Origin of the sequence: Paraburkholderia edwinii, from assembly GCF_019428685.1 — a bacterium.
Classification (GTDB): Bacteria; Pseudomonadota; Gammaproteobacteria; order Burkholderiales; family Burkholderiaceae; genus Paraburkholderia; species Paraburkholderia edwinii.
Map to the genome: position 1 here is coordinate 3,105,309 of NZ_CP080095.1, position 57,671 is coordinate 3,162,979.

Here is a 57,671-nt window from a genome sequence, read left to right on the forward strand (position 1 = left end):
GAAAATCCGTTGCGTGATGCGCGGCCGGTGCCACGCCGTGCGATCGCGCGTTAAGCCGTCGCTGCCGCCATCACGCGTTCCTGCGTCGCCTCGGCGCGCTCGAACACGCCGTTCAGGCGCCCTTCGCGCACGACCAGAATCCGGTCGCTGATCGCGAGCACTTCCTGCAGATCCGACGAGATCGCAATAATCGCGATTCCTTGCGCGGCCAGCCGCCCAAGCAGCGCATGCACTTCCGCCTTCGCGCCGATATCGATACCGCGTGTCGGCTCGTCGACGATCAGCACCCGCGGTTCGCGCGCGACCCACTTCGCGAGCACGACCTTCTGCTGGTTGCCGCCGCTCAGATTGATCACCTTCTGCTCGATCGACGGCGTCTTCACGCCGAGCGTGCGGACGAACTGGCGGCAGCGCTCGTCTTCAGCCGCGCGCCGCACGAATTCGAACGGCGCATACGCTTCGAGATGCGTGAGGCTGAAATTCTCACGAATGCTCATACCGGCCACGAGCCCCTGCCCTTTGCGGTCTTCCGTCACAAAGCCGATGCCGTGCGTGATCGCATCGTGCGGCCGCGCGATCGACACTTTCCTGCCTTCGATCCACACTTCGCCCGTGCATGGCCGCATGCCGAAGATCATCTCCATGATCTCGGTGCGCCCCGAGCCGACCAGACCCGCGATGCCGAGAATTTCACCGCGATGCACGTTAAAGCTGATATCGCGAATCTTCGCCGGCGCGTGATCGCGCGTGCGCAGCGACAGATTGCGCACTTCGAGCACGACCTCGCGCGTCGCATGCGATTCCGATACCGCGTACAGGTCGCTCAACTCGCGATCGACCATCTTGCGCACGAGCCACTCGCGCGTAACCTCCGCCATCGGCGCGCTGCCGACCGTCGAGCCGTCGCGCAGAACGGTCACGCGATCGGCCAGTTCGAACAGTTCATCGAGCCGATGCGAAATATAGACGATACCGATGTTCTGCGTGCGCAGCCGCTTGATCAGATCGAGCAGAATGCGTGTTTCGTGATGGCTCAGCGACGCGGTCGGTTCATCCATGATGATGATCTTCGAATCGCAGGAAATTGCCTTCGCGATCTCGACCATCTGCTTCTGCCCAACGCTCAGCTCGCTAACCGGCGTGCGCGGATCGAGCGCCATGCCGATCGTATCGAGCAGCGCGCGCGCCGCATCGTTCATCTTCGCGCGGTCGATCAGGCCGAAGCGGTTGCGCGGTTCGCGCGCAAGAAAGATGTTCTCCGCAATATTCAGATTGTCGACGACCGACAGTTCCTGATAGATGATGCCGATCCCCAGCCCGCGCGCGTGATTGCCGTCGCGCAGCGTAACCGGCTCACCCTCGATGCGTACTTCGCCACCCGCATCGTGCGTGAGCACGCCGGTGAGGATTTTCATCAGCGTGCTCTTGCCCGCGCCGTTCTCCCCGGCAAGCGCGAGCACTTCGCCGCGCGCCACTTGCAGCGTGACGCGGTCGAGCGCGCGCACGCCGGGGAATGTCTTCGAGATATCGCGAACTTCAAGAAACGGCGTCATCGGGTGGTCTCGCACATACTTTGCGCAATCGGCTCGCGCAGAATCATCTTGCGCGCGGTTACTTTTGCGCAGTTACGTTGCGCAGTTATTTCGTGTAACTGCCGAGATTGTCCTTCGTCACGACCGTCACGCCGGTGTCGATATCCTTCGCCTGCGTTTCGGTGCCCTGAATCTGCGCGACGAGATGCTCGACCGCGAGCTTGCCCATCGTTACCGGCCGCTGCACCATGATGCCCTGAATGGTGCCGTCGCGAACGCCCTTCACGGTATCGGGCAGATCGTCGAACGCGAGCACTTCGAGCTTGCCCTTCATCGCACCGAACTCACGCGTATTGAGCACCTTCGCGACCGCCGGCCCGCCGACCTGGCTCACGCCGAAAATGCCCTTCAGTTGCGGATGCGCGCGCAGCGTCGTTTCGACGACCGAGACGCCTTTCGCGAGATCGTCGTCGGTGCCTTGCGTTTCGACGATCTTGATGCCCGGGTATTTCGCGAGCCCCTGCTTGATGCCCGCAATCCGCTCGTTGAGGTTCACCGCGCCGAGTTGCCCCGTGATGATAGCGACATCGCCGTTGCCATTGAGCGCCTTCGCCATCGTCTCAGCCATCGACTCGCCGGCCGCGACGTTACTCGTGCCGATGTACATCGAGCGGCCGCTCTTCGGCGAATCCGAATCGTAGGTCAGCACCTTGATGCCGCTTTTCTCGGCGCGTTTCATCACGCTTTCGACCGACTTCGGTTCATTGACCGAAATCGCAATGCCGTCTACATGCTTCGAAATCAGATCCTCGATGATCTGCACCTGCGTCGAGCCCTGCGTGTTCTGCGGCACGACCCATTGGTACTTGACGTCGAGCTTCGTCGCTTCCGCTTGCGCGCCGTTATTGCAGTCGTCGAAGAACGGCACGGCGACTTTCGGGATCACCGCGATCGAAATATCTTTCGCGTCTTTCGCATGAGCCGCGCTCGCGGAGAGCGCGAAAATGGCGAGCAGGCTCTGTGCGAGCGCCGTCCGCAGCAGGGTCGGCAGGGTTGGTTGCATGATGTCGTCTCCATGTTTTGTCGGTCGTTAATCAGTCATTCATTGCAGTCATTCATCGCTTGCTTTTTGTACATCTCTCAGGTGCACGGCACGCGCGAGCTCGTCTGGGGTCTGTCCGGGTCCGGTTACCTAGCGCCCCTTGCGGCGCAGCCGCCAGATGTCGATGCTCACTGCGATCAGGATGACGCAGCCGGTGATGGTCTGCTGCGCGTAGGTGTCGATATTGAGCAGCACCACGCCGTTCGTGATGATGCCGGCCAGCGCCGCACCGATAATCGCGCCTTCGACGCTGCCGACGCCGCCCGACAGGCTCGCACCGCCGATCGCGGCAGCGGCGATTACGTCGAGTTCCGCGCCGAAGCCGGCCGCCGGTTCCGCTGAAACGAAGCGCGAGAAGCTGATCACGCCGGCCAGCGCCGCAATCGCGCCCGACAGCGCATAGACAATGAATTTCACGCGCGCGGTGCGTACACCGCTTAGCAGCGCGGCGGTTTCATTGCCGCCCGTCGCGTAGACATGGCGGCCGAACCGCGTGCGTCGCATCACGACCGAAAAGCACGCGGCCAGCACCGCCATCACGACGACCGGAAACGGAATAAAGCCGACATAGCCCTGGCCGATATAGGTGAAACTGTCGGGCACGTCGGGCGTGACCGGCACGCCCTTCGTAATGATGTACATGAGGCCGCGCCCGATGCTGAGCGTGCCGAGCGTCGCGATGAACGGCGGCAACTGGATGCGCGTGACGAGAAAGCCGTTGAACGCGCCGACGATCACACCGGTCAGGAGGCCCGCCGCGACCGCGGCGAAGGCACCCAGGCCGTGCTGGAACGACAGCGCGGTGACGAGCGATGAGAGGCCCATGACCGAACCGACCGACAGATCGATGCCGCCCGTAATAATGACGAGCATCATCCCAACGGCCATGATCGCGGTCAGCGAAAACGAGCGGAACACGCCCATCAGATTGTTGGTCGTCAGGAAATATGGCGAAAACACGCTGATCAGCACGCCGACGAGGATCAGCACCGCGAGAATATTCAGCTCGCGGATGCGCAGGCCGGCGCGCAGCATCGCAAGCGGAGCCGGCACAGCGGGCGCTTCGGTTTTCGACGGGATGGCTCTCAAAAGACGTCTCCTCGCTGTCGCTCGATCTGATGCGGGTCTGGTGCGGGTGTGGTGCCGGTCTGGTGCGGTTGGGCGGTCCGGTTTCGGCTACGCGTCCGACATCGCGATGATCTTAGGTGCATACCGCGCCAGGAAACTGTGACGGGCGTCATACAAACCTATTGGGGTTGTCCCGGGGCCAACTATGACGTCCGTCACACCCGATTCGCCGGGAACTCGCTAAGCTTCGGGTAAGGTCCGAACCGTGAAGCGCGTGCGAAACGCGCACGCGAAAAAAGCGAGTCCGGCCCCTCCAACTTTCCTTACAAGGAGCAAACCGCATGACGAAGCGAGTGGTAGTGACCGGTGGCAGCGGCCTCGCCGGCAAGTGGGTCGTCGAGAATCTGGTCGAGCACGGTTACGAGGTGATGAACCTCGACCGCACGCCGATGCCGAAGCGCACCGCGCGCACGCTGATCACCGACATCACCGACGCAGGCCAGGTATTCAACGCGCTCGCATCGAGCACCGCGCCGGCCGAATTCGTCGACGACCTCGAGCCGAAGCCGATCGACGCGATCGTCCACTTCGCGGCGATCCCGCGCATCATGGTGACGCCCGACAACGAAGTGTTCCGCATCAACGTGATGGGCACGTACAACATTCTCGACGCAGCGTCGAAGCTTGGTATCCGCAAGGTGATCGTGGCGTCGAGCGAGACGACGTACGGCGTCGTGTTCGCGCATCGTCATCGCAATCCGCAGTACTTTCCGCTCGACGAGGACTATCCGGTCGACCCGATGGACAGCTACGCGACGTCGAAGGTCATCAACGAAGTGACCGCCAAGGCGTTTCATGCGCGCACGGGCTCGGATATCTACTGCTTCCGGATCGGCAACGTGCTCGATCCCGAGGACTACGCGAAGTTCAACACGGAATGGCTCAAGGATCCGGGCATGCGCAAACGTATCGCGTGGAGCTATATCGATGGACGCGATCTGGCGAACGCATGCCGTCTCGCGATCGAAAAGGACGGCCTCGGCTTCGAGGTGATGAACATCGCCGCCGACGATGTGTCGTCGGATGTGCCGACTGCCGAACTGATCAAACGCTACTATCCGGAAGTGCCGGTGAAGAGGAAGCTCGGCGAGTTCGAGACGCTGCTCAGTAATGAAAAGCTGAAGCGCCTGCTCGGGTGGAAGCAGCAACATTACTGGCGCGATGAGGCGAAGAAGCACCCGGCTTGAGCGGTTATAAAGCGCGAATATCAAGCGCGAGTATCAAGCGCGCGTTTTGAGCGCCTGTTTCAAGCGCGCTTTCCGCTAGCCTCACGGATAAGCCGCGTTTCAACTCACTGATCTTCCCGCAGGGCGCGCTTCATCGATTAGCGCGCCCTCCTTTTTTGTATCGCAATGTATCCGGACGCGATACGGATACACAGCCGCGCGCTTTCGCGGCTATCCCGCGGCAATGCCGCGGCAATCCGGACATAAGCCAGATACGTGCATACGTTCCAATGCGTGCACGAACAACGCTCATTGGATATCGCCATGCGGATATCGACCTGCCTCGCGCACGCCGCACTCCTTATTTCAGGCATCGCCCTTACTGCTCACGCCGCGTCCGAGCGCGCGTGCAGCGTCGCCAGTCCCGCGCATCGCGTCGCGCTTGTCGAGCTTTATACGAGCGAAGGCTGCGATAGCTGCCCGCCCGCCGACAACTGGCTCAGCCAATTGAATCGCGAGCGGCATCGCGACGCGGTCGTGCCGCTCGCGATGCACGTCGACTACTGGGACAACGCCGACTGGCGCGACCGTTTCGCGCAACCCGCGTTCACCGCGCGGCAGAAGTATCTGAGCTCGAAAGGCGGCTCGCATATCGTCTATACGCCGGCGATCTATGTGGGCGGGCAAGAGCTGCGCGGCTGGTCCAGCAGCACGAGCTTCAGCGAACGCGTGCAGCAGTTGGAGACGCAGCCGGCGCCGGCTGACATCCGCATCGGCGCGCAGACGTCGCCGTCGGGCACCGTCGCGTTCGACGCGCGCATCGATGCGCGCACGCCGCTTCCGGGCGACGCCTTCGCGTATGTCGCGGTCTACGAGGATGGCTTGAAGAGCGATGTCAAGGGCGGCGAAAACGCCGGCGCAACGCTGCATCACGATCGCGTGACGCGCAACTGGTTCGGGCCGGTGCCGATCGTCGGCGGCCATGCGCGGATCACGGGCAGTTACCCGGCTGTCGAGTCGGCGAAGCAAGGCGTGGTTGCGTTCGTCGAAAGCGCGTCGACGGGCGAGGTGCTGCAGGTCGCCGAGTTGCCTCGTTGCGATGACGGCGCCGCGGGGGTCGCTGGTAGCGCCGGGCCCACCGGTGGCGGCTCGCGCGGCACTGCCGGCGCGGGTGACGTTCGCCCGGTACGATAACCCCGGGCGATCATCTCAAAGCTTCAAACCATCGCCGTCTCTCACCTGATACCTGGCAATCCAGACCGATGAGTTGTCGTGTTGCCTGCGCAACTTCCGGACATCGACAGAAGGAAAAGGAGCTCGCCCATGAAGCGTATCTGGACTGGCCTCATCGCCACGTTGCTGCTGTCGCTTGCCTCGACGACACCCTCGTTCGCCGCGTCGAACGATACGCATGCCGAAGCAGCGTCGCCGATCTACGGCGTGACGATTCCGCACGGCTACCGGAAGTGGCAGTTCGTCGCGCCCGCCGAGGAAGCGGATCCGCTCAACGAGTTGCGCATCGTGCTCGGCAATCCGGCTGCGATGAAGGCGCTCGAGAAAAACACGCTGCCGTTTCCGGACGGATCGATACTCGTGAAGCTCGCGTGGAAACGCGTGCCGTCCGCGGAATTCGCCCCGGCGTCGGTGCCCGGCGCCGCGACGACCGTGCAGGTCATGGTGAAGAACTCGAAGCGCTATCGTGATTCAGGCGGCTGGGGCTTCGGCCGTTTCATCAACGGGCAGCCGGCCGATCTCGCGCAGCATCAGACGTGCTTTGCGTGCCATCAGGCGCGTGTGAAGAACCATGATTTCGTGTTTACGCGGCTTGCGCCGTAGTCGCTGTTCGCGATGAACACGCCGAGCGCAACGAACGCGCGGCAGAAAATCGACCGTAGAAAAGACAAAAGCCCCGACTGACTGTACGGGGCTTTTTCATGTGCGGCGGTGTTGCTGACTTCTTTGCGCGGGGCTTGTACTTCTGTGACGCTACTTCTCGTGACTCTGTCTGCTGACCTGTGTTGGTGGAGGTAAGCGGGATCGAACCGCTGACCTCTTGCATGCCATGCAAGCGCTCTCCCAGCTGAGCTATACCCCCTTGCAGAACAGAAGCGAGATTTTAGACATCAAATCGCGCTTTGTAAATACCCTTTGCATCGATACCTTTTGGTTCGACGGTGTCGATGGTATCCGCGAGTCAGCCGAGCGCCTTGCCGACGCCGCTCGCGATGCGGCTCACCACCGTCTCGCGGCCGAACAGCATCAGCACGCTGTCGATCGACGGCGTGTGCGTCGTGCCCGCCACGAGCAGTCGCACCGGCATCGCGAGTTGCGGCATCTTGAGCTTCTGCGACGCGAGCACGGCCTTCATCGCCGCGGCAATCGCTTCCTTCGTCCACTCGACGGTTTTCAGCGCGTCGGCCAGTTCGGCGAGCGCCGGACGCACCGCATCGGTCACGTGCTGCGCGAGCGCTTCGGGCTCCGGAGCCGGCTCGCGATAGAACATCGCCGCGTTGGTGGCGATCTCCTTCACCGTCGACGCGCGGTCCTTCATCAGACCGACGACCGCGGGCAGATCGGCGCCCCTGGCGAGCGTCGCTTCATCGATACCGAGTTCCGCGAAAAACGGCTTCGCGAGATCGGCCAGGCGCGCGTTGTCCGCTTCCTTGATGTAGTGGTTATTCAACCAGTTGAGCTTGTCGTGGTCGTATTGCGCGGGCGACTTGCCCAGATGCTCGAGGTCGAACCACTCGAGAAACTGCTCGCGCGAGAAGATCTCCGCGTCGCCGTGCGACCAGCCCAGACGCGCGAGATAGTTGACCACCGCTTCCGGCAGATAGCCGGCATCGCGGTAACCCATCACGCTCATCGCGCCATGGCGCTTGCTCATCTTTTCGCCCTGCTCGTTGAGCACGGTCGGCAGATGCGCGTAGACCGGCACCTCGCCGCCGAGCGCACGCAGGATATTGATCTGGCGCGGCGTGTTGTTCACGTGATCGTCGCCGCGAATCACGTGCGTGATGCGCATGTCGAGATCGTCGACGACCACGCAGAAGTTGTACGTCGGCGTGCCGTCCGGACGCGCGATGACGAGGTCGTCGAGTTCCTCATTCGAAATCTCGATGGGGCCCTTCACCGCGTCGTCCCATGCGACCACGCCCGTCAGCGGATTGCGAAAGCGCAGCACGGGCTTCACGCCTTCCGGGGGCGTGGGCAGCACCTTGCCGGGCTCGGGGCGCCACGTGCCGTCATAGCGCGGTTTCAGGCCCGCCAGACGCTGCCGCTCGCGCAACGCGTCGAGCTCTTCGGTCGACATGTAGCACGGGTACGCGAGGCCCTTTTCCACCATCTGCTGCAGCACCTCGCGATAGCGGTCCATGCGCTGCATCTGATAGAACGGGCCCTCGTCGATATCGAGGTCGAGCCATGCCATGCCTTCGAGAATCGCGTCCACCGATGCTTCGGTCGAGCGTTCGAGGTCGGTGTCTTCAATACGCAGAATGAACACGCCCTTCGATTTGCGCGCAAACGCCCACGGATACAGCGCGGAGCGGATATTGCCGAGGTGGATGAAGCCGGTGGGGCTCGGGGCGAAGCGGGTGCGGACGGGAGTTTGTGCGGAGGCAGTCACGATGGAGCTCGCGGGGCGGCGAATGAAATGCGAAGACGCGAATTATACCTTTGCCCTTCGATCACGATTGGATACGTGTCTGGATACCTGTCTCGCCGATTTGTCGCACGCCGAACGCTTTGCTTTATGATGTGCGCGCCGCGGCCCGCACGCATGCCGCCGGCTGGAGAATTCGTTGAAACAGTCCTCGCCCCGTCTTTCGCGCCGCAACTTTTCGCTGGCTGCGGCTTCAGCCGTGTTGAGCGCCTGCGCGCTGCCCGGCGGCAATAAACAACCCGAACCGGTCAAACCGTCAGACAGCACCGCGTCGAACACGCCACCGCCACCGCTTTCGCCCACGCCGCCCGCCGTCAGGCCGCGGCCGCTGCGTGTCGGGCTCGCGCTCGGCGGCGGCGCCGCGCGCGGCTTTGCGCATATCGGCGTGATCAAAGCGCTCGAGGCGCGCAACATCGAGGTCGATCTCGTATGCGGCACGAGCGCGGGCTCGGTGGTCGGCGCGCTGTACGCGTCGGGAATGAACGGCTTCGCGCTCAATCGCCTCGCGTTGAAAATGGACGAAGCGTCGATCAGCGACTGGGCCATGCCGTTTCGCACGCGCGGTTTTCTGCAAGGCGTTGCGCTGCAGAATTACCTGAACACGACGCTCGACAACCGGCCGATCGAAAAGATGGCGAAGCCGCTCGGCGTTGTCGCGACCGACCTGAAAACCGGCCAGCCGATCCTGTTTCAACGCGGCAATACCGGCATCGCGGTGCGCGCGTCGTGCAGCGTGCCGTCGCTGTTCGAGCCGGTGAAGATCGGCGCGCACGAGTATGTCGACGGCGGCCTCGTGAGCCCTGTGCCGGCGTCGTTTGCGCGCAAGATGGGGGCGGACTTCGTGATCGCGGTCGATATCTCCGCGCGCCCTGAAACGGGTCTCACGGACAGCTCGTTCGACGTGCTGCTGCAGACCTTCACGATCATGGGCCAGACGATCAAGGCCTACGAGCTCGACAAATACGCGGATGTCGTGATCCGCCCGAATCTCGCGGCGATGAGCGGCAGCGACTTCGGGCAGCGTAATGCCGCGATTCTTGCCGGTGAGGAAGCGGTCGCGAAGATCATGCCGGAGTTGCAGCGCAAGCTCGCGGCGAGCCGGGTGGTGGTTTGAGGTAGCGGTTTGAGGCCGCGCCGCTGCGTGGCGGTCCGACGCGCCCCCTTCAGATAAAGGCCGCATCAAAACGAAAGGCCCGCTGCCGGTCGATTCCGGTCAAGCGGGCCTTTCATTATCCAAACAAAAGGCTGCCAAGCAACCCGCAGCCGTCATACGGCGATCAGTTACCGCCGCCGATCGTCGCGCTCACGCGCTGACGCAAATCTTGCTGCTGCTCGGGCGAGAACGACGTCTCAACGCGGCGCGCGCCGGTAAAGCGCTTTTCCCAGTACGCGTCGTCCATGTCGTCGACGCGGATCGTGCTGCCCGTCGACGGCGAGTGCACGAACTTGTTGTCGCCGATATAGATGCCGACGTGCGAGAACGTGCGGCGCATCGTGTTGAAGAACACGAGATCGCCCGGCTTCAGGTCGGCCACGCGGACCTTCTCGCCGACGCGGCTCATTTCCTCTGCGCGACGCGGCAGCGCGAGGCCGAGCGTGTCCTGGAACACGTAGCGCACGAAACCGCTGCAATCGAGCCCGGAATCGGGCGACGAACCGCCCCAGCGGTAGCGCACGCCGATCAGGTTCAGCGCGCCCACCACGACGTCGCCTGCCTTGCCGGCGACGCCTGACAGGAACGAGCGCGCGCCGCCGGTGCTGGCCGGTGTAGACGAGGAGGACGACAACGCGTTCGCCGCGCTACTCGACGAAGTGCTGGGGGAAACCGAGGGAATCAGGAAGTTCGACCCGGCGCCCGAGAAACTCGTGGGGGTCGAAAACGAGGCATTCTGGTTAAAGCTGCTTACTTCGTCGGCAAATGCGTCGGCAAAAGCGCCGGAAGCTGCCACCATCAGTACGCCAATGAACATCCCGGCGACGACGCGCGTGCAAGCCTGGTGGAGAGATCGGTGCTGCATTGGTCGGTAGTTTTTGCCTAAAAATCAGAGGACTAGGAAAAAAGTTTGGTCGATACTAGCCAGTAAGTATTCAAGTGTCAAAAGGAATAGAAAAATACAATTGAGAAAGACATACAATTGGTTACAACAGTGAATTTTCACCACCAGACGCCGCGTTCAGCAGCTTTCGGGTGTAAGGGTGCGAGGGTGACGCAAAAATTTTCTCAACGTCGCCGCTCTCGACTATCGAACCGTTTTTCATCACCGCGACACGATGCGCCATGGCGCCGATCACGGCCAGGTCATGGCTGATGAATATGAAGCCGAGGTTATATTTCTTCTGCAACCCGGCGAGCAGTTTCAGCACCTGCTGCTGAATCGAGACATCGAGCGCGCTCGTTGGTTCGTCGAGAATCAGAATGCGCGGTTCGAGCACGAGCGCGCGTGCGATCGCGATCCGCTGCCGCTGACCGCCCGAGAACTCGTGCGGATAGCGGTATAGCGCGGTGCGGTCGATGCCGACCTCGCGCAGCACCGACACGACCTTTTCGCGGCGCGACGCGATGTCGAGCTGCGGCCGGTGCAGCGCCAACCCCTCGCCGACAATCCGCTCAATCGTGTAGCGCGGCGACAGCGAGCTGAACGGATCCTGAAATACGACCTGCAGGTTCGAACGCAGCGCGGTCTGTTCGCGGCCGCGGTAGCTCGCAAGCGCCCTGCCCTGAAACTCGATCGCGCCGCGCGTGACACGCTGCAGGCCGAGCAGCGCCATCGCAAGCGTCGATTTGCCCGAGCCCGATTCGCCGACAATGCCCAGCGTCTCGCCCTGGCGCACCATGATCGACGCGTCGTCGACCGCGCGGAAGCGGCCCGACTGGAACCAGCCGGCCATGCCGGGCAGCCGCGTCCTGAAGTCGACCGACACCTCGCGCGCATCGAGCAGCACCGGTGCGATCGGCAGCACCGGCACCACCGCGCGCTGTGGGCGGCTTTCGAGCAGCCGTTGCGTGTACGGATGCTGCGGCGAATTGAACACCTGTTCGACCGGCCCGCTTTCGACGAGCACGCCCTTCTCCATCACCGCGATGCGTTGCGCGAAGTGGCGCACGAGGTTCAGGTCGTGCGTGATCAGCAGCACGGCCATGCCGCGTTTTTGCGCTTCTTCGCGCTGCAGGTCGAGCAGCAGATCGACAATCTGCGCGCGAATCGTTACGTCGAGCGCCGTGGTCGGTTCGTCGGCGAGCAACAGACGCGGACGGCACGCGAGCGCCATCGCGATCATCGCGCGCTGCCGCTGCCCGCCCGAGAGCTGATGCGGGTAGCTGTTGACGCGCTTGCCGGGCTCGGTGATGCCCGTGTGTCCGAGCAGCTCCACTGCGCGCTTGCGCGCCTCGGCGGCCGATACTCCGTCGTGCAGCACGATCGTTTCAGCGATCTGCTCCCCGATCGTATAGAGCGGATTCAGGGCCGTCATCGGCTCCTGGAAGATCATCGCGATATCGGAGCCGCGCAGGCCGCGCATGGCGCGCTCGCTTTTCGCGAGCAGATCTTCGCCGTTGAAGCGGATCGCGCCGCTCGTCTGCGCGTCCTGCAGCAGACGCAGGATGGACAGCGCGGTCACGCTCTTGCCCGAACCCGATTCGCCGACCAGCGCAACGCGTTCGCCGCGCGCGATGGAGAGCGAGACGTCCTCGACCGCGACCGTGTCGCCGAAGCGCACGTTCAGATGTTCGATTTCCAGCAGCGGCACATGAGACTCAAGCGGCTCATGCCGGTTTTGAATGGCGTCGCTCACTGGTTACCTCCGGCGCGCATCGCATCTGAAAGACGCGTATCGAGCGCGTTACGCAGCGCGTCGCCCATAAACGTGAGCAGCATCAGCGTAACGACCAGCACGCAAAACGTCGACATCGAGATCCACCATGCGTCGAGGTTCGCCTTGCCTTGCGACAGCAGCTCGCCGAGACTCGGCGTCGGCGGCGGCACGCCGAGGCCGAGGAAATCGAGGCTCGTTAGCGCGAGAATCGCGCCACTCATGCGGAACGGTAGGAATGTGATGACGGGCGTCAGACTATTGGGCAGCACATGGCGCCAGATGATCTGCCAGTTCGACAGCCCGATCGCGCGCGCGGCGCGCACATAGTCCTGCTGACGATTGCGCAGAAACTCCGCGCGCACGTAGTCGGATAAACCGATCCAGCCGAACAGCGACAGCAGCACGATCAGCAGGATAAAACCGGGCTCGAAGATCGACGCGAAGATGATCAGCAAATAGAGTTCCGGCAGCGCGCTCCAGATTTCAATGAGCCGTTGGCCGACAATGTCAGTCTTGCCGCCGAAAAAGCCCTGCACGGCGCCCGCGAGTACACCGAGCACCGTGCCGATCAGCGTCAGCACGAGTGCGAATTCGACCGACACGCGAAAGCCGTACACGAGTCTTGCGACCAGATCGCGGCCCTGCGCGTCGGTGCCGAGCCAGTTGTCGCGCGACGGCGGCGCCGGGTTCGGCACCTTCGAGAAGTAGTTCAGCGTGTCGTAGTAGTACGGATTCGGCGGATAGACCGCGAAGTTGCCGTTCAGCTCGAAGCGGTGCCGGATATACGGATCGAGATAATCGGCGGGCGTCGGGAAATCGCCGCCGAAGGCGGTTTCCGGATACGTCTCGAAGAGCGGGAAATACAGATGGCCGTCGTAGCGCACCACGAGCGGCTTGTCGTTGCACCACAGCGGCGCCGCGAGGCTCGCCACGAACACGACGATAAAGACGATCAGGCTCCAGTATCCAAGCCGCTGCTTCCTGAAGCGCGCCCACACACGGCGCGCGGGCGTGGGCGAGACGAACGCGCGCACCGGCGTGTCGCGCGAGATCGGTTCGGCATCGGTACGGACGCGGCTCAAATCAGCGCTCCAGTTGTTCGAATTGAATGCGCGGGTCGACCCACACGTAGCAGAGATCGGAAATCAGCTTCGTCGCGAGACCGATCAGCGTGAACAGGTACAGCGTACCAAGCACGACCGGATAGTCGCGCCGCGTGACCGACTCGTACGACAGCAGGCCGAGGCCGTCGAGCGAGAACAGCGTCTCGATCAGCAGACTGCCGGTGAAGAACGCGCCGATAAACGCAGCCGGAAAGCCGACGATCAGCGGCAGGAGCGCATTGCGGAACACGTGCTTCCACAGCACGTGGCGCTCGGACAAACCCTTTGCGCGTGCGGTCAACACATACTGCTTGCGGATCTCGTCGAGAAACGAATTCTTCGTGAGCATCGTGACGACCGCGAAGCTGCCGACCACCGAGGCGACGATCGGCAACGTGATATGCCACAGATAGTCGAGAATCTTGCCGACGAGGCTTAACTGATCCCAGTTGTCCGAAGTGAGATTGCGTAGCGGAAACAGTTGCAGAAAGCTGCCGCCGCCGAACAGCACGAGCAGCAGCACGCCGAGCACGAAGCCCGGAATCGCGTAACCGATCAGCACGATAAAGCTCGTTGCGACGTCGAAATGCGAGCCGTTGCGCACGGCCTTTGCAATGCCGAGCGGGATCGATATCAGATAGGTCAGAAAAAACGTCCAGAGCCCAATGCTGATCGACACGGGCAGCTTCTGCACGATCAGCGACCACACGCTCTGATGGCGGAAATAGCTTTGCCCGAGATCGAAATGCGAAAAGCGCTTGAGCATGAGCCAGTAGCGTTCGAGCGGCGGCTTGTCGAAACCGTAGAGCGCCTTCAGTTGCGCAACCTGTTGCGCGTCGACGCCGCTATGAGCGCGCAGCCCGAACGGCGTGCCGCCTTCGGCGCTGTTGCGGCGCAGTTCGTGCACGGCCTGTTCGACCGGGCCGCCCGGCACGAACTGGATCACGATAAACGTGACGGTCAGCACGCCGATCAGTGTCGGGATCATCAGCAACAGACGTTTGAGGATGTAGCTCCACATGGCGGCAATCCGGTGTGGTGAGGCAGTCGATCGAAAGGCGTTGCGGGGGCGTGGCGAAAACCTGGCGTCGCGCTGCGTTAGTGCGACGCCTGCGTTTGTGCCGGCTGTGGCGCAGACGCTTGCACAGACTGCGGCGGAGCAAACCACCACATCGACACGATCCACCCTTCCGCCCCATAGTACAGCGGCAAGGTCTTCGGCCACGCGAGCCCGCGCTTGAACGCAACACGGTGCGTCGCGCTGTACCACTGCGGCACGACATAGTAACCATGCATCAGCACGCGGTCGAGCGCATGCGTCGCATCGGTCAGTTGTTCGAGCGTCTGCGCACCGACGAGCGCACGCAGGATCGCATCGACGGCTGGCGACTTGAGGCCGATCAGGTTGCCCGAACCGGGCTCGCTGGCGGCCTTGCTGCCGAAGCGGTCGATCATATCGGAGCCGGGCACCTGCGTATCGGGATAGCGCAGCGTCGTCACATCGAAGTCGAATGCATCGAGGCGCTTCTGATAGACCGCGAAGTCGGCTACGCGCATGCGCACGGTTATACCGAGCTTTTGCAGGTTACGGATATACGGCGCAATCACGGGCTCGAAACTCTGCGCGGAACCGGAATCGTCGAGAATCTCGAATTCGAACGGCTCGCCCTTCGCATTGCGCAACGCGCCGTCGCGGTAAGTCCAGCCCGCTTGCGCGAGCAGCTCGCGCGCCTTCAGCAGGTTCGCGCGCAGCGAACCGGGCGGATCGGTATTGGGCTGCACGGGCGGCAAGCCGAACACGGAAGGCTCGAGTTGCGCGCGGTACGGATCGAGCAGCTTCAGTTCGCCCGGCGACGGCAGCCCTTTCGCCTGCCAGTCGGTATTCACGAAAAAGCTGTCGATGCGCTTGTACTGGTTATAGAACAGTTGCCGGTTGAGCCACTGGAAGTCGAGCGCGAGATCGAGCGCCTGCCGCACCCGCACGTCCTGGAACAGCGGCCGCCGCTGGTTCAGGATAAAGCCCTGCATGCCGGTGCCGTTGTGCTGCACAAACTCGCGCTTGATCAGCTCGCCGTCGTCGAACTTCTTGCCGACGTCGCGCCGCACCCAGCTGCGCGCGACATATTCGACGAGCGCATCGTACTCGCCGGCCTTGAACGCTTCGAGCCGCGCGGTCGGGTCGCCGTAGAGCTTGTACTGGATGCGATCGAAGTTGAACATGCCGACGCGCACCGGCAACTTCGCGCCCCAGTAGTTCGGATCGCGCTTGTACGTAATGTTGCGGCCGTTATCGTACTGCTCGATCAGATACGGTCCGCTGCCGATCGGCTTTTCGAACGCAAGCTGATCGAACGACACGCGGCTGCCGTCGGGTTTCACGCCCCACTTGCGCGAAAACACCGGCATGCTGCCCGCCAGCAGCGGCAGTTCGCGATCGCGCTGCTTGAACTCGAAGCGGATCGTGCCCGGGTCCACCACTACCGCGCGCGCGATTTCGCCGAAATAGGCGGCGAATTGCGGTGCGGCCTTCGGGCTCTTCAACGTATCGAACGAGTACTTCACATCGTCGGCGGTCACCGGATCGCCGTTCGAAAAGTGCGCGTGAGGATTGATATGGAAGGTGGTCGACAGGCCATCGGCCGCGATGTTGATGTCGTCCGCAAGCAGGCCGTATGCGGAGGCGACTTCGTCCGAACTGCCGGTGGTCAGGCTCTCGAACAGCACGTCGATGCCGGGTGCCGCATTGCCGCGCAGCGTGAACGGATTGAACTTGTCGAAGCTCGTCGCCCGGCCCGGATTCGCGAGCACCAGCGTGCCGCCTTTCGGCGCATCGGGGTTCACGTAATCGAAGTGTTTGAAGTCCGGCGGGTATTTCGGTTGGCCGTACTGTGCGATCGCGTAGGCCGCGAAGGCCGATGGCGTGAAGAGAAGCGAAGCCAGCAGCAGCCACGCGGCCTGCTGCTTCGCGAATCGCGGAACACCCTTCTCGATAAACAGCACACGCAACACGATGCGCAACGGCGCGCGAACGGGTTCAAGCCATCGTGAATCGAGCGTCATGGTGCCTTGTTCGAAGAGAGTGCAGGACGTGCGAAGGGACGGTGTAGCGCGATGTCCGGATCGTATCAGCGCGGTATCGACATGCTATCAGGCGAGATGCGCGGGCCGGCCCGTTGCAATGTGAGAGAATTCTACCCAAAATCCCGCGCGCGCCCGCTCCTGGCGGACATGCGGCGCACCGACCTCATTAGGAGAATTCATGGGCTTCCTCGCTGGTAAACGTATCCTGCTGACCGGCTTGCTGTCGAATCGTTCAATCGCCTACGGCATTGCACAGGCTTGCAAGCGCGAAGGCGCCGAACTCGCGTTCACGTATGTCGGCGATCGCTTCAAGGATCGCATCACCGAGTTCGCCACCGAGTTCGGCAGCAATCTGGTGTTCCCGTGCGACGTCGGCGACGATGCGCAGATCGATGCGCTGTTCACCTCGCTCAAGCAACACTGGGACGGTCTCGACGGCCTCGTGCACTCGATCGGCTTTGCACCGCGCGAAGCGATTGCCGGCGATTTCCTCGACGGCATGACGCGTGAAAACTTCCGCGTCGCGCACGACATTTCCGCGTACAGCTTCGCGGCGCTTGCGAAGGCCGCGCAGCCGATGCTGTCGAACGACGCGGCGCTGCTCACGCTGACCTATCTCGGTTCTGAGCGCGCGATTCCGAACTACAACACGATGGGGCTCGCCAAGGCATCGCTCGAAGCGAGCGTCCGTTACCTCGCGGTATCGCTCGGCAACAAGGGCGTGCGCGTGAATGGGATTTCCGCAGGCCCGATCAAGACGCTCGCGGCGAGCGGCATCAAGGGCTTCGGCAAGATTCTCGAGTTCGTCGAAGACAATGCGCCGCTCAAGCGCAACGTGACGATCGAACAGGTCGGCAATACGGCGGCGTTCCTGCTGTCGGATCTCGCGGCCGGCGTGACGGCCGAGATCGTGCACGTCGACAGCGGCTTTAATGCAGTGGTCGGCGGGATGGCGGCGGCAGCAGCTGAGTAAGCTCGGCCGCGGTCTACTCCGGGTTTAGAGGGCTCAGAAGCGGAACTCAGAAGCGGGACTCAGAAGCGGCGGCTCAAGAGCGCCCTTCGACAGCGGCACGCGCGCTCACGGCAGCCGATGCGTGGCCGCCCATACTCGGCCGCCCATCTCGATGCGTGGGCAACCGATATAAAAAAACGCCCTCGAAAGGGCGTTTTTTGCTAGTCGACGCGTACGTACCGTGCGCAGTGTTGAGCTGCGCCGGCCGCTTAGTGCCAGCGGCCGCCGTGGCCGTGGTCGTGGCCATAGCCATGGCCGCCGTGATAGCCGCCATGATGGCGATACCAGTCATCGCGACCCCAGTACCGACGGCCGTCCCAATAACGGTCGCCATGCCAGCCGATGACGATCGCAGGCGGCGCTGCATAGACCGGTGCCGGCGCATACACGACCGGCGGAGGCGGCGGCGCTGCGTACACCGGCGCCGGCGCATAGACCGGTGCGGGGATGCCGAGGTTGATACCGACGTGCACTCCTCCAGCCATCGCTGCACTCGACGCGCCGATCGCGAGCGCGCCGACCAGTAACGTAACAAGACGCGTGGTCTTCATGTGTTCACCTATTTTGCGAGTGTGTGTGTTTGTGTTGTCGACTACCTGCGTCTCAATATAACAAACGTAGGCGGCCAGCATATTTCAACTTTGTAATAACTGATGCACAAAATCGCGTCCTGGGCCTGCCTGTAACGCGCAGTTACACGCGACAGGGTTTCGTGACGCAACGGCGCGCCGTCGCTGTTGTGAACCGACGACGCGTGTCTTATCGGCACCACTGCGGAAAACTTGACAGCGCTGCATTCGCCGGTGCTCGCGATATCTGATTTGCAACTTCTCGTTGACAGGTCAGCCGACCCGGATACTGCACAGAAGGTTTCGTGGCCGGATCCATCCACGCTTTCGCGCTTCAAGGCGATAGCGCTGCTTGTGTGCTTACGGCATCGCCTGGTTATCCCAGGTAATCGCGAACATCGGTTTCGCGATTCGTACCTTGGCGGATGAAATCGCAAGCCCATAAAAAACAAAACCCCGTAAGTCCGAGAACTTACGGGGTTCCACCGCCACATACTGACGTACTGGCGGAGACGGAGGGATTCGAACCCTCGATCCAGGTTTTGGCCCAGATGCTCCCTTAGCAGGGGAGTGCCTTCGACCTCTCGGCCACGTCTCCCAAACCTTCGCTCGCGCCAGGGAGGCAGCGCGACGAAGCCAAGATGATAGCGGGTTCGGGATGCGAGGTCAATTTCCCTGGCACAATTTTTATGCCAGCGGTGTCACTGCACTGTCATCGCAAAGCCCGCCGCTCGAGCCGCGAGGGGACCCGCCCAAAAAACCACGAGGCACCCGACGGCGCGTACTCAGCAAAGCCACGACTGCAAGCCCACGACGCAAGCTCAGAGCAGGATCACTCCCCTTCCGGCGATCAAGCCTGATCGAGTTCGAATGCCTTATGCAGCGCGCGCACGGCGAGCTCCATATACTTCTCGTCGATCAGCACCGAGATCTTGATTTCGGACGTCGAAATCATCTGGATGTTGATGCCCTCTTCCGACAGCGTGCGGAACATCGTGCTCGCGATGCCCACATGCGAGCGCATGCCGACACCGACCACCGATACCTTCGACACCTTCGGGTCGCCGAGCACCTGCTCCGCCGAAATATGGCCCTTCACCTGATTCGTGAGGATGTCCATCGCGCGCTGATAGTCGCCTCGGCCGACCGTGAACGTGAACGCCGTCTTGCCCTCGACGCTCTGGTTCTGGATGATCATGTCGACGTCGATATTCGCCTCGGCGATCGGACCGAGGATCTGATACGCGATGCCCGGCTTGTCGGGCACACCCATCACGGCGATGCGGGCTTCGTCCCGCTGGAACGCAATGCCGGAGATGACTGCTTTTTCCATGGTCTCGTCTTCTTCAAAAGTAATCAGGGTGCCCGAGGTCATTTCGGTTTCGAGCGGCATCAGCGGATCGGTCAGGCTCGACAGCACGCGCGTCTTCACCTGATATTTGCCCGCGAATTCCACTGAACGGATCTGCAGGACCTTCGAGCCGAGGCTCGCCATTTCCAGCATTTCCTCGAACGTCACGCGATCGAGCCGGCGCGCTTCTTCGACGACGCGCGGGTCCGTCGTGTAGACGCCGTCGACGTCGGTGTAGATCAGGCACTCGTCCGCCTTGAGCGCCGCGGCCACGGCCACCGCCGACGTATCCGAACCGCCGCGGCCGAGCGTCGTGATGTGGCCTTCGGGATCGATGCCCTGAAAGCCGGTGATCACGACCACCTTGCCGGCATCGAGGTCGCGCAGCACGCGTTCGCCGTCGATGTCGTTGATGCGCGCTTTGGTGAACGCGCTATCGGTTTTGACCGGCACTTGCCAGCCCGTGTAGCTGACCGCGTCGACGCCCGCGTCGTGCAGCGCGATCGACAGCAAACCGACGCTGACCTGCTCGCCGGTCGACGCAATCATGTCGAGCTCACGCGGGCTCGGCTGACCGGAGATTTCTTTCGCGAGGCCGATGAGGCGGTTCGTTTCGCCGGACATCGCGGACGGCACGACGACCATCCGGTGGCCGGCCTTGTGCCATTTCGCGACGCGCTTCGCGACGTTCTTGATGCGCTCGACCGAGCCCATCGAAGTGCCGCCGTATTTGTGTACGATGAGTGCCATTGTCGTTTTTAAACCGTAGGAAAAGCTGGAGATGCTTCAGACGCTTCGCTTCAGACGCTTGACGCGCGCCGTGGCCGCACGTTTAGGAACGGCCACACAGCTGGAAGCACAACGTTCTGGAACGACGGCGAGGTGTGCGGCGCGAAGTTAGCGTGCGCAACACGTGCGCGAACCGTGCGCATTGTGCGCGGATTTGCCTTCCGCGGATTTGCCCTTCGATTTGCTCTTCGACAGGGAAGCGGATCGGAACCGATCCGGTCACGCTGCAATCCTGCTCCGGAGACGCGCCCTGTAGGACGTGTGACGGCGGTAGTGCGGCGGCTTGCGCGCGCGGATGATGCGCCGCTCGCTGCCTGACCTCAATCGACCTTGATCGACCGTGGCATCGGCCTTGAACCTGACTTTGAATCGGCTCAAACCGCACCTGGACCGAACCCTGAGCGCCGGAAAACGCGTGCAAAGCGGGTCGGGCAAACAAGCTACCCTACCTGAAGCGACGCGAATTGACAAGTCAAACGCGTCGCAAACGCTTGTGGGGAAAGGGTTTATCGGTGAATTTGCCACGCGCACGCGACGATGTGCGGCGACACGCGCGGTCAGGCAATCAGTAGGTCTTCGCGCCAGTCGATTCGTATAGAGCGGTCAGCGGATGCGGCGGCGGCGGCGCCCTCCTCGCTTGCGCGCGGAGCGGGCTTCGTATTTTTTGGGTTATTTGCGTCTGCTGCATGGCCCGCGGCGTTCGCATGCAATGCGTCCAGCGCCGCCAGATTCACGCCGAGCAGCGGCACGTAGAGCAACAGATCGCCCACGTAAAGTAGCGGCACATCGCGCTTCCACGACGGCACGCCGCGCTCCTGAAACAGATTCTTCAGCGTGCGGCTCGGTCCGTGTGCGTCGCAGCGCATGCGTTCGCCGCCGCTGCGTGCGCGGGCGAACAACGGTTTATTCATCAGCAGCGCGGCGGGAATGGCGGTTTTGTCGCCGGGCGCCGTTCTGCGAGGTGCCGGATGTCCCGCCGCCGCATCGCCCGCCGCGGGGTCGCTCGCCGCCGGGTCGCCGGCCGCCCCTTCCGCTTCCGCGAACACAAATGTTCCGCGCCATACCGGCAAGCGCCAGACCGCTTCGCCACGCCACGTCAATTCGCTGACAGGCCGTTCGGTCAACGCGGTTTCGTCGGCGGCATCGCTGCTGTCGCCCGCTTCCCAGTAGATCTGATCGCGATAGCTGCGCAGCGTCTGACCCGCATGATCGACCCGCAAGCCATGATCGTCGCGCGCATCGCGCAACTGCCGCAGCGCATCGGTGAGCCGCGCCGTCGACGCAGCCGGCAAACCGAGCGTGCGCATCCAGTAGCGCAGCAGATTCAGCGCGCGCTCGTCGTCGAGTTGGAGCAGCGCGGCGCGCGACAACGCATGCGCGTTGTCGCCGTTCGCAACGGCTTCCATATCGATGCGCGCGAGTTCGTCAACGAGGCGTTGTGCGGTGCCCGCATGCGCGGCCGTGCGCGCAAGCGCATCGCGAAAGCCCGGAAAATGCACGGCGAGCTGCGGCAGCACGTGATGACGCAACGCGTTGCGCGCAAAGCGCGTATCGGCGTTCGATTCGTCGTCGATCCAGCGCAGCGCGCGGCCGCGCGCATAGTCTTCGAGCTGCGCGCGCAGCAGATGCAGAAACGGCCGCACGCGCGTCGCCGAGGCGCCGGCGGGCCGATGTTCGGGCGCCATCGCCGCGAGCCCCGCGAGGCCCGCGCCGCGCAACAACTGCAGCAGTACCGTTTCGGCCTGATCGTCGGCGTGCTGCGCGAGCCAGAGGCGCCGCACGTGTTCGCTATCGCACAGCGCGTCGAGCCCGCGATAACGCGCTTCGCGCGCCGCGGCTTCGATACCGATACCCGCGTCGCGCCGCACGTCGACATGATGCGCCGCGAACGACACGCCGAGCGCCGCCGCCTGCTCTTCGCCATGCGCGAGCCAGCGGTCGGCATTCGGACTCAGGCCATGATGAATGTGGAACGCGACGCAGCGCGCCGCGCCCGCGACGCGCACCGCGGCATCGAGCAGCACGGTCGAATCGAGGCCGCCGCTGTAGGCGATCGCAATGCGCGTATCGGCCGGCTCGTGAACGAGCGCGGCCTCGATCGCATCGAGCACGATGCGATCGGCGGCGGGATCAGAGAGAGAGTTCACGGCGAATCACAATGGCCAGCACATCGCCACCTACGAGATCTGCATCACGCTCGGTACGGCCCATGATGGACTGGACCGACCGCCATTGCCGCTTGTTCCATCAGGCGATGTCACGCGATATATCGCCCGCGCGCCGCGCTTAAGCGCCCGGCGTCGTTTCCTTGAATTTGCCGTACGCCATCAACCGGTCGAAGCGGCGCTGCCGCAGATCGTTGATGCTCATACCCTGGAACTGCCGCAGCGAATCGGCCAGCGCACGGCGCAGCAAAGCGGCCATGCCCTTCGGATCGCGATGCGCGCCACCGAGCGGTTCATTGACAATCTTGTCAATCAACGAGAGCGCCTTCAGACGATGCGCGGTCAGACCGAGCGCTTCGGCCGCTTCCGGCGCTTTCGCGGCGCTCTTCCACAGAATCGATGCGCAGCCTTCCGGCGAGATGACCGAGTAAGTGGAGAATTGCAGCATCAGCACGCTGTCCCCAACCGCGATGGCCAGTGCACCGCCCGAGCCGCCTTCGCCGATGATCGTCGAAATGATCGGCGTTTTGAGCTCGGCCATCACATACAGATTGCGGCCGATCGCCTCCGACTGGCCGCGCTCTTCCGCGCCGATGCCCGGATACGCGCCCGGCGTGTCGATAAACGTGAACAGCGGCAAGCCGAATTTTTCGGCAAGGCGCATCAGACGCTCGGCCTTGCGATAGCCCTCGGGACGCGGCATGCCGAAATTGCGCAGCGCGCGCTCTTTCGTATCGCGCCCTTTCTGATGGCCGATCACCATGCACGGCGTGCCATTGAATCGCGCCAGACCGCCGACGATCGACAGATCGTCCGAATACGAGCGGTCGCCATGCAGTTCGTGGAAGTCCGTGAACAGTTCGTTCACATAGTCGAGCGTGTACGGACGCTGCGGATGACGTGCGATTTGCGAGACCTGCCACGGCGACAGATTCGCATAAAGATCCTTCGTGAGCTGCTGGCTTTTCTTCGACAGCCGCTCGATCTCTTCCGAAATATCGACGGCCGAATCGTCCTGCACGAAGCGCAATTCTTCAATTTTCGCTTCGAGCTCGGCGATGGGCTGCTCGAAATCCAGAAAGGTGGTCTTCATTGGTTTTTAATCCTTCGACTTACCGGCAGCGCGTATTCTAACCGCGCCCGCCGCTGTCCAAACCGTCCCAAAACTATTAAATCTCAAAAACCGATAGCACCCGCTTGTGCACTAACCGTGCACTCACTCAACGCGGCCGCGCGGCGTCGGAACGAAATTGCCTGCAACAGCCTTTATGGTGCCTTGTGTAGCGGCTCTTATGCGAATCGCCGTGTGGCACGCCGCACATTCGGACGCATCGCGCGAGCGCCGGCTCGAACTGCTTGCTGCTTGAGCGCTCGTGACGTTATTCGTCTGCGGGGAGCGGATCGAGACTGCGCCACATGTACCACGTCGCGACCGTGCGCCACGGTTCCCAGTTCGCGGCGACTTCGCGTGCTTCGCTGCGCGTCACCGGCTCGCCGCTGAAGTAGTTGACGCTGATCGCACGAATCAGACCGAGATCGTCGAGCGGCAGCACGTCGGGGCGCGACAGATTGAAGATCAGGAACATCTCCGCGGTCCAGCGGCCGATGCCGCGAATCTGCGTGAGCTCCGCGATCACCGCTTCGTCGTCCATCGACGTCCACTTGCCGACGTGTAACGCGCCCGATACGAAGTGTTGTGCGAGATCGAGAATGTACTCGGTTTTGCGCTTCGACAACCCGCACGCGATCAGCTTCGCGGCGCCGAGCTTGATGATCTGTTGCGGCACGAGCTTCGGGCACGCGCTTTCAATGCGCTCCCACACCGCTTGCGCGCTGGCAACCGAAATCTGCTGACCGACGACCGAACGCGCGAGCGTGACGAACGGATCGCCGCGACTCAACAGATGCACGGGGCCGAACTTCGGAATCAGCTTCTTCAGAATGCGGTCACGCTTGACGAGATCGGCACACGCCTTGTCCCAATACGCAGGCCGCGTGACTTCGGGCGCAAGACCGCCGATCTGCACCGGCACCGCTACTTCGGTATCGACGGACGCGCGCGTCTTGCGCACGACCTCGCCTTCGTGAAGCGAATCCGCTTCGAACGCCTGTTCGGTGCCCGCGAGTTCGGCGGGCAACGCGCCATTGCCGCTCGCCGCGGCTTTCGCGCGCGAGCGCGACGTCCGGGCCGGCGTTGCTTCAGCCGGGCCGGCAGCACCGTTTAACACACGCTTTGCGCCCGCCTTGCGCGCCGCCGCTTGCGCACCCGCTTGGGTACCAGTTTGAGCACCGCTCTTTGCCGTGCGCTTTACCTCGTTTTGCGCTGCACTGTCCGAGCGCGCACGTTTGACCGCAGATGCCGTTCTGGTTTGAGACGCGGCACGTTTAGCCGGCGTCTTCGTGGCCGTTGCCATCCTGCCTCCTGCCTGGTGAGTCGATCAGAGTGAAAAACGAGGTGCGCTCACACGCGCCGCCACTCGGTCAACCCACCGGGTTTGTCTTCAAGTGCAACCCCGGCTTCGAGCAACTCTGCGCGAATCCGGTCTGCCTCGGCATAATTTTTTGCCTGCTTCGCGGCAACGCGCGCGGCGATTCTCGCCTCGATCTGCGCCACCTCGAGCCCACCCTGTTTCAAACTGCCTGCCGCCTGCTGCAGAAACTCGCGCGGCTCACGGTCCAGGAAACCGATTACATGCGCGAGCTCTCGCAATTGCCGTGCTAATGCCGGATCGCGCGTGCGGTTCACTTCGCTCGCGAGCTCGAAGAGCACCGCCACCGCCACCGGCGTATTGAAGTCGTCGTTCATCGCCTCGCGAAAGCGCGCGGCGTGCGATTCGCTCCAGTCGAGCGCGGCACCGTCGGCGCTCACGTCTTTCAAAGCCGTGTAAAGACGCGTGAGTGCGTTGCGTGCATCGTCGAGATGAGCATCGCTGTAGTTGAGCGGCGAACGATAGTGTGCGCGCGCGATGAAGAAGCGCACAACTTCGGCGTCGAATTGCGCGAGCACTTCGCGAATCGTAAAGAAGTTGCCGAGCGATTTCGACATCTTCTCGTTGTCGATCTGCACATAGCCGTTGTGCATCCACGTGTTCACAAACGTTTGCCCGGTTGCAGCCTCGCTTTGCGCGATCTCATTCTCGTGGTGCGGAAACTGCAGGTCCTGTCCGCCGCCGTGAATGTCGAAGTGTTCGCCGAGCAACGTGCAGCCCATCGCCGAGCATTCGATATGCCAACCGGGACGGCCGCGTCCGTACTTCGACTCCCAGCCGGTGTCGGCGGGTTCGTCGGGTTTCGACTGCTTCCACAGCACGAAGTCGAGCGGATCCTGCTTCGCATCGTTCGCGGCCACGCGCTCGCCCGCGCGCAGATCTTCGAGTGACTTGCCCGAGAGCTTGCCGTAGCCGGCGAACTTGCGCACCGCGTAATTGACGTCGCCGTCGGTCGCCTGATACGCGAAGCCGTTCGCTTCGAGTTTCTCGATCATGCCGAGCATCTGCGGAATGAATTCCGTGGCGCGCGGCTCGAGGTCCGGACGCTGCACGCCGAGCGCGTCCGCGTCTTCGTGCATCGCCTGAATGAAACGGTCGGTCAGCGATTTGATCGTCTCGCCGTTCTCGACGGCGCGGCGAATGATCTTGTCGTCGATGTCGGTGATGTTACGCACGTACGTTACGTTGTAACCGAGCGCGCGCAGCCACCGCTGCACGACGTCGAACACGACCATCACGCGCGCATGGCCGATGTGGCAGTAGTCGTACACGGTCATCCCGCACACGTACATGCGCACCACGCCGTCCTGCAGTGGCACGAAAGTTTGCTTGTCACGCGCGAGCGTGTTGTAGATGCGCAGTGATTCCATAGAGAACGATGCGTGGGCCGAAAGAAATCCGCGTTGTGCTCGTTCATGCCGCGCCATGATGCGATGAACCCATGCGACGAACCGCACATGCGACTGATTATGGCGGTAACGGACACATGGTGCGACGACATGATCGGCGGTGTGACCGGAGACCGGATGAAAGCAGGCGGGCAAGCCTCCACTACACAACACTCACCCGGCACAGATTCTTCGGAAACCGATCGCGCACCTGGTGCGGCGATCACACTGCCAGCAAAGCGGAGACGACCACGAGTGGCGAAAGACAGTCTGTGCTTCGACGAAAACGCGTGACGAAAACGCGCAGACCTTTTGTTAGAATGGCTCGGAGTATAACATCCAGACCTCTCCCTATGAAATCTTCCAGCGGCCGCGCACGAGGCGTCGCGCACATTGCGGCGCTCTTTGCATTTGCGTTGCTGATCGCCCCCGGAACGAGCGCGTATGCGCAGAAAGCCAACATCGTGTCGCATGGCCCGGCCACGCGCGACGCGACTCCGGAAGCCGATGCATCGATCGAGCAAAAGAACTGGGGCGCCGCGCTCGCGGAACTCAATGCGCGCATCGCGCAAAATCCGCGCGACGCGCAGGCGAAGTTCAAGCGCGCCACGGTGCTCGCCCGCATGGATCGCACCGACGACGCCATCGCCGCGTTTACCGAACTGACCGAGATGTACCCGGAGCTGCCCGAGCCCTACAACAATCTTGCCGCGCTGTATGCGAAGCAAGGCCGCTACGGCGACGCGCGCGCCGCGCTCGAAACGGCGACGAAGGCGAATCCGGGCTACGGACTCGCGTACGAAAATCTCGGCGACCTCTATCTGCGCATGGCCGATCAGGCGTATCGCCGCGCACAGACGCTCGGCGCCGCGAGCGGCACCACACAGCAGCGTCTTGCCGACATCGAGAAAATCGTGTCGCCGCCGAAGGGCGCGAAGGCAGCGCGCAGCACATCGGCCACGTCCGACTATACGAACCGCGCCATGTCGAACATGGTCGATTCGCCGTCGTTCCAGTTCGGCGGGCCGACGAGCGGTTCGCTTGCCATTCCGCCGTACCAGGCACCGCCGCGGTAAGCGGTGCGGCGTCTCGTGATCCGTATACTCATCCTGCGCTTTTTTCGTGTCCGTCCCGCGCCTTTTCCCGCGGTAACCGCGCTAGCCGCGCTTAACCCCGCGTTCATTGCGCGTTCACCCCGCGCTTATCCCGCGTTCACCCCGCGTTCACCCCGCGTTCACCCCGCGTTCAACCCTTTAACCGAGGAACTACATGAAACGCTTGTTGTTGGCGCTCGGCAGCGCCGCCCTCGTTGCAAACGCGCCTGCGTTTGCACAGTCCGCGGCGCCGGCCGCGCATCCGTCTGTCCTCTTCAAGACGTCGGATGGCGACATTCGCGTCGAACTGTATCCCGAGAAAGCGCCGAAGACGGTCGCCAATTTCCTCGATTACGTGAAGTCCGGCCAGTACAACGGCACGATCTTTCATCGCGTGATTCCGGGCTTCATGATCCAGGGCGGCGGCTATACGACGAGCTTCGCCGAAAAGCCGACGCGCGCGCCGATTCCGCTCGAGAGCCGCAATGGGCTCAAGAACGTGACCGGTGCCATCGCGATGGCGCGCACGGGCGATCCGAATTCGGCGACCGCGCAATTCTTCATCAATACCGTCGACAACGCGAACCTCGACTATCCGAATCCCGACGGTAACGGCTACGCGGTGTTCGGCAAGGTCACTTCCGGCATGGACGTCGTGAAGAAAATCGAAGGTACGCCGACCACGTCGCGCGGCCCCATGAGCGATGTGCCGCAAAAGCCGATCGTGATCGAATCGGCGACGGTGGTCAGCAAGTAGTAGTCTGGGAGGGCGCGTTTTTTCCCGCGCCCGTCACTCACCCGCTTTGATCAAGGAATCCATCATGGTTGAACTGCATACGAACCACGGCGTCATCAAGCTCGAACTGGACGCGGACAAAGCGCCGAAGTCGGTCGAGAATTTCCTCAACTACGTGAAGGCCGGCCACTACGACAACACGGTGTTTCACCGCGTGATCGACGGCTTCATGATCCAGGGCGGCGGCTTCGAGCCCGGCATGAAGCAGAAGACGACGCAGGCGCCGATCGACAACGAAGCGAACAACGGCCTGAAGAACGTGAAGGGCTCGGTTGCCATGGCCCGCACCAACGATCCGCATTCGGCCACCGCGCAGTTCTTTATCAACGTCAACGACAACGACTTCCTCAACCATTCGTCGCCGACGCCGCAAGGCTGGGGTTATGCGGTATTCGGCAAGGTCGTGGACGGTCTCGATGTGGTCGACAACATCCGCAAGGTGAAAACGGGTTCGAAGGGCTTTCACCAGGACGTGCCCGTCGACGATGTGGTGATCGAGAAGGCCGTCGTGGTCGAATAATGGTCGAATATTCGTCGGATAACCCGGCGAGCAGTTTGAGCAGATGAGCGGCGCACACGAATTACGCGAATCACGCGTCGCCGACAAGCATCGCAACGGAGCATGAGGCGTATCGTCGTCGGATTCGTCGTCGGATAGACGGCGTTACGCCTGTTGTACGCAACCTGTCGTACGTAACCTGCGGTACAACCTGTCGTACGTAACACCGGCCACGCGGCTGCAGCTATTCCATAATCGTAAAACGAGCAATCAACAGAAAATACCTCGATGCTGCAAGAAACGCCGCTGCGAAGCGTCGCCGCGGGTGTGCCCGGAGAAGGCAAGCGCCCGCACGCCGCACGTCCGTTTTATTTCCTGTCGGATCTGCATCTTTCCGAGGCGATGCCGCGCACGGTCGCCGCGTTCGAGCATTTCATCCGCGTCAATGCCGAGCACGCCGATTCGGTCTTTATTCTGGGCGACCTGTTCGAATACTGGATTGGCGACGACATGCTCGCCGAGCCCTTTCCCGCGCGCATCGCCGCGCTGATGCATACGCTCTCGGAGCGCGGCATCGCGCTCTACGTAATGCACGGCAATCGCGACTTCCTGCTGGGCAAGCGCTTTATGAAGGCGGCCGGCGCGATCTGGCTGCCGGACCCGTTCGTGATTACCTCGTTCGGCACGCGAATCGCGCTTGCGCACGGCGACCGCCAATGCACCGACGATCATCGCTATCTGCGTTTTCGCCGCATTGCGCGCAACCGCTTCGCGCAATGGCTTTTTTTGCTGTGGCCTTACCGATGGCGCAAGGCGCTCGCCGAGCGCATGCGCCGCGCCGGCGATGAGAACCGTACGCGGCCCGTATCGCCGCTCTACGACGTAACCCGTGAAGGGATCGCGGCGCTCTTCAAGAAGACCGGCACCGCGACGATTATCCACGGCCATACGCACCGGCCTGCCCGCCATCGCGAAGCGGGCGGCACACGCTGGGTGTTGCCGGATTGGGACCTCGACCACGGCGAGCGCCGTGGCGGTTACCTGCGCATCGATGCGGAAGGGATTCGGGCGCTACCGCTCGATTGAGGTGCGGGCGCGAATCGCGACGTTGCGTCGGCGGCCAGCTTCAGCGGCTTCGATTCAGCGGCTTTGCTTCTGCGGCCTTGAGACAGCCGCGTTGAGTCAGCGACATTGAGTTAGCGCCGCCGATTGGTACAACTGCATGGGTGAGACGCCTTGGCGTCAGCGCCACTTCACTAGCGCGATTGCTTCAATGCGGCTCCGCGCCCGGCTCGACCTTCCCTTCCAGCGCTGCCGACAAACGCTTCAGATCGAACAGCGCCGCATCGGCGCCCTGCAGCGCCTCGAGGCTCGCGCCGAGCCGCTCGAGCGCGGCGACGATTTCGTCGATGCGCAGCGACTGATTGGCCGCGTGATTGATCAGCCCGTGAATGGCAAGCGAGACAGGATCGTCGGCGTTCGGCGTGATGCCGTATGCGCAGAACTCCGAACGCGCGGCTGCGGGTTTCGCCGCACCGGCGGACCCGCGCGCGGATGCTGCGGGGACGATCACGCGCGCCGGATTGCCGACCGCGGTCGCGCCCGCCGGCACCGGCTTCACGACCACCGCATTCGAGCCGATCTTCGCATCCGCGCCGATCGTAAAGCCGCCGAGCACCTTCGCGCCCGCGCCGACGATCACGCCGCGCTCGAGCGTCGGATGCCGTTTCGCACCGCGTGTGAGCGACGTGCCGCCGAGCGTCACGCCCTGGTAGATCGTGCAGTCGTCGCCGATTACCGCGGTCTCGCCGACCACCACGCCCATGCCGTGATCGATAAACACGCGGCGGCCGACCGTCGCGCCCGGATGGATCTCGATGCCGGTCAGAAAGCGGCCGATTTGCGAAACGACGCGCGCGATCCAGTAGCGCTTCGCGCGCCAGCACGCATGCGAGAAACGATGCAGCATCAGCACATGCAGGCCCGGATAGCACGTGAGCACTTCCCACGCGCTGCGCGCAGCGGGATCGCGCTCGCGAATCGTAGCGATGTCTTCGCGAAGTCTCGTGAACATGGCAGTGGCGCCGTCCTGGAAGTGTCGGGGGATTGCAGCGGATTGTTCTGCCAGACCCGAACAAAGCGCCGCACAAACTGGGTGCACGCGATATCGGTCTGACTGCTTTGCTTATGACGCTTCCGGCGATTGTAGGTCGATTCGCGTGAAGTCCGCTGATGCCCATTCGGCCGTCAAGGTCGAACCCGGTAGTTGGCCTGCGGTCGATACGGAGCATGCGCAGCGGATGTGAAGCGGGCCATGCAAAGCGGCCATGCGCGGCACCGCTCACGGCGTTTCGTTATCCCTTCCTTTAGCTTTCAACAGGATATGCTTGGCGATGCCGCGCACGATGTTGACTTCTTCGCGCTCGAGCCCCGCGCGCGCAAAGAGCCGGCGCAGCCGCGACATCAGCTTTTTCGGATTGGCGGGATCGAGGAAGTCGAGTGCGATCAAGGCGTTCTCGAGATGCACGAACATGCGCTCGACTTCATCGCTCGGCGCGCGCGCGCTCGGAACCGCACCCACACCTGCACCCGCACCGCTAGCGGAGGAAGCTGAAGCGCCGCCTGCCGATGCGACCTCGTCCGATGCTTCCTGATACGCGATGCGCAGTTCATACGACAGTACCTGCACCGCCTGCGCGAGGTTCAACGAACTGTAGGCGGGATTCGCCGGAATATGCGCGAGTGCACTGCAGCGTTCGACGTCTTCATTCGACAGCCCCGTGCGCTCGTTGCCGAACACAAGCGCGATATCGCCATGCGCCGCGTGTTCGCGCGCGTGCGCGGCCGCGGCGCGCGGCGCGAGTTGCGGCGGCCCGTATTCGCGCGAGCGCGCAGTCAGCGCGAGCGACCACTGCGCGCCCGATAACGCATCGGCGAGTGTTGGCACAACGTGCGCGCTTGCGAGCACGTCGTCCGCGCCGCTCGCCATCGCAATCGCTTCCGGATCGCTCTGCACATTCGCGACGCGCGGCGCCACGAGCACGAGCCGCGAGAAACCCATCGTTTTGAGCGCGCGTGCCGCGGCGCCGACGTTGCCCGGATGGCTGGGCTCGACGAGCACGAAGCGCGTCGACGTGAAGCCGCCGCGCACGGGGCTGGCGGCGTCATCCGCAGCAGAAGGATCGGATGGGGAACGGAACGTGTGCGAATGGGCGTGCGATTGGACCACGATGAAAAACGGAAGACGGAGGAAGAGCTATGGTAGCGCCAACTCGCGCCCTCTTTCCACGATTGCCTCGCGCGCCCGTTCGCGGCGCCTTGCCCGGCTTCGCGGATGCTGATAAGGGTCCGCCGCCGTGCACGAGCGCGTGGCGCCGGAAAGCGGGAGACTCGGGTAAAATCACGCTATTCGCGCGCCAAGGTAGCCCGGCGCCTCGCTCTTATCCAATTCGTCTTTCGTCGACGGAACATTCGCACAACGGCTCTGCCCTGCCTGCGGTGTACGTTGTGCGGCAGTCCGCTGCCGCCGTGCTTTGCTCGCCGGTTTCATCATCGGCAAAAGGATCCCGACCCATGCATCCCATGCTTAACATCGCGGTCAAGGCCGCCCGCCGCGCCGGACAGATCATCAATCGCGCCTCGCTCGATCTCGATCTGATCCAGGTTTCCAAGAAGCAGCACAATGATTTCGTCACGGAAGTCGACAAGGCATCGGAAGCAGCGATCATCGATACGCTAACCACCGCCTACCCCGATCACTCCATCCTCGCCGAAGAATCGGGCCAATCGGAAAACGAATCCGAGTATCAGTGGATCATCGATCCGCTCGACGGCACGACGAATTTCATCCACGGTTTCCAGTACTACTGCGTGTCGATTGCGCTCGCGCACAAAGGCATCGTCACGCAGGCGGTGGTCTACGATCCGACGCGTAACGACCTCTTTACCGCCTCGCGCGGCCGCGGCGCCTATCTGAACGACCGGCGCATCCGCGTCGGGCGGCGCGACCGGCTGGCCGACGGACTGATCGGCACCGGCTTTCCGTTTCGCGACAAGAACGGCCTTGGCGCCTACACGACGCTGTTCGGCGAAATGACCGAAGCCTGCGCGGGCCTGCGCCGTCCGGGCGCCGCGGCGCTCGACCTCGCGAACGTCGCCGCGGGCCGCATGGACGGCTTCTTCGAACAGGGCATCAACGCGTGGGACATGGCCGCGGGCAGCCTGCTCGTGACTGAAGCGGGCGGTCTGGTGGGCAACTACACCGGCGATTCCGATTTTCTGCACGTGAACGAAATCGTGGCGGCGAACCCGAAGATCTACGCGCAGATGGTTCCGATCCTGTCGCGTTACAGCCGCACGAAACAGCAGGCGGCCTAACGCGTTTGAACACGCGAGGCGGCTTCGGCCGCCTTGCTGTTTTTGCGGAGAGGTTGCTGCATCGACGTTTTCTGCATCGTGTCTGCTGCATTGACGTTTATGCGTTGACGCTTATGCGTTGACCTTTCCGCACTGAAATTTTCGCGCGGCCATTTTGCACCGCACTTGCGCCCTTTCCATCCGAGCCGACCTTCAATCGCTCCATGAAAAAAGGCTTCTACACGATCATCGCGGCGCAATTCGTCTCGTCGCTGGCAGACAACGCCATTCTGATCGCAGCGATCGAGCGGCTCACGATCATCCGTTCGCCGTCGTGGGTCACGCCGATGCTGCAGATCCTCTTCACGGTATCGTACGTGCTGCTCGCGCCGTTCGTCGGCGCATTCGCGGACGCGCTGCAAAAGCGCTACGTGATGTTCATTGCTAATGCATTGAAAGCGGCCGGCTGCCTGCTGATGATCTTCAGCGTCCACCCGATGATCGCGTATGCGGTCGTCGGTCTCGGCGCCGCCGCGTATTCGCCGGCGAAATACGGCATTCTCACTGAACTGCTGCCGGCCGAAAGGCTGGTCGTCGCGAATGCGTGGCTCGAATCAGCAACCGTGCTATCGACGATCGTCGGCACGGTGCTGGGCGGCGCACTGATCAGCAGCTATGCCTCGCGCTTCGTTTCCCACGCGCATCTGCCGCTCATCACGTCCGCCGCGGACCTCGCAATGCTCGTCGTCATGCTGACCTACGCGTGCGCGGCGGCGCTCAACATCGGCATTCCCGATACAGGCGCGCGCTACGAAAACCGGCTGCAAGAGCCGGGCAAACTGGTCGGCGAATTCGTCCGTTGCTTTAACGTGCTGTGGATGGACCGGCTCGCGCAGATCGCGCTGTGGGTCACGACGCTGATGTGGGGCAGCGCGGTCACGCTGCAGTTGCTCGTGCTGAAATGGGCCGATGTGAATCTGGGCCTGTCGCTGTCGAAAGCCGCGGTGATCCAGGGCGTCGCCGGCATCGGCATCGCGCTCGGCGCTGTAGCCGCGGCCGCGTGGATTCCGCTGCGCGGGTCGCTGCGCGTGCTGCCGGTGGGCATTATCGCGGGCATCGTCGCGATCGCGATGGCGTTCTACAGCAAAGGACTTTTTCCGCCCGGCGTGGGCTTGCGCGTCGGCCCGATCTTCGCGCCGGTTTACATCATCCTTGCCTATCCGTTGATGATTCTGCTCGGCGCGCTGTCGGGCTTCTTTATCGTGCCGATGAATGCCGTGCTCCAGCATCGCGGCGCGACGCTGCTTTCCGCGGGGCACTCGATCGCCGTGCAGAACTTCAACCAGAGTCTGGCCGTGCTGCTGATGCTCGGCGCTTACGCGCTGCTGTTGACGGCGAAGATGCCGGTGCCGTGGATCATCGCGACATTGGGCACGTTCATTACGGTGCTGATGTGGATCGCGAAGCGGCATAGCGCGGCCAGCGCGAAAAAGGTCGATCTCGGCGCGATGATTCGCGAGTGACACAGGGAACGACGCGGGAACGACGCGGAAACACGCGGGACAATGCGGAAAGACGCGGCGCTCGCACAGGAACCTGGCCATCCGGCCAGGGTTCACACCAGCTGCCGAAGGGTTAAACTCACGCCCTGAACCGCAACGCATTCAAGACACCGAGGATGGGCATACAAATCGCAGCTGCTGACGAAGCACCCCGAACCTCTGGGGCATCCGGAGCCGTTTCAGGCACCGCGGCCCCCGCGCCCGATGCCACGCATACGCCAATGATGCAGCAATACCTTCGCATCAAAGCCGAGCACCCGGGCACGCTCGTGTTCTACCGCATGGGCGACTTCTACGAGCTCTTCTTCGACGACGCCGAGCGAGCCGCGCGGCTGCTCGATCTCACGCTCACGCAGCGTGGCGCTTCCGCGGGCGCGCCGATCAAGATGGCGGGCGTGCCGCATCACGCGGTCGAACAATATCTTGCGAAGCTCGTCAAGCTCGGCGAATCAGTCGCGATCTGCGAGCAGATCGGCGACCCGGCCACCTCGAAGGGCCCTGTCGAGCGTAAGGTCGTACGCGTCGTCACGCCCGGCACGCTGACCGACGCGGCGCTGCTGTCGGACAAAAACGATGTGTACCTGATGGCGACGTGCGTCGCGCACAACCGCCGCGGCGTCGTGACGTCGGTCGGCCTCGCATGGCTCAATCTTGCGAGCGGCGCGCTGCGTCTCGCCGAAATTCCGCCCGATGGCGTCGCGGCCGCGCTCGAACGCATCCGCCCGGCCGAAATTCTTGTCGCCGATGTGCCGACGTCCGACGCCAACGCATGGGCGCCGCCCGCGAACGGGAGCGGCAGCGGCGCGCTCACGCGCGTACCGGGCTGGCATTTCGATATCGCATCGGGCAGGCAGCGCCTGTGCGATCAGCTCGATGTCGCGAGCCTCGACGGCTTCGGCGCGCAAACGCTGACCTGCGCGTGCGGCGCGGCGGGCGCTCTGCTGCTTTATGCGGCGGCCACGCAAGGCCAGCAGCTGCGGCATGTGCGCAGCCTCAAGGTCGAACTCGAATCCGAGTACATCGGCCTCGATCCCGCGACGCGGCGCAACCTCGAACTGACCGAAACGCTGCGCGGCACCGAGTCGCCCACACTCTGCTCGCTGCTCGACACCTGCTGCACGACGATGGGCAGCCGCCTGCTGCGGCACTGGATCCATCATCCGCCGCGCGACGCATCGTATGCGCAGGCGCGTCAGCAGGCGATCGGCGCGTTGCTCGATGCGTCCGCGCAACTGAATCCCGCGACGAGCATCGATACGCTGCGCGGCGCGCTACGGCAGATCTCCGATATCGAGCGCATTACCGGGCGGCTTGCGTTGCTGTCCGCGCGGCCACGCGATCTGTCGAGCCTGCGCGACACCTTTATCGCGCTGCCCGAGCTGCGCACCCAGCTTGCCGCGATCGCCGCGAATGCCGATTCGCTCGCGCGCCTCGATGCATCGCTCGAACCGCCGGCTACCTGCGTCGAACTGCTGTCGCGCGCGGTTGCGCCGGAGCCCGCGGCCATGATCCGCGACGGCGGCGTAATCGCACGCGGCTACGACGCGGAACTCGACGAACTGCGCGATATTTCGGAGAACTGCGGTCAGTTCCTGATCGACCTCGAAACGCGCGAGCGCGCGCGCACCGGCATCGGCAATCTGCGCGTCGAATACAACAAGGTGCACGGCTTCTATATCGAAGTGACGCGCGGCCAGACCGACAAGGTGCCCGACGACTATCGCCGCCGCCAGACGCTGAAAAACGCCGAGCGCTACATCACGCCTGAACTCAAAACATTCGAGGACAAGGCGCTGTCCGCGCAGGAACGCGCGCTGGCACGCGAGAAATCGCTGTACGACGCGCTGCTGCAGGCGCTGCTGCCGTTTATCGCGGATTGCCAGCGCGTCGCCGGCGCACTCGCCGAACTCGATTTGCTCGTCGCATTCGCGGAGCGCGCTCGCGAGCTCGATTGGGTCGCGCCGTCGTTCACGCCGGCGGGCGGCATCGAGATCGAACAGGGGCGGCACCCGGTCGTCGAAGCGCAGGTCGAACAATTTATCGCCAACGATTGCCTGTTGAGCCCCGAGCGCAAGCTGCTCCTGATCACCGGTCCGAACATGGGCGGTAAATCGACGTTCATGCGGCAGACCGCGTTGATCGCGCTGATGGCCTATGTGGGCAGCTACGTGCCGGCGCGGCGCGCGTCGTTCGGCCCGATCGACCGTATCTTCACGCGTATCGGCGCGGCCGACGATCTCGCCGGCGGCCGCTCGACGTTTATGGTCGAGATGACCGAAGCCGCCGCGATTCTTAACGACGCGACGCCGCAAAGCCTCGTGCTGATGGATGAAATCGGCCGCGGCACGTCGACCTTCGACGGCCTCGCACTGGCATGGGCAATCGCGCGGCACCTGCTGGCGCATAACGGCTGCCATACGCTTTTCGCGACGCACTACTTCGAGCTCACACAGCTGCCGGCGGAATTCCCGCAGGCGGCCAATGTGCATCTGTCGGCGGTCGAGCATGGCCACGGCATCGTGTTTTTGCATGCGGTCAACGAGGGGCCGGCTAACCAGAGCTACGGGTTGCAGGTCGCGCAGCTCGCGGGCGTTCCGTCCGCGGTAATTCGCGCGGCACGCAAGCATCTTGCGCATCTCGAACAGCAGTCGGCCGCGCAGCCCGCGCCGCAACTCGACCTGTTCGCGGCGCCGCCAATGGCCCACGATGCGGACGACGGCGGTTACGACCAGCATCGCGACGACGACCGTGACGATGCCGCGCCCGCCACGGCCGATCCGCTTGCCGATGCGCTCGTCGAACGCTTGCGCGCGATCGATCCGAACGAGCTGCGTCCGCGTGACGCGCTCGATCTGCTTTACGAGCTACATGAGCTGGCCGCAGCGCCGGACACGCAGCGCTGATCGCGCGACGGTCCCGGATCCGACCCGGACGATGCCGTCCGTGCATACAGCACGGGCCGCGCGGTCGATGCGGGCCGCGTGGCCGGCATGGAGCGCAGCCGCAGCCCTCCTCGCCTGCGCAAGCGGGCTGCCCCTTAACGCCCACGCTGCTGACACACACTATGCGTTCGCGGTTCTCGGCAGCACGCTGCAAAGCAACGCCGACGAAGCCCCCACGCAACGACTGATCGACGCGATCGGTCGCGATCCGCAAATCGCCTTTATCGTCTACGACGGCAATCTGAAAAGCGCCGACGAACCGTGCCGCGACTCGCTGTTCGAAGCGCGCGAGGCCTTGCTGCAAGCGTCGAAACCGGCGCTCGTCTTTATTCCCGGCCAACACGACTGGGCCGACTGCGGCACAGCGGCGGCCGGCGGCTTCGATCCGGTCGAACGTCTCGACCAGTTACGGCAGACGCTCTTTACCGACGCATCGTCGATGGGTCAGAACCCGCTGCCGCTCGCGCGCGAAAGCGAGGTCTCGCGCTTTCGCACGTATCGCGAAAACGTGCGCTGGCAGCTAGGCGATACGGTCTTTGTCGGTTTGAACGTGCCGAGCCCGAACAATCACTATCTGACCGCGGGCGGCCGTAACGGCGAGTTCGAAGACCGCGTGATCGCCAATTCGTTCTGGCTCGATCATGCAGCCGAATACGCAAAACGGCGTGATGCGAAGGCGGTGGTCGTGTTCGTGCAAGGCGATTTCGATCCCGAGCGCTACGAGCGGCGTGAGCGTTTTGCGTGGCTGCGTTTCGAACACAAGCCGCGCGACGGATATATGGAGTTCAAGCGCAGCCTCGTGAAGCTTGCGGAATCGTTTCACGGGCCCGTGCTCGTGATTCATCAGGACGACGAGAAATTGCGCGGCGGTTTTACGATCGACCAGCCATTGCGCAACGACAAGGGCGCACTCGTGACAAACCTCACGCGTATCGCGATCGCGCCGCGCAACCGGCTCACGCAGTGGATTCAGGTCGAAGCGGATTTCGCGCGCCGCGTGCCGTTTCGCGTTAGCGTGCGTGACGTGCCGAAAGACATGCCGCTGTTGCCCACGCCGTCGCTGCCGGCGCGCAACGACTACAACCCGCTGCCCGAACCGATGCCCGCAGTGCCCGAGTTTTCGCCGGCTTCGGAGTTGCCGCCGATTCTGCCGGAGCCGCAGCCGCAACCACAGCTGCAGCCACAATCGCAGCCGCAGTCACAACAGCTCGCACCTTCGCTTTCACAAACGCCCGGAATGAACGGCATGAACAGCGGGCCTCAACTGATTGGGCCCAATCCTTCTCCGTCGCAAGGCGCCATCCTGAATGGCGCCCAAAACAAAGGGGACGAAGCGGTCGATGATGTCGGGCGTGCGCCCGGCTCGTCCACTTCGTCCCCTTCGCCGGGAACGACTGCGCCAGCAGGTTCAGTGCAAAGTCGGCCCTGACTTCGGTTCGAGATCGTCGTCGTCCTCATCGTCGTAGACTTCGAGGCCATCGGCGCCATGCGCATGTTCGTGCTGGATTTCGTCTTCGGTTGCTTCGCGCACTTCCTTGACCGTCAGCGCAAAACGCAGCGCCATGCCCGCAAGCGGATGGTTGCCGTCGAGCACGACTTTGTCTTCCGCAACATCGGTAACCGTGTAGATCATCGTATCGAGATCTTCATCGCCTTCTTCGGGTGTCCCTTCGAATTGCATGCCGACTTCGAGCGGCTCGGGAAAGCGTTCGCGCGGCTCGATCTTCACGAGCTCAGGATCGTATTCGCCGAATGCGTCCTGCGGTTCGAGCTGAATCTGCGTCTGGAAGCCGGGCTCGCGGCCGTCCAACTCTTCCTCGATCTTGGGGAACGTGCCATCATAGCCGCCGTGCAGATAGACCATCGGCTCGTCGCTCTCCTCGATCAGATTGCCTTGCGCATCCGATAGCTTGTAGGCGACCGATACGACGGTGTTCTTTGCGATCTTCATTCGTCTCTCCAAGATTACCGCTCCTATTATACGATGCCCAAGCGGCCCAATGCCCAACCGGCGAGCCCAGGTTCAGCCCGGATTCACCCGCATCAAACGTTCCAAGCAGAGGCGTCCGATGGCTTCGCGGCACCCGCGCCCGATGTGCCGACAGCGCTATTGGGCAACCTCAGCCCTGCGCAGTTCATGCGCCGCTACTGGCAGAAAAAACCCCTGTTGATCCGTGGCGCGATACCGGGTCTCGCAGCACCGCTCACGCGCGACGAACTGTTCGCACTCGCCGATCGCGATGAAGTGGAAAGCCGACTCATCACGCATGCACGCAACAAGTGGGCACTCGAGCATGGCCCATTCGCGCGCGACGAACTGCCGTCGTTGAAGCAACGCGCGTGGACGCTGCTCGTGCAAGGTGTCGACCTGCATGACGAACGCGCACGCATGCTGCTCGAGCGCTTTCGCTTTGTTCCCGATGCACGACTCGACGACCTGATGATTTCATTTGCGACCGACGGCGGTGGTGTCGGCCCGCACTTCGACTCCTACGATGTGTTTCTGTTGCAGGTGCACGGCAAGCGCAGATGGCGCATCGGCGCGCAGCGCGATCTCACGCTCGAACCCGGCTTGCCGTTGAAAGTTCTACAACACTTTGAACCGGACGCCGAATGGCTGCTCGAGCCAGGCGACATGCTTTACCTGCCCCCGCATATCGCACACGACGGTATCGCGGAGGGCGAATGCATGACCTGTTCAATCGGCTTTCGCGCGCCGAGCGCAACCGAATTGACCTCGCAATTCCTTTATCACCTCGCAGAGAAGCTCGCTGAAAGGGTCGATAACGCGCAGGGCGCAAACGTTTCAGACCAACGCTATTGCGACCCGCAGCAGCCGGCCGTGACCCGTCCCGCGCAATTGCCGGCCGCGCTCGTGCAAAAGGTGGGCGCGATCCTTGCTAAAGTCCGATGGGACGACGGGGACGTCGCGTCGTTTCTTGGCGCGTATCTCAGTGAGCCGAAGCCGAGCGTCGTATTCGATCCGCCGCGGCGAGCGCTTGACGAGGTGCGTTTCATCAGGCAGGCGTCAAAAGCCGGTATTCGTCTGGATCGTAAAAGTCTGCTGCTATACGACGAGCGTGCGTACTACCTGAATGGCGAGGAAAACCCGCTTGCGGGCGCCAAAACATGGGTGCTGGAACTCGCCGATAGACGCCGTCTGAGTGGGAAACGCTTTGTAACACTCTCGCGGCATCCGTCGATGACAGCGAGACTTCACGAATGGTATTGTGCGGGCTGGATACAGGTAGGCGAACTGGGATAAGATTTCGCCGCTTGATATACCGTTATCGTGGGATTTTGTCTGGGAACTACAACGTATTGGCCCCGGATTTGTCGACGGTAGATACGAAAGTGCATATAATTTCCGCCCAAGCCGTACGGGAAAGATTCACGCTCATGAAGTGCGTCTCCACCAGCGGCCCGGGTCGGTGTTAGAGCACATTACCGGTAAATTTGCGCTGTTGCTTACCTTTAACCATAAAAGGACGTGATCATGAAGAAATCCCTCCTCGTAGCATCTCTGTTGGCGGCTATGGCACTTGCTGCATGCAGCAAGAGCAGCGACCAAGCTGCTGCCCCGGCTAGCGACTCGGCTGCTGCATCGGCTCCGGCCGCTGCTGCTTCGGACGCTGGCGCTGCCGCTTCGGATTCGGCTGCTGCCGCTTCGGGCGCTGCTGCTGCTGCGAGCGACGCTGCTGCTTCGGCTTCGGCTGCTGCTTCGGACGCAGGCGCTGCCGCTTCGGACGCTGCTGCTTCGGCTGCAGCTCCGGCTTCGGGCGCAAGCCAGTAAGCTGTAGCGAAGGGTCGCCGGAAGGCGACCGTGTGGGCAAGCCGCACGGTTCAGCCCCACAGAAGGCGAACAGTCGAAACGCCACGGATTATCTCCGTGGCGTTTTGCTTTTCAGGGGCTGGTTTGAGCCGCGTTCAAGGCTGTTTTGAACGGGCTTTATGTGCTCATTGAATCGATCTCAGTGAGTTGCGCTCATCAAGTCGCGCTCATTGAGTTCCGAATCGAGTCGCGCATCAGGTCTTCAATGAGCGGCGCTCATCGCTTCAATCACTCACGCGCCGCATACGAATGCATGCCGGGATGCACGCGGCATATTAAACGCCAGGCGTTCGATCGGCGAAAAACTCGCGCACCACATCGATCTCGCGTGTGCGCCTGAATGGCGGCAGGCTCTGCCAGATCCGCCGGCCATACGGCTTGTCGACCAGACGCGTATCGCAGATCATCAGCACGCCGCGATCGGTCTCCGCGCGAATCAGGCGCCCTGCGCCCTGCTTCAATGTGATGACCGCCTGCGGCAACTGGTGCACCGCGAACGGACTCAGCCCCTTCTTCGTCAATGCATCGAGACGTGCGGACAGCACAGGGTCGTCGGGCGGCGCGAACGGCAGCTTGTCGATCACGACAAGCGATAGCGCATCACCGCGCACATCGACGCCTTCCCAGAAGCTCTGACTGCCGACCAGAATCGCATTGCCATACGCGCGAAAACGTTCGAGCAGTTCGGTGCGGCTTGCATCGCCCTGCACGAGCAAAGGCATATTCCAGCCGCGCGATTCGATCGTATCGCGCAGCTTCGTCGCGATCCGGTCGACCGCGCGCAGCGTCGTGCATAGCATGAATACACCGCCGCCCGATGCTTCGATGGCCGGCAGCGCAGCATCGAATACCGCATCGGTGAAGACTGGCGACGATGGCTGCGGCAAATTGCGCGGCACATACATCAAGCCTTGTGTTTCGTAATCGAACGGGCTCGGCAAGGTCATCGAGCGGCGCGCGTTCAGACCCATCTGCGCGGCGTAATGCGTAAAGTCGCCGCGCACCGACAGCGTCGCCGACGTGAACACCCAGGCGCGCGGCACGCCGGCGCGCTGCTTCGCGAAAATCGGCGCAACCGAGAGCGGCGTCTCGTGCAACTGCACGGTGTGCGAGAACACTTCGATCCAGCGCACTTTTTCGTTCGAATCGGCTTGTGCTTGTGCGGCCTGCGCGCCATTGCCGCCGGCATCGCGCGAGGCGGGCTCGGGCGCTTCAGGCGAGGCGGTCGAGGTCCATCCGGCGAGCAGATCCTGCAACTCGCGCGCGCGCCGCACACACGCACCGATCGACTCGGCACGTTCCGCCTGGCCCGCCAACGCGGTCGTCAACGCATCGAGTTCGACTTCCACCGCATCGAGCGCGGCAAAGAGCGGATGGTCGTCGGACAGTTGGCTCACCGACAGACGCAGCGAATCTTCCTTGAACGTGAGCCGTACATCGCGCGTGGCGCGTTCGAGCGCCGCACCGAGCTTCACCCAGTCGACTGCATCGCGTGCATTCGAGAGGCCTTCCGCGACCGAATCGCGCGCGAGTTCGAGCAATTGCGCGGTCGACAAGGTCTCGCCGAAAAAGAGCGTTGCCGTTTCGGGCAGCTGATGCGCTTCGTCGAAGACGATCGTATTCGCGGTCGGCAGCAGCTCGGCCATGCCGGTGTCGCGCAGCATGATGTCGGCAAAAAACAGATGGTGATTGACGACGACGAGATCGGCCTGTTGCGCTTCGCGGCGCGCCTGCATGACAAAGCATTCCTTGTAATGCGGACACTCCTGGCCAAGACAGTTATCGCGCGTCGACGTCACCATCGACCATACCGCGGCGGTCTCGGGCACACTCGCGAGCTCGGCCTTGTCGCCGGTGCGCGTGATCTTCGCGAAACGCACGATCTCCTGCAGATACGACGTCTCCTGACGCGACGGCAGGCGACCATTGTCGGCCGTGCGCTGCAGATAGTAGTGGCACAGATAGTTCGCGCGGCCCTTGAGCATCGCAACCGATACCGGCACCGCGAGCGCATCGCGCACGGTCGGAATATCGCGTTGGAAGAGCTGGTCCTGCAGGTGCTTGGTGCCGGTCGAGACGATGACCTTGCCGCCCCACAGCATCGCCGGCACGAGATACGCATAGGTCTTGCCGGTGCCGGTGCCCGCTTCGACGATCAGCGTGTTTTCGCCGGTGTCTTCGGTCTTCGCGTCGGCGTCTGCGGTGGCAGCGCCGACGTCTTGCGCGCCCCGCTGCTGAGCCGACGACGAACCGGACGACTGCAAGCGCCGCGCAGGCCGCTGCTGCACGTCGAACATCGCGGGCTCAGGCATGGCGCGCCCCGATGCTTCGAGCGCCGCCGCCACCGCGCGTGCCATTTCGATTTGCGAGGCACGCGACCGGTAACCGTCGATCTGTCGTGCGAGCAGGCCGTCGGCGGCGAAGATATCGTTGAGTTCGGCGGCGCGCCGAGGCGTTAGCGAAGACGCGAGTGCGGTGCCCGCGGCATTGCGGTCGGCACGCGCGGCATCTTTGGCGTTCGCGCCTGACGCCGCATGGGCGGGTTCAGGAGCAGGCCCATTATCAGGCCCATGAGCGGCCCCATCCGCCGTGCTGCGGGACGAAGAATCGAGTGGTGCATTCAAGGCAAGCGGTTCCTGCAAATTCGGGCGAGAGCGTCGCGAAAGCGTGGTCGACCCGGGCGCCTGCCAGGTTCCGCACTCAGCTCTGCGCGTCCGGTTCGAGCTGCAATTGCAGCAGGATGATGGTGTCTTTCAGCTTGAGCTTGCGTTTTTTCAGGCGCTGCAGCGCGAGGTCGTCGACGCCGGGCTCTTCCGACATCCGGTCGATCAGCCGATCAAGCCCACTATGCTCCGATTCCAGTTGCAGAATGCGGTCGCGAAGTGTTTCTGCGTTGACGTGATGAGCGCGCATGCTCGCCTCCTCTCCAGAATGGGCGAAGCGCACGCGGCTTCCCGAACTTCGGCGGCGTTTCCGGCGATCGAGGCGCCGGCGCATCTGCCGAGGTTGCCGAGTTTGCCACTGTCGCGCGCGTCCCGCTCGAGGTTGCTGTCCGGCCTGAAACGCATTACTGCTGTCGCTGCTACGGTCTACGATCTACGGCTATTGCTGTTGCTGCTGTTTTTGCTGTTGTTCGAGCTGCTGTTGCTGCTTGAGCTGGTCCTGCTGCTTCTGCTGCGCTTTTTCCGCCGCCTGCTGCTGGCGGGCTTCAACATCTTTCTTGTGCTGCGCGGCGTCGACCTGCTTCTGCTGGAAGCGCTGCTGCTTTTCGGTACGTTCCTGCGCCTTCTGCGCGGCCTGCCGATGCGCCTCGTCGAGCTGACGCTGGAAGTCCGCCTGCTTCTGATCGTACGCCTTCTGATTGGCCGCCGCCTGCGTCGGGCTGATGCCGCGCTGCGCCTGATCGATCGCATGCTGGCGCTGTTTCTGCTCGTAGGCCTGCTCGTTGGCCGTACGCTGCGGCGCTTCGGACTGGCGCTGCGCCTCGTCGAGCGCATGCTGGCGCTGCTTGTCTTCGAAGGCTTGCTGGTTGCGCGCGTCCTGCGCGGCGCGCTGCGGCGCATTCGCGTCGTCCTGCGCCTGTTTGAGCGCCTGCTGCTGGTCACGCTGACGGGCGTGCTCGGCGCGCTTTTCGTCGTCGAGCGAAAGCTGCTGGCTGCGAATGTCGGCCTGGATCGCGCGCATCTTGTCGCGCGCCTTGTTCACGCAATGATTGACGAAGAACGTGTCGTAGCAGTTGTGCCGCTCGACCGCGAACTGGTAGTTGTTTTCCGCACTGCGATCGTCGAGCTCTTTCTGGCGCGCCGCGAATGCCTGGTCCGCGGGCGAAACCTGCGTCGCGTCGGCTGCGTCGGCGGCATCAGCCGCATCCGCGCCCTGCCCGGCATCGACACTGCCGGACGCTGCACCCGCTACACCCGACCCGACCTGCGCCGGCTCCTGCGCGTGGGCAGGCAACGGCAAGGCAAGCGCCACATGGAGCGCGCATGCCGCGATCACGCCCGCGCGGCAAGCACGCTTGACGGCAGCCGGCGCACGGTTCGAAAGACCTGACGCAGACGGGGCGCGAAACCACGAGGCGAAAACCCGCGCGAACGACGTCGACACGAACGACGGTGACAGAGCGGTCGGCACACGCGCGAAGCGAGGAAAACGGAAGGTGAGCAACGTCGTAGATGGGCAACGGAACATGCCCGAAATTCTAACATCCTGAGCTTGAGCGGCCCGGCATTTATGGCAAAATGCCCCGCTGCTTCATCGCGTTTTAGCCAGTTTCGCCCTGCTCTACCGGCAGTCTCAGCAACCCCGGCCGCCGCGCGCCAAAGGAACCGAAAGGACAACCCAACGGGACAAACCCGACGGGACAAACCCAACGGTACATTCCGCAGCGCGCCACCACGCGGCCCAGATCGATCCGGCACGAACATCAAGCTCTTATGACGGAAACCGTAGCACTCAAGATCGTCCAGCGCATTGCCACCGAACTGTCTGTCCAGCCTCGCCAGGTTGCAGCGGCAGTGCAACTCCTCGATGAAGGTTCGACCGTTCCGTTTATCGCCCGATACCGGAAGGAAGTCACCGGCAATCTCGACGATACGCAACTGCGCAATCTCGAAGAACGTCTGCTCTACCTGCGCGAACTCGAAGACCGGCGCGCGGCCATCATCGCGAGCATCGACGAGCAAGGCAAGCTCACCGACGAGCTGCGCACGGCCATCGAGGCCGCCGACAGCAAACAGGTGCTCGAAGACCTTTATCTGCCTTACAAGCCGAAGCGCCGCACGCGTGCGCAGATCGCGCGCGAAGCCGGTCTCGAGCCGCTCGCACAGGCGCTGCTCGCCAATCCGCTGCTCGATCCGCAAAGCGAAGCCGCACAGTATGTGAACGCCGAGAAGGGCGTCGCCGACGTGAAGGCGGCGCTCGACGGCGCGCGCGATATCCTCTCCGAACAGTTCGGCGAAACCGCGGACCTGCTCGGCAAGCTGCGCGATTACCTGTTTAACCAGGGTGTCGTGTCGTCGTCGGTGATCGAGGGCAAGGAAGGCGAGGAAGGCGAGAAATTCCGCGATTATTACGACTACGCCGAAACGATCAAGACCGTGCCGTCGCATCGCGCGCTGGCCCTCTTCCGCGGCCGCAACGCAGGCGTGCTGCTCGTGAAGCTGGGTCTGGGCGAAGAACTCGACGCCCAGGTGCCGCATCCGGGTGAAGCGATGATCGCGCGCCACTTCGGTATCGCGAACCAGGCGCGCCCGGCCGACAAGTGGCTCTCCGATGTCTGCCGCTGGTGCTGGCGCGTGAAGGTGCAGCCGCATATTGAAAACGAGCTGCTCACGAACCTGCGCGAAGAAGCCGAGCACGAGGCGATTCGCGTGTTCGCACGCAATCTGAAAGACCTGCTGCTCGCCGCGCCGGCCGGCCCGAAGGCCGTGATCGGCCTCGACCCGGGCCTGCGCACCGGCGTGAAAGTGGCGGTCGTCGATCGCACGGGCAAGGTGCTGGCCACCGATACGATCTACCCGCACGAGCCGCGCCGCGACTGGGACGGCTCGCTTGCGAAGCTCGCGCGGATTGCCGCGCAGACCCAGGCTGAGCTGATCAGCATCGGTAACGGCACCGCGTCGCGCGAAACGGACAAGCTCGCCAGCGAGCTGATCGCGCGCCATCCGGAACTCAAGCTGCAGAAAATCGTGGTATCCGAAGCCGGTGCGTCGGTTTATTCGGCATCCGAACTGGCGGCCAAGGAATTCCCGGAACTCGATGTGTCGTTGCGTGGCGCGGTGTCGATTGCGCGGCGCCTGCAAGATCCGCTTGCGGAACTGGTGAAGATCGAGCCGAAGGCGATCGGCGTCGGCCAGTATCAGCACGACGTAAACCAGCGCGAACTCGCGCGCTCGCTTGACGCGGTCGTCGAAGATTGCGTGAACGCGGTCGGCGTCGACGCGAACACGGCGTCGGTGGCGCTGCTCGCGCGCGTGTCGGGGCTCAATTCGACGCTCGCGCGCAATATCGTCGATTATCGCGATGCGAACGGTCCATTCCCCTCGCGCGAGCATCTGCGCAAGGTGCCGCGTCTCGGCGACAAGACGTTCGAGCAGGCCGCGGGCTTTTTGCGCATCAACGGCGGCGAGAACCCGCTCGACCGTTCGTCGGTACACCCGGAAGCGTATCCGCTCGTCGAGCGCATGCTCGCGAAAATCAGCAAGCAGGTCGGCGAGGTGCTTGGTAATCGCGAGGCGCTGTCGCGGCTCGCGCCGACCGAGTTCGTCGATGAGCGCTTTGGCCTGCCGACCGTGCGCGACATTCTTTCGGAGCTCGAAAAGCCGGGCCGCGATCCGCGCCCCGAGTTCAAGACCGCGACGTTCCGCGAAGGCGTCGAAAAGATCTCCGATCTGTCGCCGGGTATGGTGCTCGAAGGCGTCGTCACGAACGTCGCGGCATTCGGCGCGTTTATCGATGTCGGCGTGCATCAGGACGGTCTCGTGCACGTATCCGCGATGTCGACGAAGTTCATCAAGGACCCGCACGAGGTGGTGAAGGCCGGTCAGATCGTCAAGGTCAAGGTGCTCGAGGTCGATGTGAAGCGACAGCGCATTTCGCTGACGATGCGTCTGGACGATGACTTCGCGGCGGGCAGCAGCGGTAACGCAGGCGCGCGTGGCAATAGCGGTAGCGCGCAAGGCGACCGTGGCGGCGCGGGCCGCTCAGGCGGCTCCGGCGGCGGTGCACGCGGGCCGCAGCGTTCGCGTGACCCGGAACCGGTTAACGCGATGGCCGCCGCGTTCGCCAAGCTCAAGCAGCGTTAAGCGTGGCGCTGCCTCGGCGGCGCAGGCGGCAGGCAGCAGCCAACAAAAAAGCCCATGCAGAAGTTCTGCATGGGCTTTTGCTTTTTATCGACCTCTCGGGCTGCGATTCAACGCGCGCGCAACACGCACACCGCGCCGTGCCGCGCGCCATCTTCAGATCTCGATCTTCGTCCCCAGCTCAACGACGCGATTCGCGGGAATGCTAAAGAAGTCGGTCGGCTTCGCCGCATTCTGATGCATCCACGCGAACACGCGCTCGCGCCACACCGACATCCCCGGCAATTGCGTCGGCACCACCGTTTCTCGCGCAAGGAAGAACGACGTATCCATCAGCTCGAACGTCATATCGTTCGTACGCCCGACCGCTTCGAGCACCGCCTTCACATCAGGCGTTTCGTTAAAACCGTACACGGCCTTCACAAGAAAGAGCCCGTCACTGACATCCTTGACCGTCAACCGGTCGGTTTCTTCGACATACGGAATATCGCGCGTGACGAAGGTCAGGAAGATCGTGCGCTCGTGCAGCACCTTGTTGTGCTTCAGGTTATGCAGCAGGCTCACCGGCACGAGCGTCGAATTGCCGGTCAGATAGATCGCCGTGCCCGACACGCGATGCGGCGGGTGCGCGAGCAGCCCCTGCACGAACGGCATCAGCGGAATACCGTCGGCGGCCGTGCGCTCCTTGACGATCATCCGGCCTTTGAACCACGTCATCAGCAGGAAGAACAGCATTGCGCCGATGCCAAGCGGCAGCCAGCCGCCATCGGCCACTTTCAGCAGGTTCGCGCCGAAGAAACCAAGGTCCACAATCAACAACCCGCTGATAATCAGCGCGACAATCAGCTTGTTCCAGTTCCACACCTTCACCATCACGACGCACGCGAGGAGGGTGGTGATCACCATCGTCGCGGTCACGGCGATGCCGTACGCAGCGGCAAGGTTATCGGAGCTCTTGAAGCCGATCACGATGCACAGGATGATGAAAAGCAGCATCCAGTTGACGACCGGCACGTAGATCTGCCCGATCGCCAGTTCCGACGTATGCAAAATCTTCATGCGCGGCACATAGCCGAGCTGGATCGCCTGGCTCGTCAGCGAATAGGCGCCCGAGATGACCGCCTGCGACGCGATCACGGTCGCGACGGTGGAGAGCACCACGAGCGGCAGCAAGGCCCATTCGGGTGCGAGCAGATAGAACGGATTTTCGATCGCTTTCGGATCGTGCATCAGCAGCGCGCCCTGCCCGAAATAGTTGAGCACGAGCGACGGCATCACGAGCACATACCAGGCCACGCGAATCGGCTTTGCGCCGAAGTGGCCCATATCCGCATAGAGCGCTTCGGCGCCGGTCAGCACGAGCACGACCGAACCAAGCACGACATACGCCTGCAGCAGATGCGCGGACATGAACGTCACTGCGTAGTAGGGATTGAGCGCGGCGATCACTTCGGGCGACTGCAGAATGTGCGACAGCCCGAGCACCGCAAGTGTAACGAACCACAGCACCATGATCGGTCCGAACAGGCGCCCTACCGCCGCCGTGCCGTGCCGCTGAATCCAGAACAGCAGCAACAGGATGACCATCGTCAGCGGCAATACCAGATGCGCGAGCTTCGGAGCGGCAATCTCGAGACCTTCGACTGCTGACATCACCGAGATGGCCGGTGTGATGACCGCGTCGCCGTAGAACATGCATGCGCCAAAAATGCCGAGCATCGTAATGAGCCCCGCCGCTTTGGTACGTGCATCGAATGAACGCAACGCCAGCGCCATCAACGCGAGCACGCCGCCTTCGCCGTTGTTCGACGCGCGCATCACGAACAGCACGTACTTGACGCTCACGACCACGACGATCGCCCAGAACAGCAGCGAAATCACGCCGAGGATTGAATCTTGAGTAAGGGGAATGCCATGCGACGGGCTGAACGCTTCTTTCAGCGCATATAGCGGGCTGGTGCCGATGTCTCCGAACACGACCCCGATCGCAGCGATCGCGAGCGCGGGCATGGGTTGCCTCGGCGCGTGATGGTTGTCTGTCATAAGCGCGAAAAGAAGCCGTTCCTCGGAGGCAAAAATGAGCGGTATTCTAGCCTGCGCTCAAAAGCCAACCGTTCGGCATGTTGTGCAAACGCCACGTGAGTCTGGAACGTCCGAAGTTTAGCATCGCACTTTGGCGAAGTCTGCCGCGGGCATCGTCTTTTGAATGTTCTTGACATGCGTTCATGCATGAATGCCGCGTCACACGGTGCTTGCGCCCGGTTGCTTCATCAGCGTGCGTGATTCACGCATACAAAAACGGAGCCGCTATGGGCTCCGTTTGCTGTGCTTCGTTGCTTTCACTGCGCTGCTTTCGCTCGCGAAATGAGGCGACACGTTGCTGAACGACCGGGCGCACGACTTCACGTCGGGCCGTCATCGTTTCGTCATGCGTCGTGCGGCGTGCCGCGCTTGATCCACGCGCCGAGATTGTGCGGACGCACCGTGTCCCATTCTTCGAACGGCTGATGAATCCACGGGTTCGTCGGCAGGTGCTGCACGTGATAGTCGGGCTTGACCTTCGAGCACGCCTTGTACCACAGCACCGCCGAGCGCACCGCCGTAATGGCCGGATAGCGGTCCTTCAGATGCTGCTGCACACGTGCCAGCGTGACGCCTGAGTCGACCAGATCGTCGACCAGCAGCACGTTGCCCGTCAGCTCACCACGCGTCATTGTGATGTACTGCGCAATATCGAGCTCGCCTTGATGCGTGCCGGCTGCTTCGCGATACGAACTGGTCGCGAGAATCGCGAGCGGCAGATCGTAAATGCGCGACAGCTGATCGCCGACCCGCAAGCCGCCGCGCGCGAGGCACAGGATCTTGTCGAACTTCCAGCCCGATTCGTGCACCGCGAGCGCAAGCAGTTCGATGAGCCGGTGGTATTCGTCCCAGCCGACCCAAAGGTTCTTCTCGTCGTTGCGCGGGTCTTTCATCGCGATCATCGGTACACCTTCGACCATCGATTACACCTTGAACGGATGGCGCAGCAGGATCGTTTCATCTCGGTCCGGGCCCGTCGACACCATGTCGATCGGCACGCCCGCGACTTCCTGCACGCGCGTCAGGTACGCACGCGCATTGGCCGGCAGCTTGTCCCATTCCTTGATGCCGATCGTGCTTTCCTTCCAGCCCGCGAAGCTTTCGTACACGGGCTCGCAACGCGCGACTTCGGACGCGCCGCGCGGCAGGATGTCCGAATCCTTGCCGTCGATCTTGTAGCCGATGCAGAGGTTCACTTCGTCCAGACCGTCGAGCACGTCGAGCTTCGTGATGCACAGACCCGACACGCCGTTGATCTGGATCGAACGGCGCAGCGCGGCCGCATCGAGCCACCCGGTGCGGCGCGGACGGCCGGTGACCGAGCCGAACTCCTTGCCGACCGTGGCAAGCGTCAGACCGATCGGCGCCTGGCGCGCGGCATTGTCCGCGTCGTACAGTTCGCTCGGGAACGGGCCCGAACCGACGCGCGTGCAATACGCCTTCGTGATGCCGAGGATGTAGTCGAGCTTCTGCGGACCGACGCCCGCGCCGGCCGACGCCGCGCCTGCCACGCAATTGCTCGACGTGACGAACGGATAGGTGCCGTGATCGATATCGAGCAGCGTGCCTTGCGCGCCTTCGAACAGCAGGTTGTGGCCGCCGTGGTTTTCGTCGTAGAGACGGCGGGAAACGTCCGTGACCATCGGCTTCAGACGGTCGGCATAGCCAAGCATTGCATCGAGTGTTTGCTGATAGTCGACCGCTGCCGCACCGAGGTACTGCGTGAGCACGAAGTTGTGGAAGTCGAGATTCGCGCGCAGACGTTCGGCGAAGGCTTGCGGCTCGAACAGATCCTGCACGCGCAGCCCGCGGCGCGCGACCTTGTCTTCATACGCAGGACCGATGCCGCGGCCCGTCGTGCCGATCTTGCCCGCGCCGCTCTTTGCTTCGCGCGCCTGATCGATGGCGACGTGATACGGGAGAATCAGCGTGGTGGCTTCGGAGATGAAAAGGCGTTTTTGCACGTCGATACCGGCGGCTTCGAGCTCTTCGATTTCCTTGAAGAGCGCCTCCGGCGACAACACGACGCCATTGCCGATGTAGCACGCGACCTCGGGCCGCATGATGCCCGAGGGAATCAGACGCAAGATGGTTTTCTTGCCGCCGATGATGAGCGTATGGCCGGCATTGTGACCGCCCTGAAAACGGACGACGCCTTGCGCGTGATCCGTCAACCAGTCGACGATCTTGCCCTTGCCCTCGTCACCCCATTGGGTCCCAACCACGACGACGTTGCGCCCGGGGTTCACATTCACTGCGCTGGCAGACATGTTGTTTCTTGAGCTGGTTAAAAACGTATTTTACCTGGGTTCGCTGCCAGTTCCGAATTTTTTGTCACAAAATTTCCCTTTGCGCTCAAGGGCATGGGTGCATAAAGGTGCACCTTGCCATGCTGCGGGCGAGGTCGCCGGCAGCACGGTTTAGCGACGCCGCACCCGTCGGAGTGCGGGCATCAGGAGCGAATCAGGCGAGCATCAAGCGTGTATCAAGCGCGCGCTCGCACCACCCACGCGCCGCCCTCCTCGACGAGCACGCGGTCGAACGCGAATTCGTCGACACCATGGTCGTGGCCCGGCAGCGCCTGAATCACGACTTCGCCCGCGTCGCGCAGTGCGGCGACGCTCGCGCGCAACGCGTCGTCGTGCTGCCACGGCGCGAGAATCGCGCTGCTACGCGCTTCGATCGGAGAAATGCGCGCTACTTCGCGCAGGTCCAGCGAAAAGCCCGTGGCGGCGCGCGCACGGCCGTACGCCTGGCCGACATGGTCGTAGCGGCCGCCGCGCGCGACCGCGTTCGGCACCCCGTCGACATACGCCGAGAACATCACGCCGCTGTGATACGCGTAGCCGCGCAGGTCGGCCAGATCGATCATCACTTCGGCGCCTTCCACCTGGGCGGCGAGGAAGGTCAGATCGTCGAGCGCGCGCGCGATTTCAGGCGCGTTCGGCAGACGCGCACGCGCTTCGTCGATCACGTCCGCGTGGCCATAGAGCGTCGGCAACGCGCGCAGCGCGTCGCGCACGACCGGCTTCAGGTTCGCCGTGAGTTCGACGAGGCGCGGCACGTCCTTGCCGGCGAGCGCGTCGTAAAGCGCTTCGCCAAGCGTTGCCGCGGCCGGTTCCATGTCGATCAGCGCGGCCAGCACGCCCGCATGGCAGAGGTCGAGCCGGACCTTCGCGAGGCCCGCCAGACGCAGCGCATCGAGCATCAGTTGCTGGATTTCGAGGTCCGCTTCAAGGCCCGCATGGCCGTAGATTTCGGCGCCGATCTGGATCTGCTCCCGCGTGGCATGCAGGCCGCGCGGCCGCGTATGGAGCACGACGCCCGCATAGCAGAGGCGCGTCACGCCCTGCCGGTTCAGCAGATGCGCGTCGATGCGCGCGACCTGCGGCGTGATGTCGGCTCGCAAGCCGAGCGTGCGGCCCGACAGCTGATCGACGAGTTTGAAGGTGCGCAGATTCAGGTCGCTGCCGCCGCTCGTCAGGAGCGACTCGATATATTCGAGCATCGGCGGCATGACCATTTCGTAGCCGTACGCGCGGAAGCGATCGAGCAGGCGCCGGCGCAGCTCTTCGATCTTGCGCGCTTCCGACGGCAATACGTCGGCAATGTTCTCGGGAAGTAACCAGGTCGACATCGATAGGTCCTGCGAGGTTGTGCATGGCGCGCTGGGCGCGCCGAAGAATCAGATGAGGATACGGATGAGAGGCGAAGCACACCGGGCGCGGGTCCTGCGCGCCGCGCGCGCATCAGGTCGCGATCAGCAGTAGCACGAGGCCGAGCCCCATCACGATCAGCCCGCCGATCCGGATATGGTGCGGCGGGCGCTCCGCTATTCTACGAAAGGTATCGCGCCACGCGACCGGAAACACAAAGGGAAACATCCCCTCGATGATCAGCATCAGGGCGATCGCGAGCAATAACGATCCGGCTATGTCCATGCGAATGAGGCTGCCGCGATCCGGTTGCCGCGGCGTTTCCTTTATTGATGATTTTTGCGTTGCGCCGCGGCGTCGTTCGGCGTCGTCTCCCCGCCGTTCGGGCCACGCATGAAGCGGAAGAAGTCACTGCTCGAATCGACCACGACGACGTCATTCGGCTTGAAGCTGTTCCGGTACGCCTGCATGCTCTGATAGAACTGGTAGAACTGCGGGTCGCGGCCATAGGCGTCGGCGGCGATCGCGGCGGCCTTGCCGTCGCCGTCGCCCTTGATTTCCTGCGCCTGCTTGTAGGCGTCCGCGAGCAGCGCCTGCTGCTGCTGCGCGGCGGCGTCCTTGATCTTGTCCGCTTCGGCGGCGCCCTGCGCACGCTCCTGGTTCGCGATCTGCTCGCGCCCGGCGATCATCCGCTTGTACACCGTGTCGGCCATCGATGCGGGGAAATCGACACGCGTCAGTTGCACGTCCACGACTTCCACACCGAGCGATTGCGCCGCTTTTTCCATGCCGCCCCGCGCGTCGTCGCCGACCGTCTGCAGCTTCGCGAGCAGGTCGGTGAGGTTGTACTTTGCGAAGGCGTCGGCGAGCGCGCCGCGCGAGATCAGCGCGAGCCGGTCCGGCAGGCTCTGCACGTCGCCCTTCGTTTCCATCACAAGCTTGACCGGGTCGGTCACGCGGAACTTGATGACGGGGTTCACGAGCAGATCGGTTTTGTCGGCCGCGGCGTAATGATCTTCGTCAGGCGTGTCGAGCGTCTGGATGCGCGTGTCGACCGGCGTCACCGTTTGCAGCGGCGGCGGCAGCTTCACGTGCAGGCCCGGGCCGAGCAGCGTCGGCTCGCCGTCGCCGCGCGGCGACAACACGGCCATATGCCGCTGGTCGACCGTAAACACCATCGACGATCCAACGAACAGCACGATCACGACTGCGATGACGAGCGCAATGATCCGGTTCATGGTTGCGCTCCTTGTTGCAGGTCATCTTCGCGGTTGCGGCTGCGGAACGAGTCGCGCGAGCGCAGCGGGTCGCTTGCGCCGGCGGGCTGGCTGGCCGGTGTCGCGGATGCAGCGCCCGATGCGGGTTGCGGCGCCTGTTGGCCCGCTTGTTGCCCCGGGGATTGCGGCACAGCTTGCGGGGTCGGCGGCGTGACGATGATCGTGCCCGGCGACGTTTGTGCGCCTGGCGTGCTCGCGGCCTGCGCGGAGGAACCCGCACCGCCTGCGGCCACCGCTGCTGCTTCGGCCGCCGCGCGCTGATTGTCGGCGACGAGCTTGTCGAGCGGCAGATACAGCACGTTGTTGCCGGCCTTGCTGTCGACAAAGACCTTCGTCGTGTTCGAGTAGATGTACTGCATCGTGTCGAGATACATCCGTTCGCGAATCACCGCGGGCGCCTTCGAGTACTGTGCATAGACTTCCTTGAAGCGCTCCGCATCGCCTTGCGCCTGCGCGACGACGCGATCGCTGTAGCTCTTCGCTTCGTCGATGAGGTTCGCCGCCTGCGCCTGCGCGCGCGGCAGCAGGTCGTTCGCGTAGGCCTGTGCATCGCGCTTCGCGCGTTCGCGGTCCTGGCGCGCCTTCGCTTCGTCTTCAAACGCCGGCTGCACCTGCTCGGGCACCTGCGCGCTCTGGATCGTCACGCCGGTCACCGCAAGGCCGGTTTTGAATTCGTCGAGCGAATGCTGGATCGCGTCGGTCAGTTGCTGACGGATGGCTTCGCGGTCCTGATAAAGCACATCGTTCGTGCTGCGCGAGCCGACGATTTCGCGAATCGCCGCCTGCGCGGCCTGCGCGACGCTCTGTTCGGGGTCGACGCTGCGGAACAGATAATCGACCGGCTTGCGAATCTGGAACTGCACCGCAAAGCGCACGTCGACGATATCCGCATCGTGCGTCAGCATCGACGCGTCCTTCACGTTCGCGAGCCGCACGACATTGCTGCGGCCCACTTCCACCGAATGGATCTGTCCGATGTTGACGATTTCGCTCGATTCGAACGGATACGGCAAGCGCCAGTGCACGCCCTGCTCGACCGTGCCGCGATACTTGCCGAATTGCAGCACGACGCCCGCCTGTCCTTCCTGGACGACGAACACGCCGCTGCCGAGATAGATCGCGATCAGCACGCCGATGACGATGCCCACACCGATGCGCGCGCTGCGCCCGTTGTCGGGACGGCGATCGCCGCCGCCCTTGCGGCCGAAGAAACGCGACAGGCGGCGGTTGAAGTCGCGCCACATTTCGTCGAGGTCCGGCGGGCCGTCACCGCCTTTGCCGTTCTGCGGGCGCTTCGAATCGTTCGAACGTTGCCGGTCGCCATTGCCGCCATTGCCGTTGCCGTCTCCCCGGCCCCAGCGCGGGTCGTTCAGCGACATCATGGCGCGCAGACGCAGCCAGATACTCCGTTGGTTGTATTGATTCACCTGTGTTCGTTCACCAGAGTAGACAGCGGGTCGATGCAATTCGGAAAAAGGCCAATCTCAATCGGGAAATCCGTCGCGGTCAATGCGCGGGCCCGCTCATGGGCTCCACTTTTGAATTCCGCTTCTGAGTCCCGCTTTCGAGTTCAATTATGGGTCAGCAGGCGCGGCGCTCAATGCCCGTGCTCGGTGACCCCACGGTGCTCGCGATGGTCTTCGTGCTCTTCGTGAAATTCTTCGTGGTCTTCGTGGCGATCGAGGTGCAATGCATCAGGCCCGGGATGTTCGTCAGGCGCCCGTTCGTCCGGCACCGCTTCGTCTTGCATCCCTTCGACTTGCGCCGTTTCGTTTTGCACCCGGTTTTGCATCCCGCTTTGCACCCAGACATCAGCACCCGATAGATGTTCAGCAGTGGCGATTTCGGCGATGGCAGCGCGCAATGCGTCAAGCCCCTGCCCCGTGCGCGCGCTCAAAAAGACGCGCGAAATATTACCATACTCGTCCCGCTCGACCGCCTCGCCGCGGGCCGCGAGCTCAGGCACCGCGTCGATCTTGTTGAACACCAGCACCTGGCGGATCGTATCCGCGCCGATGCTCGTGAGCACCTCGTTCACCTGATCGATCTGGTCGAGGCGCACCGCGCTCGACGCATCGACCACGTGCAGCAGCAGATCGGCGTGAATCGTTTCTTCGAGCGTCGCACGGAACGCGGCCACCAGTTGGTGCGGCAACTCACGGATGAAGCCGACCGTGTCCGACACGACGACCTGCCCGATCTCGCCGCCGAGATATACACGCCGCGAAGTGGTGTCGAGCGTCGCGAACAGCTGGTCGGCCGCATAGGCCTGCGCCTTCGTCAGCGCGTTGAAAAGCGTCGACTTGCCCGCGTTCGTATAGCCGACGAGCGACACCGACATCGTACGATTGCGCTCGCGCGCGCGGCGCTGCGTGCCATGCTGGCGGCGCAGGCGCTCGAGCCGCGACTTCAGCATCTTG

Annotated in this window: 45 protein-coding genes and 2 tRNA genes (1 of these 47 only partly in view); 16 read left to right on the forward strand and 31 right to left on the reverse strand. The window is 63.1% G+C overall.

Annotated elements, in window-relative coordinates:
* Window positions 1-50: 50 nt before the first annotated feature.
* The 3 genes from KZJ38_RS13735 to KZJ38_RS13745 form a co-directional block, all read right to left on the reverse strand.
* A complete protein-coding gene (locus KZJ38_RS13735; protein WP_219796422.1) occupies window positions 51-1,553 on the reverse strand; it encodes a sugar ABC transporter ATP-binding protein in 1,503 nt (500 codons plus the stop codon).
* Between the two features lie 85 nt (window positions 1,554-1,638).
* Entirely contained in the window at window positions 1,639-2,595 is a 957-nt protein-coding gene (locus KZJ38_RS13740; protein WP_219796423.1) for a sugar-binding protein, read from the reverse strand.
* 129 nt (window positions 2,596-2,724) lie between these two features.
* Window positions 2,725-3,723: an ABC transporter permease gene (locus KZJ38_RS13745; protein WP_425518250.1), complete on the reverse strand. Its 999-nt coding sequence runs from the start codon at window positions 3,721-3,723 to the stop codon at window positions 2,725-2,727.
* 320 nt (window positions 3,724-4,043) lie between these two features.
* On the opposite strand from KZJ38_RS13745, the gene KZJ38_RS13750 reads away from it, so the two are divergent.
* The 3 genes from KZJ38_RS13750 to KZJ38_RS13760 all read left to right on the forward strand — a co-directional run bounded on the left by KZJ38_RS13750 (window position 4,044) and on the right by KZJ38_RS13760 (window position 6,764).
* Window positions 4,044-4,949, forward strand: a complete 906-nt coding sequence (locus KZJ38_RS13750; RefSeq protein ID WP_219796424.1) for an NAD-dependent epimerase/dehydratase family protein — start codon at window positions 4,044-4,046, stop codon at window positions 4,947-4,949.
* Window positions 4,950-5,252: 303 nt separating this feature from the next.
* The gene (locus KZJ38_RS13755; RefSeq protein ID WP_219796425.1) at window positions 5,253-6,122 is read left to right on the forward strand and encodes a DUF1223 domain-containing protein; all 870 of its coding nucleotides are present in this window, start codon (window positions 5,253-5,255) and stop codon (window positions 6,120-6,122) included.
* Window positions 6,123-6,251: 129 nt separating this feature from the next.
* Entirely contained in the window at window positions 6,252-6,764 is a 513-nt protein-coding gene (locus KZJ38_RS13760; protein WP_219796426.1) for a cytochrome P460 family protein, read from the forward strand.
* 183 nt (window positions 6,765-6,947) lie between these two features.
* On the opposite strand, the gene KZJ38_RS13765 is transcribed toward KZJ38_RS13760, so the two are convergent.
* A tRNA-Ala gene (locus KZJ38_RS13765) sits at window positions 6,948-7,023 on the reverse strand.
* A gap of 99 nt (window positions 7,024-7,122) precedes the next feature.
* Window positions 7,123-8,556: a glutamate--tRNA ligase gene (gene gltX, locus KZJ38_RS13770; protein ID WP_219796427.1), complete on the reverse strand. Its 1,434-nt coding sequence runs from the start codon at window positions 8,554-8,556 to the stop codon at window positions 7,123-7,125.
* Window positions 8,557-8,719: 163 nt separating this feature from the next.
* On the opposite strand from gltX, the gene KZJ38_RS13775 reads away from it, so the two are divergent.
* Window positions 8,720-9,706, forward strand: a complete 987-nt coding sequence (locus KZJ38_RS13775) for a patatin-like phospholipase family protein (protein ID WP_425518356.1) — start codon at window positions 8,720-8,722, stop codon at window positions 9,704-9,706.
* A gap of 163 nt (window positions 9,707-9,869) precedes the next feature.
* Here KZJ38_RS13775 and KZJ38_RS13780 read toward each other — a convergent pair whose 3' ends face one another.
* From KZJ38_RS13780 to KZJ38_RS13800, 5 genes are all read right to left on the reverse strand, one after another.
* Window positions 9,870-10,610 (reverse strand): C40 family peptidase, encoded by a 741-nt coding sequence (locus KZJ38_RS13780; RefSeq protein ID WP_219796429.1) that lies wholly within the window; start codon window positions 10,608-10,610, stop codon window positions 9,870-9,872.
* 121 nt (window positions 10,611-10,731) lie between these two features.
* Window positions 10,732-12,384 (reverse strand): ABC transporter ATP-binding protein, encoded by a 1,653-nt coding sequence (locus KZJ38_RS13785; RefSeq protein ID WP_246641470.1) that lies wholly within the window; start codon window positions 12,382-12,384, stop codon window positions 10,732-10,734.
* Entirely contained in the window at window positions 12,381-13,487 is a 1,107-nt protein-coding gene (locus KZJ38_RS13790; RefSeq protein WP_219796430.1) for an ABC transporter permease, read from the reverse strand. The genes KZJ38_RS13785 and KZJ38_RS13790 overlap by 4 nt, the downstream gene beginning before the upstream one ends.
* Window position 13,488: 1 nt before the next feature.
* Window positions 13,489-14,529, reverse strand: a complete 1,041-nt coding sequence (locus KZJ38_RS13795) for a microcin C ABC transporter permease YejB (RefSeq protein ID WP_219796431.1) — start codon at window positions 14,527-14,529, stop codon at window positions 13,489-13,491.
* 77 nt (window positions 14,530-14,606) lie between these two features.
* On the reverse strand, window positions 14,607-16,568 hold the full coding sequence (locus tag KZJ38_RS13800) for an extracellular solute-binding protein (protein ID WP_219796432.1): 1,962 nt from the start codon (window positions 16,566-16,568) through the stop codon (window positions 14,607-14,609).
* A gap of 199 nt (window positions 16,569-16,767) precedes the next feature.
* Between KZJ38_RS13800 and fabI the strand changes: the two genes are divergently transcribed.
* Window positions 16,768-17,562 carry an enoyl-ACP reductase FabI gene (gene fabI / locus KZJ38_RS13805; protein ID WP_219796433.1) on the forward strand — a complete coding sequence of 265 codons (795 nt, stop codon included), beginning with the start codon at window positions 16,768-16,770 and terminating at the stop codon, window positions 17,560-17,562.
* Between the two features lie 248 nt (window positions 17,563-17,810).
* On the opposite strand, the gene KZJ38_RS13810 is transcribed toward fabI, so the two are convergent.
* The 7 genes from KZJ38_RS13810 to cysS all read right to left on the reverse strand — a co-directional run bounded on the left by KZJ38_RS13810 (window position 17,811) and on the right by cysS (window position 26,334).
* Window positions 17,811-18,152, reverse strand: a complete 342-nt coding sequence (locus KZJ38_RS13810; RefSeq protein ID WP_219796434.1) for a hypothetical protein — start codon at window positions 18,150-18,152, stop codon at window positions 17,811-17,813.
* 522 nt (window positions 18,153-18,674) lie between these two features.
* Window positions 18,675-18,768: transfer RNA gene (locus tag KZJ38_RS13815), tRNA-Ser, on the reverse strand.
* A gap of 252 nt (window positions 18,769-19,020) precedes the next feature.
* A complete protein-coding gene (locus KZJ38_RS13820; protein WP_219796435.1) occupies window positions 19,021-20,271 on the reverse strand; it encodes an aspartate kinase in 1,251 nt (416 codons plus the stop codon).
* 596 nt (window positions 20,272-20,867) lie between these two features.
* Window positions 20,868-22,457, reverse strand: coding sequence for a tRNA lysidine(34) synthetase TilS (gene tilS / locus KZJ38_RS13825; RefSeq protein WP_219796436.1), 1,590 nt, complete (start codon window positions 22,455-22,457; stop codon window positions 20,868-20,870).
* A 139-nt stretch (window positions 22,458-22,596) separates the two neighbouring features.
* A complete protein-coding gene (locus KZJ38_RS13830) occupies window positions 22,597-23,568 on the reverse strand; it encodes an acetyl-CoA carboxylase carboxyltransferase subunit alpha (protein ID WP_219796437.1) in 972 nt (323 codons plus the stop codon).
* A gap of 286 nt (window positions 23,569-23,854) precedes the next feature.
* Window positions 23,855-24,889, reverse strand: a complete 1,035-nt coding sequence (locus tag KZJ38_RS13835; RefSeq protein ID WP_219796438.1) for a DNA-3-methyladenine glycosylase family protein — start codon at window positions 24,887-24,889, stop codon at window positions 23,855-23,857.
* A gap of 47 nt (window positions 24,890-24,936) precedes the next feature.
* Window positions 24,937-26,334, reverse strand: coding sequence for a cysteine--tRNA ligase (gene cysS / locus KZJ38_RS13840; RefSeq protein ID WP_219796439.1), 1,398 nt, complete (start codon window positions 26,332-26,334; stop codon window positions 24,937-24,939).
* A gap of 371 nt (window positions 26,335-26,705) precedes the next feature.
* On the opposite strand from cysS, the gene KZJ38_RS13845 reads away from it, so the two are divergent.
* From KZJ38_RS13845 to KZJ38_RS13860, 4 genes are all read left to right on the forward strand, one after another.
* The gene (locus KZJ38_RS13845; RefSeq protein WP_219796441.1) at window positions 26,706-27,428 is read left to right on the forward strand and encodes a tetratricopeptide repeat protein; all 723 of its coding nucleotides are present in this window, start codon (window positions 26,706-26,708) and stop codon (window positions 27,426-27,428) included.
* Window positions 27,429-27,621: 193 nt separating this feature from the next.
* Window positions 27,622-28,203 carry a peptidylprolyl isomerase gene (locus tag KZJ38_RS13850; protein WP_219796443.1) on the forward strand — a complete coding sequence of 194 codons (582 nt, stop codon included), beginning with the start codon at window positions 27,622-27,624 and terminating at the stop codon, window positions 28,201-28,203.
* A 64-nt stretch (window positions 28,204-28,267) separates the two neighbouring features.
* Window positions 28,268-28,762 (forward strand): peptidylprolyl isomerase, encoded by a 495-nt coding sequence (locus KZJ38_RS13855; protein ID WP_219796445.1) that lies wholly within the window; start codon window positions 28,268-28,270, stop codon window positions 28,760-28,762.
* 267 nt (window positions 28,763-29,029) lie between these two features.
* A complete protein-coding gene (locus KZJ38_RS13860) occupies window positions 29,030-29,827 on the forward strand; it encodes a UDP-2,3-diacylglucosamine diphosphatase (protein ID WP_219796446.1) in 798 nt (265 codons plus the stop codon).
* Between the two features lie 184 nt (window positions 29,828-30,011).
* Here the strand turns inward: KZJ38_RS13860 and cysE are convergent, their stop codons facing one another.
* Together cysE and KZJ38_RS13870 are read right to left on the reverse strand one after the other, a co-directional pair.
* Window positions 30,012-30,815: a serine O-acetyltransferase gene (gene cysE / locus KZJ38_RS13865; RefSeq protein WP_219796448.1), complete on the reverse strand. Its 804-nt coding sequence runs from the start codon at window positions 30,813-30,815 to the stop codon at window positions 30,012-30,014.
* Window positions 30,816-31,082: 267 nt separating this feature from the next.
* Window positions 31,083-31,892, reverse strand: coding sequence for an RNA methyltransferase (locus KZJ38_RS13870; RefSeq protein WP_425518357.1), 810 nt, complete (start codon window positions 31,890-31,892; stop codon window positions 31,083-31,085).
* A gap of 422 nt (window positions 31,893-32,314) precedes the next feature.
* Between KZJ38_RS13870 and KZJ38_RS13875 the strand changes: the two genes are divergently transcribed.
* From KZJ38_RS13875 to KZJ38_RS13890, 4 genes are all read left to right on the forward strand, one after another.
* The gene (locus KZJ38_RS13875) at window positions 32,315-33,118 is read left to right on the forward strand and encodes an inositol monophosphatase family protein (protein ID WP_219796449.1); all 804 of its coding nucleotides are present in this window, start codon (window positions 32,315-32,317) and stop codon (window positions 33,116-33,118) included.
* A 203-nt stretch (window positions 33,119-33,321) separates the two neighbouring features.
* Window positions 33,322-34,620: a lysophospholipid transporter LplT gene (gene lplT / locus KZJ38_RS13880; protein WP_219796453.1), complete on the forward strand. Its 1,299-nt coding sequence runs from the start codon at window positions 33,322-33,324 to the stop codon at window positions 34,618-34,620.
* Window positions 34,621-34,880: 260 nt separating this feature from the next.
* Window positions 34,881-37,562, forward strand: coding sequence for a DNA mismatch repair protein MutS (mutS, locus tag KZJ38_RS13885; protein ID WP_219796455.1), 2,682 nt, complete (start codon window positions 34,881-34,883; stop codon window positions 37,560-37,562).
* 31 nt (window positions 37,563-37,593) lie between these two features.
* Window positions 37,594-39,030 carry a hypothetical protein gene (locus tag KZJ38_RS13890; protein ID WP_425518251.1) on the forward strand — a complete coding sequence of 479 codons (1,437 nt, stop codon included), beginning with the start codon at window positions 37,594-37,596 and terminating at the stop codon, window positions 39,028-39,030.
* Here KZJ38_RS13890 and KZJ38_RS13895 read toward each other — a convergent pair.
* Window positions 39,010-39,552, reverse strand: coding sequence for an FKBP-type peptidyl-prolyl cis-trans isomerase (locus KZJ38_RS13895; protein ID WP_219796457.1), 543 nt, complete (start codon window positions 39,550-39,552; stop codon window positions 39,010-39,012). The genes KZJ38_RS13890 and KZJ38_RS13895 overlap by 21 nt on opposite strands.
* A gap of 33 nt (window positions 39,553-39,585) precedes the next feature.
* Here KZJ38_RS13895 and KZJ38_RS13900 point away from each other — a divergent pair, with 33 nt between their 5' ends.
* Window positions 39,586-40,866 carry a cupin domain-containing protein gene (locus KZJ38_RS13900; protein ID WP_219796458.1) on the forward strand — a complete coding sequence of 427 codons (1,281 nt, stop codon included), beginning with the start codon at window positions 39,586-39,588 and terminating at the stop codon, window positions 40,864-40,866.
* A gap of 319 nt (window positions 40,867-41,185) precedes the next feature.
* Here the strand turns inward: KZJ38_RS13900 and KZJ38_RS13905 are convergent, their stop codons facing one another.
* From KZJ38_RS13905 to KZJ38_RS13915, 3 genes are all read right to left on the reverse strand, one after another.
* Window positions 41,186-41,479 (reverse strand): hypothetical protein, encoded by a 294-nt coding sequence (locus tag KZJ38_RS13905; RefSeq protein ID WP_219796459.1) that lies wholly within the window; start codon window positions 41,477-41,479, stop codon window positions 41,186-41,188.
* 229 nt (window positions 41,480-41,708) lie between these two features.
* Entirely contained in the window at window positions 41,709-44,057 is a 2,349-nt protein-coding gene (gene yoaA / locus KZJ38_RS13910; protein WP_219796461.1) for a DNA repair helicase YoaA, read from the reverse strand.
* Window positions 44,058-44,133: 76 nt separating this feature from the next.
* Window positions 44,134-44,346 (reverse strand): DUF465 domain-containing protein, encoded by a 213-nt coding sequence (locus KZJ38_RS13915; RefSeq protein ID WP_219800330.1) that lies wholly within the window; start codon window positions 44,344-44,346, stop codon window positions 44,134-44,136.
* A gap of 18 nt (window positions 44,347-44,364) precedes the next feature.
* Between KZJ38_RS13915 and KZJ38_RS37140 the strand changes: the two genes are divergently transcribed.
* The gene (locus tag KZJ38_RS37140; protein ID WP_219796462.1) at window positions 44,365-45,486 is read left to right on the forward strand and encodes a hypothetical protein; all 1,122 of its coding nucleotides are present in this window, start codon (window positions 44,365-44,367) and stop codon (window positions 45,484-45,486) included.
* 383 nt (window positions 45,487-45,869) lie between these two features.
* Complete coding sequence (locus KZJ38_RS13925) at window positions 45,870-48,239, forward strand: Tex family protein (RefSeq protein ID WP_219796464.1); 2,370 nt, start codon at window positions 45,870-45,872, stop codon at window positions 48,237-48,239.
* A gap of 153 nt (window positions 48,240-48,392) precedes the next feature.
* On the opposite strand, the gene KZJ38_RS13930 is transcribed toward KZJ38_RS13925, so the two are convergent.
* The 8 genes from KZJ38_RS13930 to hflX all read right to left on the reverse strand — a co-directional run.
* A complete protein-coding gene (locus tag KZJ38_RS13930; protein ID WP_219796466.1) occupies window positions 48,393-50,279 on the reverse strand; it encodes a potassium transporter Kup in 1,887 nt (628 codons plus the stop codon).
* Between the two features lie 383 nt (window positions 50,280-50,662).
* Window positions 50,663-51,238 carry a phosphoribosyltransferase gene (locus KZJ38_RS13935; protein ID WP_219796467.1) on the reverse strand — a complete coding sequence of 192 codons (576 nt, stop codon included), beginning with the start codon at window positions 51,236-51,238 and terminating at the stop codon, window positions 50,663-50,665.
* Window positions 51,239-51,241: 3 nt separating this feature from the next.
* The gene (locus KZJ38_RS13940; RefSeq protein ID WP_219796468.1) at window positions 51,242-52,588 is read right to left on the reverse strand and encodes an adenylosuccinate synthase; all 1,347 of its coding nucleotides are present in this window, start codon (window positions 52,586-52,588) and stop codon (window positions 51,242-51,244) included.
* 215 nt (window positions 52,589-52,803) lie between these two features.
* The gene (locus tag KZJ38_RS13945) at window positions 52,804-53,955 is read right to left on the reverse strand and encodes an ATP phosphoribosyltransferase regulatory subunit (RefSeq protein ID WP_219796470.1); all 1,152 of its coding nucleotides are present in this window, start codon (window positions 53,953-53,955) and stop codon (window positions 52,804-52,806) included.
* 112 nt (window positions 53,956-54,067) lie between these two features.
* Window positions 54,068-54,259: a DUF2065 domain-containing protein gene (locus KZJ38_RS13950; protein WP_075156799.1), complete on the reverse strand. Its 192-nt coding sequence runs from the start codon at window positions 54,257-54,259 to the stop codon at window positions 54,068-54,070.
* 41 nt (window positions 54,260-54,300) lie between these two features.
* Window positions 54,301-55,212, reverse strand: coding sequence for a protease modulator HflC (gene hflC, locus KZJ38_RS13955; RefSeq protein WP_219796471.1), 912 nt, complete (start codon window positions 55,210-55,212; stop codon window positions 54,301-54,303).
* The gene (gene hflK, locus KZJ38_RS13960) at window positions 55,209-56,678 is read right to left on the reverse strand and encodes an FtsH protease activity modulator HflK (protein WP_219796473.1); all 1,470 of its coding nucleotides are present in this window, start codon (window positions 56,676-56,678) and stop codon (window positions 55,209-55,211) included. Before hflK ends, hflC begins: the two co-directional genes overlap by 4 nt.
* 170 nt (window positions 56,679-56,848) lie before the next feature.
* Window positions 56,849-57,671, reverse strand: the 3' portion of a protein-coding gene (hflX, locus tag KZJ38_RS13965; protein ID WP_246641770.1) for a GTPase HflX. The gene runs 506 nt beyond the window's last position; the window shows 823 of its 1,329 coding nt (coding positions 507-1,329); its start codon lies off the right edge, out of view; its stop codon occupies window positions 56,849-56,851.

Bases quoted from the DNA above. Each gene is read 5' to 3' on its own strand.
- KZJ38_RS13735 (WP_219796422.1), bottom strand. From the start codon at position 1,553: ATGACGCCGTTTCTTGAAGTTCGCGATATCTCGAAGACATTCCCCGGC.
- KZJ38_RS13740 (WP_219796423.1), bottom strand. From the start codon at position 2,595: ATGCAACCAACCCTGCCGACCCTGCTGCGGACGGCGCTCGCACAGAGC.
- KZJ38_RS13750 (WP_219796424.1), top strand. From the start codon at position 4,044: ATGACGAAGCGAGTGGTAGTGACCGGTGGCAGCGGCCTCGCCGGCAAG.
- KZJ38_RS13755 (WP_219796425.1), top strand. From the start codon at position 5,253: ATGCGGATATCGACCTGCCTCGCGCACGCCGCACTCCTTATTTCAGGC.
- KZJ38_RS13760 (WP_219796426.1), top strand. From the start codon at position 6,252: ATGAAGCGTATCTGGACTGGCCTCATCGCCACGTTGCTGCTGTCGCTT.
- KZJ38_RS13780 (WP_219796429.1), bottom strand. From the start codon at position 10,610: ATGCAGCACCGATCTCTCCACCAGGCTTGCACGCGCGTCGTCGCCGGG.
- KZJ38_RS13795 (WP_219796431.1), bottom strand. From the start codon at position 14,529: ATGTGGAGCTACATCCTCAAACGTCTGTTGCTGATGATCCCGACACTG.
- KZJ38_RS13800 (WP_219796432.1), bottom strand. From the start codon at position 16,568: ATGACGCTCGATTCACGATGGCTTGAACCCGTTCGCGCGCCGTTGCGC.
- fabI (WP_219796433.1), top strand. From the start codon at position 16,768: ATGGGCTTCCTCGCTGGTAAACGTATCCTGCTGACCGGCTTGCTGTCG.
- KZJ38_RS13810 (WP_219796434.1), bottom strand. From the start codon at position 18,152: ATGAAGACCACGCGTCTTGTTACGTTACTGGTCGGCGCGCTCGCGATC.
- KZJ38_RS13820 (WP_219796435.1), bottom strand. From the start codon at position 20,271: ATGGCACTCATCGTACACAAATACGGCGGCACTTCGATGGGCTCGGTC.
- KZJ38_RS13830 (WP_219796437.1), bottom strand. From the start codon at position 23,568: ATGAAGACCACCTTTCTGGATTTCGAGCAGCCCATCGCCGAGCTCGAA.
- KZJ38_RS13835 (WP_219796438.1), bottom strand. From the start codon at position 24,889: ATGGCAACGGCCACGAAGACGCCGGCTAAACGTGCCGCGTCTCAAACC.
- cysS (WP_219796439.1), bottom strand. From the start codon at position 26,334: ATGGAATCACTGCGCATCTACAACACGCTCGCGCGTGACAAGCAAACT.
- KZJ38_RS13845 (WP_219796441.1), top strand. From the start codon at position 26,706: ATGAAATCTTCCAGCGGCCGCGCACGAGGCGTCGCGCACATTGCGGCG.
- KZJ38_RS13850 (WP_219796443.1), top strand. From the start codon at position 27,622: ATGAAACGCTTGTTGTTGGCGCTCGGCAGCGCCGCCCTCGTTGCAAAC.
- KZJ38_RS13855 (WP_219796445.1), top strand. From the start codon at position 28,268: ATGGTTGAACTGCATACGAACCACGGCGTCATCAAGCTCGAACTGGAC.
- KZJ38_RS13860 (WP_219796446.1), top strand. From the start codon at position 29,030: ATGCTGCAAGAAACGCCGCTGCGAAGCGTCGCCGCGGGTGTGCCCGGA.
- cysE (WP_219796448.1), bottom strand. From the start codon at position 30,815: ATGTTCACGAGACTTCGCGAAGACATCGCTACGATTCGCGAGCGCGAT.
- KZJ38_RS13875 (WP_219796449.1), top strand. From the start codon at position 32,315: ATGCATCCCATGCTTAACATCGCGGTCAAGGCCGCCCGCCGCGCCGGA.
- lplT (WP_219796453.1), top strand. From the start codon at position 33,322: ATGAAAAAAGGCTTCTACACGATCATCGCGGCGCAATTCGTCTCGTCG.
- mutS (WP_219796455.1), top strand. From the start codon at position 34,881: ATGATGCAGCAATACCTTCGCATCAAAGCCGAGCACCCGGGCACGCTC.
- KZJ38_RS13890 (WP_425518251.1), top strand. From the start codon at position 37,594: ATGCCGTCCGTGCATACAGCACGGGCCGCGCGGTCGATGCGGGCCGCG.
- KZJ38_RS13895 (WP_219796457.1), bottom strand. From the start codon at position 39,552: ATGAAGATCGCAAAGAACACCGTCGTATCGGTCGCCTACAAGCTATCG.
- KZJ38_RS13900 (WP_219796458.1), top strand. From the start codon at position 39,586: ATGCCCAAGCGGCCCAATGCCCAACCGGCGAGCCCAGGTTCAGCCCGG.
- KZJ38_RS13915 (WP_219800330.1), bottom strand. From the start codon at position 44,346: ATGCGCGCTCATCACGTCAACGCAGAAACACTTCGCGACCGCATTCTG.
- KZJ38_RS37140 (WP_219796462.1), top strand. From the start codon at position 44,365: ATGGGCGAAGCGCACGCGGCTTCCCGAACTTCGGCGGCGTTTCCGGCG.
- KZJ38_RS13925 (WP_219796464.1), top strand. From the start codon at position 45,870: ATGACGGAAACCGTAGCACTCAAGATCGTCCAGCGCATTGCCACCGAA.
- KZJ38_RS13930 (WP_219796466.1), bottom strand. From the start codon at position 50,279: ATGACAGACAACCATCACGCGCCGAGGCAACCCATGCCCGCGCTCGCG.
- KZJ38_RS13935 (WP_219796467.1), bottom strand. From the start codon at position 51,238: ATGGTCGAAGGTGTACCGATGATCGCGATGAAAGACCCGCGCAACGAC.
- KZJ38_RS13940 (WP_219796468.1), bottom strand. From the start codon at position 52,588: ATGTCTGCCAGCGCAGTGAATGTGAACCCCGGGCGCAACGTCGTCGTG.
- KZJ38_RS13945 (WP_219796470.1), bottom strand. From the start codon at position 53,955: ATGTCGACCTGGTTACTTCCCGAGAACATTGCCGACGTATTGCCGTCG.
- KZJ38_RS13950 (WP_075156799.1), bottom strand. From the start codon at position 54,259: ATGGACATAGCCGGATCGTTATTGCTCGCGATCGCCCTGATGCTGATC.
- hflC (WP_219796471.1), bottom strand. From the start codon at position 55,212: ATGAACCGGATCATTGCGCTCGTCATCGCAGTCGTGATCGTGCTGTTC.